The sequence below is a fragment of the Candidatus Pantoea deserta genome (genome assembly GCF_003813865.1).
Taxonomy (GTDB): domain Bacteria; phylum Pseudomonadota; class Gammaproteobacteria; order Enterobacterales; family Enterobacteriaceae; genus Pantoea; species Pantoea deserta.
The window spans coordinates 115,344-166,617 of sequence record NZ_RMVG01000011.1; the positions used below are offsets into that span (position 1 = coordinate 115,344).

The 51,274-nt window shown below is 56.9% G+C and carries 51 protein-coding genes, 5 tRNA genes and 1 other annotated feature; of the genes, 43 read left to right on the forward strand and 13 right to left on the reverse strand.

The annotated features are described in order from the left end of the window. The first annotated feature begins 71 nt into the window (after positions 1-71). The 3 genes from cysJ to BBB56_RS14645 are packed head-to-tail and all read left to right on the forward strand — an operon-like array spanning position 72 to position 4,338. On the forward strand, positions 72-1,883 hold the full coding sequence (cysJ, locus tag BBB56_RS14635) for an NADPH-dependent assimilatory sulfite reductase flavoprotein subunit (RefSeq protein ID WP_123801684.1): 1,812 nt from the start codon (positions 72-74) through the stop codon (positions 1,881-1,883). Further along, a complete protein-coding gene (cysI, locus tag BBB56_RS14640; RefSeq protein ID WP_123801685.1) occupies positions 1,883-3,607 on the forward strand; it encodes an assimilatory sulfite reductase (NADPH) hemoprotein subunit in 1,725 nt (574 codons plus the stop codon). The genes cysJ and cysI overlap by 1 nt, the downstream gene beginning before the upstream one ends. Next, on the forward strand, positions 3,604-4,338 hold the full coding sequence (locus tag BBB56_RS14645; RefSeq protein WP_123801686.1) for a phosphoadenylyl-sulfate reductase: 735 nt from the start codon (positions 3,604-3,606) through the stop codon (positions 4,336-4,338). The genes cysI and BBB56_RS14645 overlap by 4 nt, the downstream gene beginning before the upstream one ends. Positions 4,339-4,375: 37 nt before the next feature. Here BBB56_RS14645 and BBB56_RS14650 read toward each other — a convergent pair whose 3' ends face one another. Together BBB56_RS14650 and BBB56_RS14655 are read right to left on the reverse strand one after the other, a co-directional pair. After that, on the reverse strand, positions 4,376-4,660 hold the full coding sequence (locus BBB56_RS14650) for a YciI family protein (protein WP_123801687.1): 285 nt from the start codon (positions 4,658-4,660) through the stop codon (positions 4,376-4,378). A gap of 8 nt (positions 4,661-4,668) precedes the next feature. Beyond that, positions 4,669-5,688 (reverse strand): aminopeptidase, encoded by a 1,020-nt coding sequence (locus BBB56_RS14655; RefSeq protein WP_123801688.1) that lies wholly within the window; start codon positions 5,686-5,688, stop codon positions 4,669-4,671. 256 nt (positions 5,689-5,944) lie between these two features. Here BBB56_RS14655 and cysG point away from each other — a divergent pair, with 256 nt between their 5' ends. From cysG to rpoS, 13 genes are all read left to right on the forward strand, one after another. Continuing rightward, the gene (gene cysG / locus BBB56_RS14660) at positions 5,945-7,360 is read left to right on the forward strand and encodes a siroheme synthase CysG (RefSeq protein WP_123801689.1); all 1,416 of its coding nucleotides are present in this window, start codon (positions 5,945-5,947) and stop codon (positions 7,358-7,360) included. Positions 7,361-7,369: 9 nt separating this feature from the next. Beyond that, positions 7,370-8,278, forward strand: coding sequence for a sulfate adenylyltransferase subunit CysD (gene cysD / locus BBB56_RS14665; RefSeq protein ID WP_120454433.1), 909 nt, complete (start codon positions 7,370-7,372; stop codon positions 8,276-8,278). A gap of 10 nt (positions 8,279-8,288) precedes the next feature. Continuing rightward, positions 8,289-9,716 (forward strand): sulfate adenylyltransferase subunit CysN, encoded by a 1,428-nt coding sequence (gene cysN, locus BBB56_RS14670; RefSeq protein WP_123801690.1) that lies wholly within the window; start codon positions 8,289-8,291, stop codon positions 9,714-9,716. Beyond that, on the forward strand, positions 9,716-10,321 hold the full coding sequence (cysC, locus tag BBB56_RS14675; protein ID WP_123801691.1) for an adenylyl-sulfate kinase: 606 nt from the start codon (positions 9,716-9,718) through the stop codon (positions 10,319-10,321). Before cysN ends, cysC begins: the two co-directional genes overlap by 1 nt. A 55-nt stretch (positions 10,322-10,376) precedes the next feature. Next, the gene (locus BBB56_RS14680; RefSeq protein ID WP_123801692.1) at positions 10,377-10,697 is read left to right on the forward strand and encodes a DUF3561 family protein; all 321 of its coding nucleotides are present in this window, start codon (positions 10,377-10,379) and stop codon (positions 10,695-10,697) included. 171 nt (positions 10,698-10,868) lie between these two features. Then, positions 10,869-11,183, forward strand: a complete 315-nt coding sequence (gene ftsB, locus BBB56_RS14685; protein ID WP_033752087.1) for a cell division protein FtsB — start codon at positions 10,869-10,871, stop codon at positions 11,181-11,183. A gap of 3 nt (positions 11,184-11,186) precedes the next feature. After that, complete coding sequence (gene ispD, locus BBB56_RS14690) at positions 11,187-11,903, forward strand: 2-C-methyl-D-erythritol 4-phosphate cytidylyltransferase (protein WP_123801693.1); 717 nt, start codon at positions 11,187-11,189, stop codon at positions 11,901-11,903. Beyond that, a complete protein-coding gene (gene ispF / locus BBB56_RS14695; RefSeq protein ID WP_123801730.1) occupies positions 11,903-12,385 on the forward strand; it encodes a 2-C-methyl-D-erythritol 2,4-cyclodiphosphate synthase in 483 nt (160 codons plus the stop codon). The genes ispD and ispF overlap by 1 nt, the downstream gene beginning before the upstream one ends. Continuing rightward, positions 12,382-13,431: a tRNA pseudouridine(13) synthase TruD gene (gene truD / locus BBB56_RS14700; protein ID WP_123801694.1), complete on the forward strand. Its 1,050-nt coding sequence runs from the start codon at positions 12,382-12,384 to the stop codon at positions 13,429-13,431. Before ispF ends, truD begins: the two co-directional genes overlap by 4 nt. Then, positions 13,412-14,173 (forward strand): 5'/3'-nucleotidase SurE, encoded by a 762-nt coding sequence (gene surE, locus BBB56_RS14705; RefSeq protein ID WP_123801695.1) that lies wholly within the window; start codon positions 13,412-13,414, stop codon positions 14,171-14,173. Before truD ends, surE begins: the two co-directional genes overlap by 20 nt. Next, positions 14,167-14,793 (forward strand): protein-L-isoaspartate(D-aspartate) O-methyltransferase, encoded by a 627-nt coding sequence (locus tag BBB56_RS14710; RefSeq protein WP_123801696.1) that lies wholly within the window; start codon positions 14,167-14,169, stop codon positions 14,791-14,793. Before surE ends, BBB56_RS14710 begins: the two co-directional genes overlap by 7 nt. 164 nt (positions 14,794-14,957) lie before the next feature. Next, complete coding sequence (gene nlpD, locus BBB56_RS14715; RefSeq protein ID WP_123801697.1) at positions 14,958-16,049, forward strand: murein hydrolase activator NlpD; 1,092 nt, start codon at positions 14,958-14,960, stop codon at positions 16,047-16,049. Positions 16,050-16,099: 50 nt separating this feature from the next. After that, on the forward strand, positions 16,100-17,092 hold the full coding sequence (gene rpoS, locus BBB56_RS14720; protein WP_123801698.1) for an RNA polymerase sigma factor RpoS: 993 nt from the start codon (positions 16,100-16,102) through the stop codon (positions 17,090-17,092). 123 nt (positions 17,093-17,215) lie between these two features. Here rpoS and mutS read toward each other — a convergent pair whose 3' ends face one another. Both mutS and BBB56_RS14730 read right to left on the reverse strand, forming a co-directional pair. After that, positions 17,216-19,777, reverse strand: coding sequence for a DNA mismatch repair protein MutS (mutS, locus tag BBB56_RS14725; protein ID WP_123801699.1), 2,562 nt, complete (start codon positions 19,775-19,777; stop codon positions 17,216-17,218). Positions 19,778-20,153: 376 nt separating this feature from the next. Continuing rightward, the gene (locus BBB56_RS14730; protein ID WP_123801700.1) at positions 20,154-20,927 is read right to left on the reverse strand and encodes a prepilin peptidase; all 774 of its coding nucleotides are present in this window, start codon (positions 20,925-20,927) and stop codon (positions 20,154-20,156) included. A gap of 276 nt (positions 20,928-21,203) precedes the next feature. On the opposite strand from BBB56_RS14730, the gene mltB reads away from it, so the two are divergent. After that, on the forward strand, positions 21,204-22,286 hold the full coding sequence (mltB, locus tag BBB56_RS14735) for a lytic murein transglycosylase B (protein WP_123801701.1): 1,083 nt from the start codon (positions 21,204-21,206) through the stop codon (positions 22,284-22,286). 80 nt (positions 22,287-22,366) lie between these two features. Next, positions 22,367-22,705, forward strand: coding sequence for a zinc ribbon domain-containing protein YjdM (locus tag BBB56_RS14740; RefSeq protein ID WP_123801702.1), 339 nt, complete (start codon positions 22,367-22,369; stop codon positions 22,703-22,705). Between the two features lie 35 nt (positions 22,706-22,740). On the opposite strand, the gene BBB56_RS14745 is transcribed toward BBB56_RS14740, so the two are convergent. Further along, positions 22,741-23,628 carry a dihydrodipicolinate synthase family protein gene (locus BBB56_RS14745; RefSeq protein ID WP_123801703.1) on the reverse strand — a complete coding sequence of 296 codons (888 nt, stop codon included), beginning with the start codon at positions 23,626-23,628 and terminating at the stop codon, positions 22,741-22,743. Between the two features lie 147 nt (positions 23,629-23,775). Between BBB56_RS14745 and tam the strand changes: the two genes are divergently transcribed. The 15 genes from tam (at position 23,776) to luxS (ending at position 34,642) form a co-directional block, all read left to right on the forward strand. Beyond that, positions 23,776-24,555, forward strand: coding sequence for a trans-aconitate 2-methyltransferase (gene tam, locus BBB56_RS14750; protein ID WP_123801704.1), 780 nt, complete (start codon positions 23,776-23,778; stop codon positions 24,553-24,555). Between the two features lie 98 nt (positions 24,556-24,653). Continuing rightward, entirely contained in the window at positions 24,654-25,148 is a 495-nt protein-coding gene (pncC, locus tag BBB56_RS14755) for a nicotinamide-nucleotide amidase (RefSeq protein WP_123801705.1), read from the forward strand. A gap of 95 nt (positions 25,149-25,243) precedes the next feature. Further along, positions 25,244-26,317, forward strand: coding sequence for a recombinase RecA (gene recA / locus BBB56_RS14760; protein WP_123801706.1), 1,074 nt, complete (start codon positions 25,244-25,246; stop codon positions 26,315-26,317). A gap of 110 nt (positions 26,318-26,427) precedes the next feature. After that, positions 26,428-26,940 carry a regulatory protein RecX gene (locus BBB56_RS14765; RefSeq protein ID WP_123801707.1) on the forward strand — a complete coding sequence of 171 codons (513 nt, stop codon included), beginning with the start codon at positions 26,428-26,430 and terminating at the stop codon, positions 26,938-26,940. A gap of 136 nt (positions 26,941-27,076) precedes the next feature. Beyond that, positions 27,077-29,704, forward strand: a complete 2,628-nt coding sequence (gene alaS / locus BBB56_RS14770; protein WP_123801708.1) for an alanine--tRNA ligase — start codon at positions 27,077-27,079, stop codon at positions 29,702-29,704. 249 nt (positions 29,705-29,953) lie between these two features. After that, positions 29,954-30,139, forward strand: coding sequence for a carbon storage regulator CsrA (gene csrA / locus BBB56_RS14775; protein WP_004155916.1), 186 nt, complete (start codon positions 29,954-29,956; stop codon positions 30,137-30,139). A gap of 284 nt (positions 30,140-30,423) precedes the next feature. Further along, positions 30,424-30,516, forward strand: a tRNA-Ser gene (locus tag BBB56_RS14780). Between the two features lie 9 nt (positions 30,517-30,525). After that, positions 30,526-30,602: transfer RNA gene (locus BBB56_RS14785), tRNA-Arg, on the forward strand. A gap of 88 nt (positions 30,603-30,690) precedes the next feature. Further along, positions 30,691-30,767 (forward strand) — tRNA-Arg (locus tag BBB56_RS14790). Positions 30,768-30,822: 55 nt separating this feature from the next. Continuing rightward, a tRNA-Arg gene (locus tag BBB56_RS14795) sits at positions 30,823-30,899 on the forward strand. Between the two features lie 67 nt (positions 30,900-30,966). Next, a tRNA-Arg gene (locus BBB56_RS14800) sits at positions 30,967-31,043 on the forward strand. A gap of 305 nt (positions 31,044-31,348) precedes the next feature. Further along, entirely contained in the window at positions 31,349-31,915 is a 567-nt protein-coding gene (gene yqaB, locus BBB56_RS14805) for a fructose-1-phosphate/6-phosphogluconate phosphatase (RefSeq protein WP_123801709.1), read from the forward strand. Further along, positions 31,912-32,340, forward strand: coding sequence for a YqaA family protein (locus BBB56_RS14810; RefSeq protein ID WP_123801710.1), 429 nt, complete (start codon positions 31,912-31,914; stop codon positions 32,338-32,340). Before yqaB ends, BBB56_RS14810 begins: the two co-directional genes overlap by 4 nt. Before the next feature lie 31 nt (positions 32,341-32,371). Then, positions 32,372-33,976: a glutamate--cysteine ligase gene (gene gshA / locus BBB56_RS14815; protein WP_123801711.1), complete on the forward strand. Its 1,605-nt coding sequence runs from the start codon at positions 32,372-32,374 to the stop codon at positions 33,974-33,976. A 150-nt stretch (positions 33,977-34,126) separates the two neighbouring features. Further along, positions 34,127-34,642 (forward strand): S-ribosylhomocysteine lyase, encoded by a 516-nt coding sequence (gene luxS / locus BBB56_RS14825; RefSeq protein ID WP_103794837.1) that lies wholly within the window; start codon positions 34,127-34,129, stop codon positions 34,640-34,642. Positions 34,643-34,703: 61 nt separating this feature from the next. Here the strand turns inward: luxS and BBB56_RS14830 are convergent, their stop codons facing one another. Together BBB56_RS14830 and BBB56_RS14835 are read right to left on the reverse strand one after the other, a co-directional pair. Then, positions 34,704-35,990: an HlyC/CorC family transporter gene (locus BBB56_RS14830; protein WP_123801713.1), complete on the reverse strand. Its 1,287-nt coding sequence runs from the start codon at positions 35,988-35,990 to the stop codon at positions 34,704-34,706. Between the two features lie 18 nt (positions 35,991-36,008). After that, positions 36,009-36,806 (reverse strand): cytochrome C assembly family protein, encoded by a 798-nt coding sequence (locus BBB56_RS14835; RefSeq protein WP_123801714.1) that lies wholly within the window; start codon positions 36,804-36,806, stop codon positions 36,009-36,011. Between the two features lie 164 nt (positions 36,807-36,970). Between BBB56_RS14835 and ffh the strand changes: the two genes are divergently transcribed. The 5 genes from ffh to rplS all read left to right on the forward strand — a co-directional run bounded on the left by ffh (position 36,971) and on the right by rplS (position 40,479). Then, on the forward strand, positions 36,971-38,332 hold the full coding sequence (ffh, locus tag BBB56_RS14840; protein WP_123801715.1) for a signal recognition particle protein: 1,362 nt from the start codon (positions 36,971-36,973) through the stop codon (positions 38,330-38,332). A gap of 144 nt (positions 38,333-38,476) precedes the next feature. Further along, a complete protein-coding gene (gene rpsP / locus BBB56_RS14845) occupies positions 38,477-38,725 on the forward strand; it encodes a 30S ribosomal protein S16 (protein WP_038624540.1) in 249 nt (82 codons plus the stop codon). A gap of 18 nt (positions 38,726-38,743) precedes the next feature. Then, positions 38,744-39,292: a ribosome maturation factor RimM gene (gene rimM / locus BBB56_RS14850; RefSeq protein WP_123801716.1), complete on the forward strand. Its 549-nt coding sequence runs from the start codon at positions 38,744-38,746 to the stop codon at positions 39,290-39,292. A 35-nt stretch (positions 39,293-39,327) separates the two neighbouring features. Further along, positions 39,328-40,089 carry a tRNA (guanosine(37)-N1)-methyltransferase TrmD gene (trmD, locus tag BBB56_RS14855; RefSeq protein ID WP_123801717.1) on the forward strand — a complete coding sequence of 254 codons (762 nt, stop codon included), beginning with the start codon at positions 39,328-39,330 and terminating at the stop codon, positions 40,087-40,089. 42 nt (positions 40,090-40,131) lie between these two features. After that, entirely contained in the window at positions 40,132-40,479 is a 348-nt protein-coding gene (rplS, locus tag BBB56_RS14860) for a 50S ribosomal protein L19 (protein WP_123801718.1), read from the forward strand. An 80-nt stretch (positions 40,480-40,559) separates the two neighbouring features. Here the strand turns inward: rplS and BBB56_RS14865 are convergent, their stop codons facing one another. Next, a complete protein-coding gene (locus BBB56_RS14865) occupies positions 40,560-41,087 on the reverse strand; it encodes a GNAT family N-acetyltransferase (protein ID WP_123801719.1) in 528 nt (175 codons plus the stop codon). A gap of 288 nt (positions 41,088-41,375) precedes the next feature. Between BBB56_RS14865 and BBB56_RS14870 the strand changes: the two genes are divergently transcribed. Together BBB56_RS14870 and tyrA are read left to right on the forward strand one after the other, a co-directional pair. Further along, positions 41,376-42,455, forward strand: coding sequence for a 3-deoxy-7-phosphoheptulonate synthase (locus tag BBB56_RS14870; RefSeq protein WP_123801720.1), 1,080 nt, complete (start codon positions 41,376-41,378; stop codon positions 42,453-42,455). 6 nt (positions 42,456-42,461) lie between these two features. Then, on the forward strand, positions 42,462-43,583 hold the full coding sequence (gene tyrA, locus BBB56_RS14875; RefSeq protein WP_123801721.1) for a bifunctional chorismate mutase/prephenate dehydrogenase: 1,122 nt from the start codon (positions 42,462-42,464) through the stop codon (positions 43,581-43,583). Between the two features lie 181 nt (positions 43,584-43,764). On the opposite strand, the gene pheA is transcribed toward tyrA, so the two are convergent. From pheA to bamD, 5 genes are all read right to left on the reverse strand, one after another. Continuing rightward, positions 43,765-44,931, reverse strand: a complete 1,167-nt coding sequence (gene pheA, locus BBB56_RS14880) for a bifunctional chorismate mutase/prephenate dehydratase (RefSeq protein ID WP_123801722.1) — start codon at positions 44,929-44,931, stop codon at positions 43,765-43,767. Between the two features lie 25 nt (positions 44,932-44,956). Continuing rightward, positions 44,957-45,081: a sequence feature (Phe leader region), on the reverse strand. Beyond that, a complete protein-coding gene (pheL, locus tag BBB56_RS14885; RefSeq protein ID WP_123801731.1) occupies positions 45,033-45,080 on the reverse strand; it encodes a pheA operon leader peptide PheL in 48 nt (15 codons plus the stop codon). (Overlaps the previous feature by 48 nt.) A 96-nt stretch (positions 45,082-45,177) precedes the next feature. Beyond that, positions 45,178-45,504: a ribosome-associated translation inhibitor RaiA gene (gene raiA / locus BBB56_RS14890; protein ID WP_123801723.1), complete on the reverse strand. Its 327-nt coding sequence runs from the start codon at positions 45,502-45,504 to the stop codon at positions 45,178-45,180. 87 nt (positions 45,505-45,591) lie between these two features. Then, the gene (locus tag BBB56_RS23500) at positions 45,592-45,759 is read right to left on the reverse strand and encodes a hypothetical protein (protein WP_158673938.1); all 168 of its coding nucleotides are present in this window, start codon (positions 45,757-45,759) and stop codon (positions 45,592-45,594) included. A gap of 16 nt (positions 45,760-45,775) precedes the next feature. Beyond that, entirely contained in the window at positions 45,776-46,510 is a 735-nt protein-coding gene (gene bamD / locus BBB56_RS14895; protein ID WP_123801724.1) for an outer membrane protein assembly factor BamD, read from the reverse strand. Positions 46,511-46,641: 131 nt separating this feature from the next. On the opposite strand from bamD, the gene rluD reads away from it, so the two are divergent. The 3 genes from rluD to clpB all read left to right on the forward strand — a co-directional run bounded on the left by rluD (position 46,642) and on the right by clpB (position 51,045). Beyond that, entirely contained in the window at positions 46,642-47,622 is a 981-nt protein-coding gene (gene rluD / locus BBB56_RS14900; protein ID WP_123801725.1) for a 23S rRNA pseudouridine(1911/1915/1917) synthase RluD, read from the forward strand. Next, the gene (yfiH, locus tag BBB56_RS14905; protein ID WP_123801726.1) at positions 47,619-48,347 is read left to right on the forward strand and encodes a purine nucleoside phosphorylase YfiH; all 729 of its coding nucleotides are present in this window, start codon (positions 47,619-47,621) and stop codon (positions 48,345-48,347) included. The genes rluD and yfiH overlap by 4 nt, the downstream gene beginning before the upstream one ends. Before the next feature lie 124 nt (positions 48,348-48,471). After that, positions 48,472-51,045: an ATP-dependent chaperone ClpB gene (gene clpB / locus BBB56_RS14910; protein ID WP_123801727.1), complete on the forward strand. Its 2,574-nt coding sequence runs from the start codon at positions 48,472-48,474 to the stop codon at positions 51,043-51,045. Positions 51,046-51,274 lie beyond the last annotated feature (229 nt).

The window sequence follows — 51,274 nt, forward strand, 5'->3', positions numbered from 1 at the left end:
CGGGCCGGTAACCTACCACTCTTTCCCGCTACTTCACGGTCCGGACTTCAGACACTGGAATTTTTAACGCGATGACGACTCAGGCACCCCCAGGTTCTCTGCTCCCGCTCAACCCGGAGCAACTTGCGCGCTTACAGGCGGCAACGACTGATTTTTCTCCCACCCAGCTGGCGTGGATCTCTGGCTACTTCTGGGGAATGATTAATCAGACGCCCGGCAGCGTGGCAACCAGCGCGCCAGCGGCAGCGGCAGCGGAGATCCCGGCGATTACGCTGATCTCGGCTTCGCAAACCGGCAACGCCCGCCGTGTGGCGGAGCAGCTGCGCGACGATCTTCAGGCGGCAAAGCTGAACGTTAAGCTGGTCAATGCCGGTGATTACAAGTTCAAGCAGATCGCTCAGGAGAAGCTGCTGGTGGTGGTGACCTCCACTCAGGGCGAGGGCGATCCGCCGGAAGAGGCGGTCGCGCTGCATAAATTTCTGATGTCGAAAAAAGCGCCGAAGCTGGACGGCGCCGCGTTTGCGGTGCTGGGCCTCGGCGACACCTCCTATGAATTTTTTAGCAAAGCCGGTAAAGACTTCGACAGCCGCCTGGCTGAGCTGGGCGCAGAGCGCCTGCTGGATCGCGTGGATGCGGATGTGGATTTCGCCGAAGCGGCAGCGAACTGGCGCAGCGCGCTGGTTGAGGTGCTGAAACAGCGCGTGCCGAGCGAAACGCCCGCGCAGGCCGTCGCCACCGCGAGCGGCAGCGTTAACGAAGTGCACAGCAGCCCCTATACCAAAGAGGCTCCCCTGACCGCCAGCTTTGCCGTTAACCAGAAAATTACCGGCCGCAACTCCGATAAAGACGTGCGTCATATTGAGATCGACCTGGGCGATTCCGGTCTGCGCTATCAGCCCGGCGATGCGCTCGGCGTCTGGTATGAAAACGATGCCGCGCTGGTCGAAGAGCTGCTGGGTCTGCTGTGGCTAAAAGGCGATGAGCCGGTACAGATCAACGATGAAACCCTGCCGCTCAGCGACGCGCTGCGAAAGCACTTCGAGCTGACGGTGAACACCGCGCAGATTGTTGAGCAGTATGCCGCGCTGTCGCGCAATGAGACGCTGCTGGCGCTGGTGGGCGACAAGGCGAAGCTGCAACATTACGCGCAGACTTTCCCGATTGTCGATATGGTGCGTAATGCGCCGACCGAACTCAACGCGGAACAGCTGACCTCGCTGCTGCGTCCGCTGACGCCGCGTCTCTACTCTATCGCCTCGTCGCAGGCGGAGAACGAAACCGAAGTGCATATCACCGTGGGCGCGGTGCGCTTCGACATCGACGGCCGCGCTCGCGCAGGCGGCGCCTCCAGCTATCTGGCCGATCGGCTGGAAGAGGATGCGGACATCCGCGTCTTTATCGAGCACAACGACAACTTCCGTCTGCCGACCAACCCCGACGCGCCGGTGATTATGATTGGACCGGGTACCGGCATTGCGCCGTTCCGCGCCTTTATGCAGCAGCGCGACAATGACGGCGCAGGCGGCAAAAACTGGCTGTTCTTCGGCAATCCGCACTTTACCGAAGACTTCCTTTATCAGGTCGAGTGGCAGAAGTACGTTAAAGACGGCCTGCTGACCAATATCGACCTCGCCTGGTCGCGCGACCAGGAACAGAAGGTTTATGTTCAGGACAAAATCCGCGCCAGAGGGGCGGAAGTATGGCGCTGGATTGAAGAGGGCGCCCATATTTATGTCTGCGGCGACGCCAACCGTATGGCGAAAGACGTCGAGCAGGCACTGCTGGATGTGGTGGTCGAACACGGCGCAATGGATCGTGAAACGGCCGACGAATTTTTAAGTGAGCTGCGCATTGAGCGCCGTTATCAGCGAGACGTTTACTAATGAGCGAAAAACACCCTGGACCGCTGGTTGTTGAAGGCAAGCTGGTCGACGCTGAGCGTCTTAAAAAACAGAGCAACTATTTACGCGGCACTATTCTGGAAGACCTTGATGATGGTCTGACCGGCGGATTCAGCGGCGACAACTTCCTGCTGATCCGTTTCCACGGCATGTACCAGCAGGATGACCGCGATATTCGCGCCGAACGCGCCGAGCAGAAGCTGGAGCCGCGCCACGCCATGATGCTGCGCTGCCGTTTGCCGGGCGGCATTATTACGCCGACGCAGTGGCTGGCGATCGATAAGTTCGCCACCGAGAAGACCCTGTACGGCAGCATCCGCCTGACCAACCGTCAGACATTCCAGTTTCACGGCATTCTGAAAAAGAACGTGAAGCCGTCGCATCAAATGCTGCATGAGGTGGGTCTCGACGCGCTGGCGACCGCCAACGATGTGAACCGCAACGTACTCTGCACCTCAAACCCGGTCGAGTCGGAGCTGCATCAGGAAGCTTACGAGTGGGCGAAGAAGATCTCTGAGCATCTGCTGCCGCGCACCCGCGCCTATGCGGAGATCTGGTGGGACAAAGAGAAGGTCGCGACCACCGATGAGGAGCCGATCCTCGGCGAGACCTATCTGCCGCGTAAATTCAAAACCACCGTGGTGATCCCGCCGCATAACGATGTGGATCTGCACGCCAACGATCTTAACTTCATCGCGGTTGCCGAGAAGGGCAAACTGATCGGCTTTAACCTGCTGGTGGGCGGCGGTCTGTCGATTGAGCACGGCAACAAGGCGACCTATGCGCGCACCGCCAGCGAAATCGGCTATCTGCCGCTGAGCAAAACGCTGGAGGTCGCGGCTGCGGTCGTCACCACGCAGCGCGACTGGGGCAACCGTACCGATCGTAAAAACGCCAAGACCAAATACACCCTGGAGCGCGTTGGCGTCGAAACCTTCAAAGCGGAAGTGGAAAAGCGCGCCGGTTTGACCTTCGAACCGATTCGCCCGTATGAATTCACCACGCGCGGCGACCGTATTGGCTGGATTAAGGGTATCGACAATAAGTGGCACCTGACGCTGTTTATTGAAAACGGCCGCCTGCTGGACTATCCGGGGCGTCCGCTGAAGAGCGGCATCGCCGCCATCGCGCGCGTGCATCAGGGCGATTTCCGCCTGACGGCCAACCAGAACCTGATCGTGGCCGGCGTGCCGGAGAGCGAAAAGGCGAAAATTGAGGCGATTGCGCGCGAGCATGGCCTGATGGAGAGCGTCACCGCGCAGCGTGAAAACTCGATGGCGTGCGTAGCCTTTCCAACCTGTCCGCTGGCGATGGCCGAGGCCGAGCGCTTCCTGCCCGACTTCGTCACAAAAGTGGAAGAGATTATGCATCGCCACGGCGTGGGCGAAGAGCACATAGTGTTACGCGTTACCGGTTGTCCCAACGGCTGCGGGCGTGCCATGCTGGCGGAAATCGGACTGGTGGGCAAAGCGCCGGGCCGTTATAACCTGCATATCGGCGGCAACCGCATCGGTACGCGTATTCCGCGCATGTATCGCGAGAACATTACGGAAAGCGAGATCCTCGCCAGCATCGACGAGCTGGTAGGCCGCTGGGCGCAGGAGCGCCTCGGCGATGAAGGCTTCGGCGATTTCACTATCCGCGCAGGCATTATCAAGCCGGTCGTCGATCCGGCACGCGATTTCTGGGATTCGGAGGCAGTATGAGTCAGTTCGACCTCGCAGCACTGAGTGAAATGAACAAAGTTGAGCGCACGCTGGCGCTGGCGGCCACCAATGCGCAGCTGGAGAAGCGCTCGGCGGAGGAGCGCGTCAGCTGGACGCTGGAGAATCTGCCGGGGGCGTTTGTGCTCTCCTCAAGTTTTGGCATTCAGGCGGCGGTGTCGCTGCATCTGGTTACGCGCCAGCAGCCCGATATTCCGGTGATCCTCACCGATACCGGCTACCTGTTCCCCGAAACCTATCGCTTTATTGATGCGCTGACCGACCAGCTTAATCTGAACCTGAAAGTGTTTCGCGCCGAAACCTCGCCAGCCTGGCAGGAAGCGCGCTACGGCAAACTGTGGGAGCAGGGCGTCGAAGGCATTGAGCAGTACAATCAGATTAATAAGGTTGAGCCGATGAACCGCGCCTTGCAGACGCTGGGCGCGCAGACCTGGTTTGCCGGACTGCGTCGCGATCAGTCCGGCAGCCGGGCGAATTTGCCAGTGCTGAATGTGCAGCGCGGCGTGTTTAAAGTGCTGCCGATTATCGACTGGGACAATCGGCAAATTCATCAGTATCTGCAACAGCACAATCTTAAATACCATCCGCTGTGGGATGAGGGCTATTTGTCGGTCGGCGACACTCATACCACGCGTAAATGGGAGCCAGGCATGGCGGAAGAAGAGACGCGCTTCTTCGGTCTGAAGCGCGAGTGCGGACTGCACGAAGGCTAAATAACGGCCGCGCCGTGATAAGCGGCGCGCCTGCGCACTATATTCCCACCAGCGCGGCGAAATCGTCGGTCGCGCGCGTGACGTTCAGCTTTGTCACCTCATAGTTGGCCACCGCGACAAAAGGATCTTCCGCCAGAATGGCATCCAGCCGTGCGCGATCCATCTCTTTTGCCAGCACTATGCCGCCGGTACGCGGGTCCTTACGGCCAGCCGCAATAAACGCCCCCGCGGCGAAATAGCGATCCAGCCACTGAATATGCGGCTCCAGCAGCGCTTCAACCTCTTCAACCGGACGAAAATAACTTAACGAGACGATATACATAGTGATCCTCACACTTTGGGATTGGTCAGTTCGCCCAGCAGCGGCAGCAATACGCTGACGCTGTCGCGCGTGCGTATCGAGATGCGTCCCGGCAGCCAGCGATCCAGATAGCTGAGATTATCACGGTCGGTCTGATGACGCGTGGTGCCCTCCGGGAAGTGCGATGAACGGCTGCGCTGCTGTGCGCCATCCCGGTTGCCCAGCATCCAGTTGCTTGCCGTCACGTCCAGCAGGGGAAAGCCGGCCTTATCAAAGGCATTGATGCCGAGGTAGTCGCGCGCGGCGATTTGATGACTGGCGGCGGGGATGCCGAGCTGCTGCGCCAGGCGCAGCGCGCGTTCGCTGGTCTGCTTGCGCACCGCGCGCGGCGTGTTGATGCCGCTGTTAAAGTAGAGGCGATCGCCCGTAATCAGGCTGTTCAAATCAATTACCAGCAGCGTGTTCTTTTTCTCTTTTTCGCTCATGCGCGCAACATAATCCTGCATGCCGCCCAGCGACGCCTCGCCTGCGCTCAGCGCGACAAAACGAATGCCGTAGTGCAGCGGCCGCTGGCTCAGCTGCTGCGCCAGCTCCAGCATAATGCCCAGTCCGGAGGCGTTATCGTCAACGCCCTGCAAGCGCAGGCCGCCAAGATTATGCTCCGCGTCGCTGCTGCTGAGCGGCGTCCAGGTATCAAGATGCGCCACGATCAGGATCTCCTGCGGGGCGCTTCCCGCGCGAGCGGCAATCACCGAGGTTGCGGTGATCTTGTGCCAGCGTAGCTCGCCGCTCTTTTCACGCCAGCGATAGCCGGTATTAAACTGACGCGTATTACTCTGAAAACCCAGCGCGCTGAACTGCTGCTGGAGATAGTCGGCAGCCATCATTTCGGCCGGACTGCCGCTCATGCGGCCGGGAAAATAGGTGGCGATGTGGCGGAGCTGCTGCTCGGCAAAGTGTCCAGGCGCGACGCTGGCGGCCTGGGCAGGCAGAGCAAAACCGCAACTCAACAGCGCAGCCAGCGCGGTCAGGCGGAGAAAGGCAAACATGCTGTGTTCCTTGTGAGGGCATCCCATAACAAATACGGCAAATTTTTTTCGCTGTTTAGTATGAAACTGTGATCGCCATTAAACAATTTGATTTGCACCGAAAGCCTTGCCAGATCATCTGTTAAGCACATTTTGTTATGACCTTGCCCGGTGCGTTATTCCATTCGGTAACTACTCATTCCAATTCGTAATTTCATCTGCCAGAAGGGCGCAACGTATAGTCGCGTTAAATTACGGTTACAACACTAAGGTTATCGTGGATTATCTGCCTCTTTTCGCCGACCTCAAGGGTCGTCCGGTGCTGGTGGTAGGCGGCGGCGACGTCGCCGCCCGCAAAATCGAACTGCTGCGCCGCGCCTCTGCGCAGGTGCGCGTGGTGTCGCGCGAGCTATGCCCGGAACTCCAGGCGCTGCATCAGGAGCAGCAGATTGAATGGCTGGCTACCGCCTTCGATCCGGCTCAGCTGGATAGCGTGTTCCTGGCGATTGCCGCAACCGACGATAACCTGCTTAACCGTCAGGTTTACGACGAGGCCAATGCCCGTCACCGCCTGGTCAACGTGGTGGACGACCAGCCCAAATGCAGCTTTATCTTTCCCTCGATCGTCGATCGCTCTCCGCTTGTCGTCGCCATTTCCTCCAGCGGCACCGCGCCGGTGCTGGCGCGTATGCTGCGCGAAAAGCTGGAAGCGCTGCTGCCTGCCAGCCTGGGGCAGATGGCGGAAGTGGCGGGCGCGTTTCGCGACAGCGTTAAACAGCGCTTTAGCCGCATGTCCGATCGCCGCCGCTTCTGGGAGCGAGCCTTTAACGGCCTGTTTGCCAGCCAGATGGCGGCGGGCAACATCGAAGAGGCGACGCGCACGCTTCAGCGCGAACTTCAGCAACAGCCGAATCGGGAAGGGGAGATCATTCTGGTCGGCGCCGGACCGGGCGACAGCGGCTTGCTGACGCTGCGAGGCTTGCAGGTTATGCAGCTGGCCGATGTGGTTCTCTATGACCATCTGGTGAGCGACGAGGTGCTGGATCTGGTGCGCCGCGACGCCGATCGCATCTGCGTCGGCAAGCGCGCCGGAGCGCACTCGGTGCCGCAGGAGGAGACCAATCGCCTGCTGGTCGAGCTGGCGCAACAGGGCAAACGCGTGGTGCGCCTGAAAGGCGGCGATCCCTTTATCTTTGGCCGCGGCGGCGAAGAGTTGCAGGCGGCGCAGGAAGCGGGCATTCCGTTTCAGGTGGTGCCTGGCGTAACGGCGGCGGCGGGCGCGACCGCCTATGCCGGTATTCCCCTGACGCATCGCGACCACGCGCAGAGCGTAATGTTTATTACCGGCCACTGCCGCGCCGACGGCGACGGTATCGACTGGCCTTCGCTGGCGCGCGCGCGGCAGACGCTGGCTATTTATATGGGCACGGTAAAAGCCGCAGAGATTAGCGAAGGGCTGATACGGCATGGCCGCGCCGCCGACACGCCGGTGGCGGTGATTGGCCGCGGCACGCGTCAGGATCAGCAGGTGCTGACCGGCACATTAGAACACCTGGAAGCGCTGGCCGCTGCCGCGCCGACGCCAGCGCTGCTGGTTATCGGAGAAGTGGTGAATTTGCACGGGCAACTGGCCTGGTTTCAACATTCTGCACAGCAGGCGACCCGCGAGTCCGCCGTTGTCAATCTGGCTTGAGGAAAAATCATGGACCAAAAAAGACTCACTCATCTGCGTCAGTTAGAGGCGGAAAGCATTCACATCATCCGGGAAGTCGCGGCGGAGTTCAGCAATCCGGTAATGATGTACTCCATCGGGAAAGACTCGTCGGTGATGCTGCACCTGGCGCGCAAGGCCTTTTATCCTGGCACGCTGCCGTTTCCGCTGCTGCACGTCGATACCGGCTGGAAGTTTCGCGAGATGTATGCCTTCCGCGATCGCACAGTCAAGGAGATGGGCGCAGAGCTGCTGGTTCACCGCAACCCGGAAGGCGTGGCGATGGGCATCAACCCCTTCGTACACGGCAGCGCCAAGCATACCGACATTATGAAAACCGAAGGGCTGAAGCAGGCGCTGAACAAATATGGCTTTGACGCCGCATTCGGCGGCGCGCGCCGTGACGAAGAGAAGTCGCGCGCCAAAGAGCGTATCTACTCTTTCCGCGACCGCTTCCACCGCTGGGACCCGAAAAACCAGCGCCCGGAGCTGTGGCACAACTACAACGGCCAGATTAACAAAGGCGAGAGCATCCGCGTCTTCCCGCTGTCGAACTGGACCGAACTGGACATCTGGCAGTACATCTTCCTGGAAAACATTGAGATCGTGCCGCTCTACCTGGCCGCGCCGCGCCCGGTGCTGGAACGCGACGGGATGCTGATGATGGTGGATGACGACCGTATCGATTTACAGCCTGGCGAAGTGATCAAGCAGCGCATGGTGCGTTTCCGTACCCTCGGCTGCTGGCCGCTTACCGGCGCGGTGGAGTCCGAAGCGCAGACGCTGCCGGAAATTATCGAAGAGATGCTGGTCTCGACCACCAGCGAACGCCAGGGCCGCGTGATTGACCGCGATCAGTCCGGTTCGATGGAACTGAAAAAACGTCAGGGTTATTTCTAAGGAGACGCAGATGAATACCGTTATTGCACAACAGATTGCCGATCAGGGCGGCGTGGAAGCCTGGCTGACCGCGCAACAGCATAAAAGTCTGCTGCGTTTTCTTACCTGCGGCAGCGTGGACGACGGCAAAAGCACGCTGATTGGCCGTCTGCTGCACGACACCCGCCAGATTTACGAAGATCAGCTCTCTTCGCTGCACAACGACAGCAAGCGCCACGGCACTCAGGGCGAGAAGCTCGATCTGGCGCTGCTGGTGGACGGTTTGCAGGCCGAGCGCGAGCAGGGCATTACCATCGATGTGGCTTACCGCTACTTCTCTACCGAGAAGCGCAAATTCATCATTGCCGACACGCCGGGACACGAGCAGTACACCCGCAATATGGCGACCGGCGCCTCGACCTGCGATCTGGCGATTCTGCTGATCGATGCGCGTAAAGGCGTGCTGGACCAGACGCGTCGCCACAGCTTTATCTCTACGCTGCTGGGCATTAAGCATCTGGTGGTGGCGATCAATAAGATGGACCTGGTCTCCTACAGCCAGGAGACTTTTGAACAGATTAAACAGGATTACCTCGACTTCGCGGCGCAGCTGCCAGAAGACCTGGATATTCGCTTTGTGCCGATGTCGGCGCTGGAAGGCGACAACGTCGCCACGCCGAGCCAGACCATGCCGTGGTACAGCGGCCCAACGCTGCTCGACGTGCTGGAAACTGTCGAGGTGAAGCGCGTGGTCGATGCGCAGCCGATGCGTTTCCCGGTGCAGTACGTCAACCGTCCTAACCTGGATTTCCGCGGCTATGCGGGCACGCTGGCTTCCGGCGTCGTAAAAGTGGGTCAGCGCGTGAAGGTGCTGCCGTCGGGCGTAGAATCGACCATCGCGCGCATCGTCACCTTTGACGGCGACCTGGACGAAGCTGGCGCAGGCGAAGCCATCACCCTGGTGTTGCAGGATGAGATCGACATCAGTCGGGGCGATCTGCTGGTCAACAGCGACGCCGCGCTGGAAGCGGTGCAGTCCGCGACCGTTGATGTGGTCTGGATGGCGGAACAGCCGCTCCAGCCGGGTCAGAGCTACGATATTAAAATCGCCGGTAAAAAGGCGCGTGGACGCGTGGCGAAGGTCATCCATCAGGTAGAGATCAATACGCTGGAGAAGCGCGCCGCCGAAACGCTGCCGCTAAACGGCATCGGTCTGGTTGAAATGACCTTCGACGAACCTATGGTGCTGGATAAATATCAGCAGAACCCGGTAACCGGCGGCATGATCTTTATCGATCGTCTGAGCAACGTTACCGTGGGCGCGGGCATGATCCATCAGCCGCTGAGCGGCGCCGTGCGGCAGTCTGGCGAGTTCAGCGACTTTGAGCTGGAGCTGAACGCGCTGATCCGTCGTCACTTCCCGCACTGGAACGCGCGCGATCTGCTGGGCGGTGAGTAATGGCGCAGCACGATGACAACGTGGTGTGGCACGACCATCCGGTCACGCGCGAGGCGCGGGAACAGCAGCACGGCCATCAGGGCGCGGTGCTGTGGTTTACCGGCCTGTCCGGCTCCGGTAAGTCTACCGTAGCCGGCGCGCTGGAGCAGGCGCTGCATCAGCTTGGCGTCAGCACCTATCTGCTGGATGGCGATAATGTGCGCCACGGGCTCTGCCGCGATCTGGGCTTTAGCGACGAGGATCGCAAAGAGAATATCCGCCGCGTCGGAGAGGTGGCGAAGCTGATGGTGGATGCCGGGCTGGTGGTGCTCACCGCCTTTATTTCGCCGCACCGCGCCGAACGACAGATGGTGCGCGATCTGCTGCCCGAAGGCCGTTTCATCGAGGTGTTTGTCGATACGCCGCTGGCGGTGTGCGAAGCGCGCGATCCGAAAGGGTTATATAAAAAAGCCCGCGCGGGCGAGCTGCGTAACTTTACCGGCATCGACAGCGTCTACGAGGCGCCCGAGCAGGCGGAAATATGCTTAGCGGGCGAACAATTGGTTACAAAACTGACCGGCCAATTGTTAGACCTGCTGCGCGACCGCGATATTATCGGATCCTGAACAGACAAGCGGCAAATCGCACTGGATTTGCCGCCTCAGCGTCAACAGGATTTTTATGCAGAATGTCACTCCTATGCTGGCCCGCAAAGATGAACGCACTCCGGAAGAGCCTCGCTCTTCGCTGCCGGGCGGCATCATCGGCTTTCTTTCCTACTGGTGCGCGCTGGCGATCCCCTTTCTGTTGTACGGCTCTAACACGCTGTTCTTCTTCCTCTATACCTGGCCGTTTTTCCTCGCGCTGCTGCCGGTGTCGGTGCTGATCGGCATCGTTCTCAGCATGGCGCTGCGCGGTAATCTTCTCTGGACCACGCCTGCCACCGCGCTGGTGGTGGTGTGTCTGTTCTGGCTGCTTTTCTCTTTTTTATCCGGCTGGTAATCGGGCGCGATGTACAAACGCGTCGGCAGGTTACAAAACTTTACCTGCTATGCTGCTCCCCCTCCTAATCAGAATTTGCGCAGACGACCGCGAAAGCGGGCCATTTTCACGGCCGGAGTGGAGTCCTGCCTCAAGTTATGGGATGATTGAGCCGTTTTTCAGGGGGCGGGGATGGGAAAACTGACGTTACTGCTACTGGTATTGCTTGGCTGGCTGCAATATTCGCTATGGCTGGGCAAAAACGGTATTCACGACTATACGCGCGTCAATGACGACGTCGCGGTGCAACAGGCGAATAACGCCAAACTTAAAGCGCGTAACGATCAGCTGTTCGCCGAAATTGACGATCTCAATGGCGGTTCTGAAGCGATCGAAGAACGCGCGCGCAATGAACTGGGCATGATCAAGCCCGGGGAAACTTTCTATCGTCTGGTGCCCGATCAAAACAAACGCAACGCGCAGGCTGCGCAAAACCAACAACGATAACGCATGAACACGCTCTCTCTCACTGCGGAGGTGATCGCCGTCGTGCCCGCTGCCGGTATCGGCAGCCGCATGCAGGCGACATGTCCTAAGCAGTATCTGACTATTGGTCAACACACGCTGCTGGAACACAGCATTGCTCGTCTGTTTTCCCATCCCGCTATCAGGCAGGTCATTGTCGCGCTTAGTCCGGACGACACGCAGTTTGCGTCGCTGCCGCTGGCGCGCGATCCGCGCGTCCTGAGCGTGACGGGCGGGGAGACCCGCGCGGAGTCGGTGCTGGCGGGCCTGCGCGTCGCGCAGGGCGCAGGCTGGGTGCTGGTGCATGACGCGGCGCGCCCTTGTCTGCATCCCGACGATCTTGCCCGGCTGTTACAGGTGCGCGAAACCAGCCATGTCGGCGGTATTCTGGCCGCGCCAGTGCGCGATACCATGAAGCGCGGCGAGCCGGGCATTGCCGCCGTCGCCCACACCGTTGAGCGCGAAGATCTCTGGCACGCGCTGACGCCGCAGTTTTTTCCGCATGCGCTGCTGACTGCCTGTCTGACGCGGGCGCTGGCGGAAGGGGCGACCATTACCGACGAAGCCTCTGCGCTTGAATATTGCGGCTACCATCCACTACTGGTCAGCGGACGCAGTGATAACATCAAAGTCACCCGGCCAGAAGATCTGGCGCTGGCGGCATTTTATTTAACCCAGATTCAGTTAAAGGAGAGCGCATGATGCGTATCGGTCACGGTTTTGACGTTCACGCTTTTGGCGGCGAAGGTCCGCTGGTGATTGGCGGCGTGCGGATTCCATTTGAGCACGGGTTTATTGCCCATTCCGACGGCGACGTGGCGCTGCATGCGCTTACCGACGCGCTGCTCGGCGCGGTGGCGATGGGAGACATTGGCAAGCTGTTCCCGGATACCGATCCGGCTTTCAAGGGCGCAGACAGCCGCGGCCTGCTGCGCGAGGCCTGGCGACGTATCGCAGAGAAAGGCTACCGCATTGGCAATGTCGACGTCACCCTCATCGCCCAGGCACCGAAAATGCTGCCACATGTGCCGCAGATGCGCGTCAATATCGCTGAAGATCTCGGCTGCCATATGGATCAGGTGAACGTGAAGGCGACCACCACCGAGAAGCTGGGCTTTACTGGTCGCGGCGAAGGCATCGCCTGCGAAGCCGTCGCGCTGCTGTTGAAGGCGGACGCAGCATGACGCTGGATAGCCAGGCTTTTCTGCACGGCAAACCCACCGCGCGCGGCGTGATTAAAGCCAATCCGGAAGATTTCGTGGTGGTGGAAGATCTCGGCTATGGCGCTGACGGCGAAGGCGAGCATCTGCTGGTGCGCATCCGTAAAACCGGTGCCAATACCCGCTTTGTCGCAGAGGCGCTGGCGAAATTTCTCGGCGTGCATCAGCGCGATATGAGCTATGCCGGCATGAAAGATCGCCATGCGGTAACCGAGCAGACGCTCTGTTTTCGTATCCCCGGCAATGCGATGCCGGATTTAAGCGGCTTTGCGCTGGAAGGCGTCGAGATCCTTGAGGCGGCGCGTCATAAGCGTAAGCTGCGTACCGGCGCGCTGGCGGGCAACGCGTTTCGCCTGGTGGTGCGTAAGATCAGCGATCGCGACGCGGTGGAAGCGCGGCTGGCCTTGATTCGCGATGCCGGCGCCCCGAACTACTTTGGTACGCAGCGCTTCGGGCGCGGCGGCAATAATCTGACGATGGCGCAGCAGTGGGCGCGCGGCGAAATCACTCTGCGCGACCGCAATAAGCGCAGCCTGATCCTGTCGGCGGCGCGCAGCGCGCTGTTCAACCAGGTTACCAGCGCGCGACTGCTGCAACAGGGATCGCTGAGCCAGGTGATGGCGGGCGATGCGCTACAGCTGACCGGCCGCGGCAGCTGGTTTGTGGCTGCCGCGGATGAGCTGGAGGCGCTGCAAACGCGCGTTGATAATCATGAACTCCGTATTACCGCGCCGCTGCCGGGACGCGGCGAGCCGGGTCCGCAGGCTGAAGCGCTTGCCTTTGAGCAGCAATCTCTGGCGGGCGCAGCAGAATTGGTTACACTGCTTGAGCGAGAGCGCGTTGATGCGGCACGGCGAGCCATGCTGGTCGTGCCGCGCGATCTGAGCTGGAGCTGGTGGGACGACGTAACGCTTGAAATGGCGTTCTGGCTACCGGCGGGCAGTTTCGCCACCAGCGTCATTCGGGAGCTTCTGCAACAGGAAGGTGACGATGCGGATATTGCTGAGTAATGATGACGGAATCCATGCGCCGGGCATTCAGACGCTGGCCAAAGCGCTGCGCCGCATTGCCGACGTGCAGGTCGTCGCGCCCGATCGCAACCGCAGCGGGGCCTCTAATTCCCTGACGCTGGAAACGCCGCTGCGCACCTTTACTCATGATAATGGCGATATCGCGGTGCAGATGGGCACGCCGACGGACTGCGTCTATCTGGGCGTGAATGCGTTAATGCAGCCGCGACCGGACATTGTGGTTTCCGGCATTAACGCCGGTCCCAATCTGGGCGACGATGTTATTTACTCCGGCACCGTGGCGGCGGCGATGGAGGGACGTCATCTGGGACTGCCTGCGCTGGCGGTCTCCCTTAACGGCCAGCAGCACTATGAAACGGCCGCCGCGGTGACCTGCGCGCTTTTGCAGGCGCTGACGCGCGAGCCGCTGCGCACCGGACGTATTCTCAATATTAACGTGCCGGATCTGCCGCTGAGCGAGATAAAAGGCATTCGCGTGACGCGCTGCGGCAGCCGTCATCCCGCCGATCAGGTGATCGCTCAGCAGGATCCGCGCGGCAATACGCTGTACTGGATTGGGCCGCCGGGCGAGAAATTCGATGCGGGTCCCGATACCGATTTCGCCGCTGTGGACCAGGGCTATGTTTCTGTTACCGCGCTGCACGTCGATTTAACCGCCCACGGCGCACAGGATGTGCTTATCGACTGGCTGACGAAGTCGGAGGTCAATCTCGTATGGTAAACCGGCGGATTGACGCGCTGCTGGCGCAGCTGCGTCAGCAGGGCATCCAGGATGAGAACCTGTTAAAGGCTATCGCGGACGTGCCGCGCGAACGTTTTATCGACGAAGCTTTCGAGCATAAAGCCTGGGACAATGTGGCATTGCCTATTGGCTCCGGCCAGACGATCTCGCAGCCCTATATGGTGGCGCGCATGACCGCGCTGCTGGAGCTGCAACCCCATTCCCGCGTACTGGAGATTGGCACAGGATCGGGCTATCAGACCGCTATTCTGGCGCACCTGGTCGACCATGTGTATTCCGTTGAGCGTATTAAGGGCCTTCAGTGGCAGGCGAAGCGTCGCCTGAAACAGCTCGATCTGCACAATGTCTCTACCCGCCACGGCGACGGCTGGCAGGGGTGGCCCGCAAAAGGCCCTTTCGACGCGATCATCGTGACCGCCGCGCCGCCAGAAATTCCGACTGCGCTGATTGCGCAGCTGGATGAAGGCGGCATTATGGTGCTGCCGGTGGGCGACGATCAGCAGGTGCTGAAGCGTCTGCGCCGACAGGGTGGCCATGTAACGGAAGAGAGTATTGAGCCGGTGCGCTTTGTTCCGCTGGTTCAGGGCGATATCGCCTGAGATTCCCTACGTATTTCTTCACAACTGTTTCGTAGCACCATCCTTTTGATCTTGTTACTATCCATTTTCATTGCGTAATACGCAGGCTTCGATGCGCTTTACAGAGCATTGTGCTGGTGTGTTAGCAAAACAGCATTATTCAGGTTTGCCATCACGGGGGAACAATGAGCACGGGAAGCCCAGTATTTCAGTTACGCCGCCTTGCGGCGCTTTCTCTGGTAGGATTTTGGCTGGCAGGCTGTAGTTCAGGCGACAACACACAAGCACCCATTAGCCAGGTTGGAGAGAATAACGGCGGCGGCGGCATGCTTAGCGCGCCAGCTGGCGTTCCTTCGACGCCGGGTCAGGGCGGAATGATTAGCAGCCCGGTAGCTTCTGCGCCGAGCAGCAGCACAATGGTTAGCGGCAATGATAATGTTCAGACGCAAAACGGCCGTATTGTGTACAATCGAAGTTATCAGAATATTCCGAAAGGTAGCTACGCCGGCGAAACCTATACCGTCAAACGCGGCGATACCCTGTTCTATATTGCCTGGATAACCGGCAACGATTTCCGCGATTTGGCCCAGCGCAACAACATTCCGGCCCCGTACGGCCTGAATGTAGGGCAAACGCTACAGGTTGGTAATGGCGCCGGTCAGCCGATTACCGGCGGCAACGCCATTACCGCAGCCGACGCAACCCAGGGCGGCGTTCCGGCCGCGCCGCAAATTAAACCGGCCCCTGTTGCACAGCAACCAGTTATTACGTATTCTGATGATTCGGGTAATTCTTCTGGTGGCAAAATGTTACCGTCGAAGGGGACAAATGTTGCAACGACAACAGTTCCCCCCGTGGTTGCCGCACCGCCTACGGTCAGCAGTACAACGAACAGTTCGACGCCGGTTGGAAGCTGGCGTTGGCCGACCGACGGGAAGATCATCGATAACTTCTCCGCCTCTGAAGGGGGGAATAAAGGAATCGATATCGCTGGTTCGCGCGGACAGCCTGTTGTCGCTACTGCATCAGGAAGGGTAGTGTACGCAGGAAACGCGCTCCGGGGTTACGGCAACCTGATCATCATTAAGCACAATGATGATTATCTGAGTGCCTACGCCCACAACGATACAATGCTGGTCCGGGAACAACAGGAAGTTAAGGCGGGGCAAAAGATCGCTACCATGGGTAGCACCGGAACCAGTTCAGTTAGATTACATTTTGAAATTCGTTACAAGGGGAAATCCGTAAACCCGTTGCGTTATTTACCGCAGCGATAAACCGGCAGAACCCTGCTGTTCTGCCCTGGGATCACGGGTAGGAGCCGCTTATGAGCCAGAATACGCTGAAAGTAAACGAGTTACATGAAGATGCGGAATTCGAGGAGAACGGAGCTGAGGTTTTTGATGAGAAGGCTCTTGTTGAAAACGAACCTGGTGATAACGACGTAGCGGAAGAAGAGTTGTTGTCACAAGGTGCGACGCAGCGCGTTTTGGATGCGACGCAGCTCTATCTCGGGGAGATTGGCTATTCCCCGCTGTTAACGGCAGAGGAAGAAGTGTTCTTCGCTCGCCGTGCATTACGAGGCGATATTCCTTCTCGTCGCCGCATGATTGAAAGTAACTTACGACTGGTGGTGAAGATTGCCCGCCGCTACAGCAATCGTGGTCTCGCGCTGCTTGACCTGATTGAAGAGGGCAATCTCGGATTAATCCGTGCCGTTGAGAAGTTTGACCCAGAGCGTGGGTTCCGTTTCTCAACTTATGCTACCTGGTGGATTCGTCAGACTATTGAACGGGCGATCATGAATCAAACCCGTACCATTCGTCTGCCGATTCACATTGTTAAAGAGCTGAACGTTTATCTGCGCACCGCGCGCGAACTCTCCCACAAGCTCGACCATGAGCCGAGTGCGGAAGAGATTGCGGAGCAGCTGGATAAACCCGTTGATGATGTAAGCCGTATGCTGCGTCTCAACGAGCGCATCACCTCGGTTGATACGCCGCTTGGCGGTGATTCCGAAAAAGCGCTGCTGGACATTCTGGCCGATGAGAAAGACAACGGTCCGGAAGACACCACGCAGGATGACGATATGAAGCAGAGTATCGTTAAGTGGTTGTTCGAACTGAACGCCAAGCAGCGTGAAGTGCTGGCGCGTCGTTTCGGCCTGCTGGGCTATGAAGCGGCAACGCTTGAGGATGTGGGTCGTGAAATCGGCCTGACCCGCGAGCGCGTGCGTCAGATTCAGGTTGAAGGTCTGCGTCGTCTGCGTGAAATTTTGCAGGCGCAGGGTCTCAACATTGAAGCACTGTTTCGTGAGTAATTGACAAGGTTGTAAGTGCAAAAAAAAGCGGTGGCTTATGTCACCGCTTTTTTATTGTCCGTTGTTTCTGTACGGTCGCCTGTGGCGGCAGGCGGAGCGCCTTTACCGCCTGCGACCAGAGGATTACACCAGCGATTTAAGACGGTAAATCCACTCCAGCGCCTGACGCGGCGTCAGCGTGTCGGGATCCAGCGCCTCGATCGCTTCAACGGCTGGCGAGGTCTCTTCCACCAGCAGCGGCAGCTGCGAGCCGTCAACGGTTGACGAGGCCGAATGGTTCGACAGCGTCTCCAGCTCTTTTAGCTTGCTGCGGGCGCGCCTGATGACCTCTTTCGGCACGCCTGCCAGCGCCGCTACGGCCAGACCATAGCTTTTGCTGGCGGCGCCTTCCTGCACGCTGTGCATAAAGGCGATGGTGTCGCCGTGTTCTACCGCGTCGAGATGCACGTTAAACACGCCCTCCATTTTTTCCGGCAGGGTGGTTAGCTCGAAGTAGTGGGTTGCGAACAGCGTCATGGCTTTGATGCGGTTCGCCAGGCTTTCGGCACAGGCCCAGGCCAGCGACAAGCCGTCATAGGTCGAGGTGCCGCGGCCAATTTCATCCATTAGCACCAGGCTATGCTCGGTGGCGTTGTGCAGGATATTGGCGGTTTCCGTCATCTCTACCATAAAGGTTGAGCGGCCGGACGCCAGATCGTCTGCTGCGCCGATACGGGTAAAGATGCGGTCCATCGGGCCGATGACGGCCTCGTCGGCGGGAACGAAGCTGCCGATCCAGGTCATCAGCGCGATCAGCGCAGCCTGACGCATATAGGTGCTTTTACCGCCCATGTTGGGACCCGTGACGATCAGCATGCGACGCTGCGGCGAAAGCAGCAGCGGGTTGGCGATGAACGGCTCTTTTAGCACCTGTTCGACAACCGGATGGCGTCCGCCGGTGATTTTAATGCCGGGTTTGTCCTGTAGTCCTGGACGGCAGTAGTTCAGTGTCCAGGCGCGCTCCGCCAGGTTGCTCAGCACATCCAGCTCGGCGAGCGCGGCGGCGCTTAGCTGGAGCGCCTCAAGATGCGGCAGCAGCTGATCAAACAGCGCCTCATAAAGGCTCTTCTCCAGCGCCAGCGCTTTGCCTTTGGAGGTCAGAACTTTATCCTCGTACTCTTTGAGTTCGGGGATAATATAGCGCTCGGCGTTTTTCAGCGTCTGGCGGCGCACGTAATGAATCGGCACATGGTCGCTCTGCCCGCGGCTGACCTGAATGTAGTAGCCGTGAACGGCGTTAAAGCCCACCTTCAGCGTATCCAGGCCCAGCTTTTCGCGCTCCCGGATCTCCAGCTTGTCCAGATAGTCGCTGGCGCCATCCGCCAGCGCGCGCCACTCGTCCAGCTCGGCGTTATAGCCCGGCGCGATAACGCCGCCGTCGCGGATCAGCACCGGCGGCGCGTCAATGACGGCCGCTTCCAGCAGCTCGCGCAGCTCGGTAAATTCCCCCATGCGCTCGCGCAGGCGGATCAGGGCGCTGGACTCAACATCAGCCAGTATGGCGTTTAGCTCAGGCAGCTGCTGAAAAGCGTGACGCATGCGTGCTAAATCGCGCGGGCGCGCCGTGCGCAGCGCCAGACGCGCCAGAATGCGCTCCAGATCGCCGACCTGGCGCAACACCGGCTGTAGCGTATCGCTCAGAGACTGAAGTTCGGCGATGGCGTCCTGACGCTGAGCGATCGCCTGCGCGTCGCGCAGCGGCATATGGAGCCAGCGCTTGAGCATACGGCTGCCCATTGGCGTAACGGTTCGATCCAGCACCGCGGCCAGGGTGTTCTCAGTACCGCCCGCCAGGTTCTGGGTAATTTCCAGATTACGTCGCGTGGCGGCATCCATAATGATGCTGTCCTGCTGACGATCCATGCTGAGCGAGCGAATATGCGGCAGGCTGGTGCGCTGCGTATCCTTGACGTATTGCAGCAGGCAACCCGCCGCACGCAGCGCCTGATGCGCCTGCTCTACGCCGAAGCCGTTGAGATCGCGGGTGCCGAATTGCAGATTCAGCTGCTGGCGCGCGGTTTCAATCTCGAACTCCCAGAGCGGACGACGACGCAGGCCGCGACGTTGTTCAATCAGCGACATTGCCTGAAGATCTTCCGGGTAGAGCAGCTCAGCGGGATTGGTTCGCTGCAACTCGGCGGCCATGGTTTCACTATCCGCCGGTTCGCTCAGGCGAAAACGGCCGGAGCTGATGTCCAGCGTGGCGTAGCCAAAGCCCTGCGCGCTCTGCACCACGGCGGCCAGCAGGTTATCCTGACGCTCCTGTAGCAGCGCTTCATCGCTGATGGTGCCCGGCGTAACGATACGCACCACTTTACGCTCCACTGGGCCTTTGCTCAGCGCGGGATCGCCGATCTGTTCACAGATGGCCACGGATTCGCCCAGCTGCACCAGCTTCGCCAGATAGCTCTCTACCGCGTGATAGGGCACGCCAGCCATCGGAATCGGTTCGCCCGCCGATGCGCCGCGTTTGGTAAGAGAAATCTCCAGCAGCTGCGAGGCGCGTCTGGCGTCGTCATAAAACAGCTCGTAAAAATCGCCCATGCGGTAAAAGAGCAGGATGTCTGGGTGTTCCGCCTTCAGACGCAGGTACTGCTGCATCATGGGGGTGTGAGCGGTGATGTCCTTATCGACTGACTTATTCATAAATAGTTAGCTCTTAAATCATTCGGTTATGGGGCCAGCCTTGCATCGGACTGCGTGTTCGGGCGGTCGTAAAGGGCGCAGGCCCTGTTAGAGACAGAGAGCATGCACGCATTAATGCAGCCCTGGCTGAAAGAGTAAGTTACGTCTGGCGGCCATTATGAAAAGTTGCAACCTGAACATCAAGACTGCCGCCTTTGGCCCGTCGGGCCGCAACCATTCCGATCGGCCCTCAGCTCCCTGTCTGCCATTGTCGGAGACGGATAAAACAGGGGGCATTGCCCGTGACGTTATCAGGCGGCGGCATAAAAGCCTAACGGAATCCGGCGCGGATGCCAGCCGGTGCGAGATGTTACGCAAAATTTCGTCAGACAAGGTCTTATGCCAGACTGCCGAGCAGCAGAACTTCTCCCGCCAGCGCCAGGCAGGGACCAAAAGGTAAAGGCAGATGCAGCGGACGTTGCCTCACCAGGCGCGCCAGCAGCGCGGCCAGTAGACCAAGGCCGGAGGCGATAAGCAGCAGCAGAGGAAGCGGCTGCCAGCCTAGCCAGCCACCCAGCGCCGCCAGCAATTTGGCATCGCCGCCGCCCAGCCCTTCGCGATGACATAAAACAGAGTAGCCCCAGGCCAGCAGCCGGAACAGGAGATAGCCGCATGTGGCACCGAGGATCGCCTCGGCAGGGCGGCTAAACGGCAGCAGCTGGCAGCTATGAAACAGCAGGCCGAGCCAGAGCAGCGGCAGGGTCAAGGCATCGGGCAGCAGCTGATAATCCAGGTCGATCAGCGTCAGCGCCAGCAAAAAACCGCTGACTAACAGCGCCGCGGCCAGCGCGCCGTTCCACGGCAGCCGCATCGCCAGCAGCACACTTAGCGCCGCGCTGGCCGCTTCGATCGCCGGATAGCGCCAGGAGACGGGCTGGCGGCAGTAGCGGCAGCGGCCGCGCAACAGCAGCCAGCTCAGCAGCGGAATAAGGTCGGACGCAGGCAGGCCTCTCTTGCAGCGCGGGCAGTGAGAGCAGGGGCGCGTCAGCGACAACCGGCGCTGCGGATGCTGCACCATCAGGGGCAGGCGATAGATCACCACATTAAGAAAGCTGCCCACGCAGAGCGACAGCGCGACTATTATCAGCCATGCAACAGGGTTGTGGCTCATCGAGAGTGCCTCCTCTTCCTTGATACCGCCAGCGTCAACGGGCGCGAATAGCAGCACTCTATTCCTGCTCTCTGCGCTGCGCAGAAAAAAAAGCTGTTATCTCCTGTGCTTGCGAGACGATTCTCAGCTAAGTCACCTCGTTACACCGATTATTGCCCGATTTTTCGCGCCCGCTCACAGCATGAGCTGGCGCTATTTTTGCGTTTCGCCCTGTCCAATTTGGGAGCGAATGTTTACCATAATTCGTTACCTTCACTGCATGCTTATGGATTTCAAATGCGTTTCAAGATCACTTTATTTCCGCTTATTGCCTTACTGGCGGCTTGCAGCAGTAAACCTGAGTCCGCGCCGCAGGCGGCTACGCTGGCCGCGCCGAAAGGGGGCTTTCTGCTTGAACAGTCCCACGCCATACAGCCGATGTCAGGCGACTTTGCCGGGAACCCGGCCGCCGAGCAGTTTATCGACCGCATGGTGGAGAAGCATGGATTTGATCGTCAGCAACTGCATGCCGTTATTGGTCAGGCGAAACGACTGGATTACGTGCTGCGCCTGATGGATCGTCAGGCTCCCTCTTATACCCCGCCAGCCGGGCCTAACGGCGCCTGGATCCGCTATCGCAAACAGTTTATTACCCCGGATAACGTGCAGAACGGCGTGGCCTTCTGGAATCAGTATCAGGATGCGCTAACCCGCGCCGAACAGGTTTATGGCGTGCCGCCGGAAATCATCGTCGGCATTATCGGCGTTGAGACGCGCTGGGGCCGCGTGATGGGAAAAACCCGTATTCTCGATGCGCTGGCTACGCTGTCGTTTAATTACCCACGCCGCGCCAGCTATTTCAGCAGCGAGCTGGAAACCTTCCTGCTGATGGCGCGCAACGAAGAGGACGATCCGCTGGATCTGAAAGGCTCCTTCGCCGGCGCTATGGGCTACGGCCAGTTTATGCCTTCCTCTTATCAGCAGTACGCGGTTGATTTTAACGGCGACGGCCACGTCAACCTGTGGGACCCGGTGGATGCGATCGGCAGCGTGGCGCACTACTTCAAAGAGCACGGCTGGCGCAGCGGGGAAGGGGTAGCGGTGCCCGCCAGCGGCCAGGCGCCGCTGCTGGAGAACGGCTTTAAAACCAGCTACACACCGGAAATGCTGGCCGTATCGGGTCTCTCTCCGCAAGGTTCGCTGGACGGCAACACTCAGGTCAGTTTGCTGCGTCTGGATATGGGCACCAGCTATCAGTACTGGTACGGCTTGCCTAACTTCTACGCCATCACGCGCTATAACCACAGCACGCACTACGCGATGGCGGTATGGCAGCTTGGGGTAGCGGTAAGTAAAGCGCGCAGCGGCGCGATGTTCTGATTGCTGTCCTTAATAACTGTAAGGGTATATGATGACGCCCCTCTGGCGTCATCATCATCTCAGTTGTTTCAGGAGCAGTTATGCAATCACTTCCCCCATGTCCTCTTTGTCAGGCTGAATACAGCTGGCAGGATGGCGATAACCTTAACTGTCCCGCCTGCGGCCATATCTGGTCGCTTAGCGAAGGCGATAGCCCTGCGGATCGTCTGGTGGTACGCGACGCTAACGGCAACCTGCTTGAAGATGGCGATACGGTAACGGTAATCAAAGATCTCAAAGTAAAGGGCAGCTCTTCCACGCTCAAAATCGGCACGCGCGTTAAAGGCATCCGTCTGGTCGAGGGCGATCACAATATCGACTGCAAAATTGACGGCTTCGGCCCGATGAAGCTGAAATCAGAATTTGTGAAGCGCGGATAAGCAGGGCGGGCGCATCCTGCGCCCACTCCTTTTTATCATTCAAACAGCTGGTCTATGGACTCACACTGCGCCGCAGTCAGCGCGCCGCCGTAGTTGCGTGACAGGCTGCTCATCGAGTCAAAGCGTCGCGACACCGCTGTCTTAATCGTCGTAACGAAGTCTTCTCCAATGGCGTATATCGCCATCAGCCTGCCGATACGCTGCTGTATACGCGTCAGAGCCGCCAGATCCTGCTCGCGCCACGCCTGCATCGCAGCGGCAAACAGCTCAGGCACAATATTATTCAGACCAGAAATAACGCCTGCGCCGCCTGCCAGCAGGTTCGGCAGCAGATATTCGTCATAGCCGGAGAGCACGGCGAAATCGTCGCGTACTTTCCTGGTCTCCTCAATCAGGGCGCGGTTGTGCGACAGGCAGTCTACGGTATCTTTAATGCCTGCAAAATTGGGCAGTTCGGCTGCCAGCTGGCTGACCAGCGCGGGCGTCAGATCGCAGCCGGTGCGTGCCGGGAAGTTATAGGCGAACCATTTGCCGCCAATCTGCTTATCCAGCTCGCGAAAATAGCTCAGCAGCTGGCGCGGCGTCTGACCATAGTAATAGGGCGGCAGAACCATCACCGCGTCAAAATCGTTTTTCCAGGCCGCTTCGGCCAGCGCCAGCATATCGGGTACGCAGGTGCTGGAGATATTGGCGACGAGGGTGAGCGTCGTAAGCTGGCGCGCCTCGCGAATCAGCAGCAGCCGCTCCTGTTGGGTAAGCGAGGCAAATTCGCCAATGCTGCCCATCAGCAGTAAGGTATCAATACCTGAAACGTTCAGGCGGCTAAAATGGCGGCCCAGCGCATCAATGTCTGGCTGATTGTGGACAGTAAAAGGCGTCACGGATGGACACCACACGCCGGAAAACGGGGGTTGCGAGATCATAGAGGCTCCTGAACGCGGTGAGAAAAATGAAACAATGTTTTAACTTAATGCGCAGCGCTGCTGCTTACCATCTCAGCGCGCAAAAGTGGGCCGCGCATCGCATTTTTCCGCATCGGCATCCCGGCTGGCTAACGCAAGAGGTGACTTATGCAGGACTGGAACCCTCAGCTTTATCGGCAGTTTGAATCTGAAAGAACGCGGCCCGCGCAGGAGCTGCTGTCGCGTATACCCGTAACGGAAGTCGGTTTCGCCACGGATTTAGGCTGTGGTCCCGGCAACAGCACCGAGCTGCTGGCGCGCGCCTGGCCAGACGCCAGCATTTACGGCGTGGACAGTTCAGCCGCGATGCTGGAACAGGCGCGCAGTCGGCTGCCGCAGGGAACCTTTCTCCACCAGGATATTCGTCACTGGCGGGCAGCCGAGCCGCAGCAGGTGATTTATGCCAATGCTTCGCTTCAGTGGCTGGATGATCACGATACCCTGTTACCGCATCTGGTAAAGCAGCTGGACAGCGGCGGCGCGCTGGCCATACAGATGCCGGATAATTTGCAGGAGCCTTCGCACCGTTTGATGCGCGACGTCGCCGCCAGCGCGCCCTGGCGGCAGCGTACCGTCGGGGTTGAACGCTCGCCGCTTATGAGCAGCGAGCGCTACTACGATCTGCTGGTGGAGACAGGTTGTGACGTCGACATCTGGCGCACCACCTATTATCACGTTATGGCAGATGCGCAGGCGATTGTGACCTGGCTGAAAGCCACCGGACTCCGGCCGTTTCTGGCGGCGCTCGATCCCGATGAGCAGACGCGATTTCTTGAGCAGTATCATCAGGCGCTGCAACAGGCTTACCCGACGCGCGCCGACGGTCGCGTTTTGCTGGCTTTCCCGCGTCTTTTTATCGTAGCGATGAAAACGGCGACATCGCCCTGAGAGAAGGAACGCAAAGGCAGCAGGCTGACAGGGCGGTGGGTTGAAAATATCTGCTTTCTCCACCATGTTCTCTTTACTCAGCAGAAAGGATGAGCGTAATGAACGACCAGCAATTACAGCGTTTAAGCGAGGCTGTGGGGGGACGCCTGAAGGCGAAAGGGTGCACGGTAACCTGTGCCGAATCCTGTACGGGCGGCTGGATCGCCAAGGTGTTTACCGACGTCAGCGGCAGTTCGGCCTGGTTTGAACGCGGGTTTGTTACCTATAGTAATGAGGCCAAGCAGGAGCTGGTCGGCGTGTCAGCCGACGCGCTGGCGCAGTATGGCGCGGTGAGCGAAGCTGTTGTGCGCCAGATGGCGCAGGGCGCGCAGCGGGCCGCGCGCGCAGACTATGCGGTGTCGGTCAGCGGTATCGCCGGACCTGACGGCGGCAGCGCGGAAAAACCCGTCGGCACCGTATGGTTTGGCTTTGCCGCGCCGCAGGGCGTCGTAGTGGCGAAAAAGCAGCAATTTCAAGGCGATCGTGAAGCGGTGCGTCGTCAGTCTGTGGCCTTTGCGCTCCAGACATTACAGGACGATTTTTTGGCAAATTAAGCTTGATACTGTATGACTATACAGTATAATTAGCAGCAACAGAAAGCGAGCAGGCATTTGTAGCGTGCTTACCCCCGTATGAGTCAGGAGTAGAAATGGCAATTGACGAAAACAAACAGAAGGCTTTAGCTGCCGCGCTGGGCCAGATTGAAAAGCAATTCGGTAAAGGCTCCATCATGCGCCTGGGTGAAGACCGCTCAATGGACGTAGAGACCATTTCTACCGGTTCGCTTTCGCTGGATATCGCGCTGGGCGCCGGCGGTTTGCCGATGGGCCGTATCGTCGAAATCTATGGTCCGGAATCATCCGGTAAAACCACGCTGACGTTGCAGGTTATCGCCGCCGCGCAGCGCAAGGGCAAAACCTGCGCCTTTATCGATGCTGAACACGCGCTGGATCCGGTTTACGCCAAAAAGCTTGGCGTTGATATCGATAACCTGCTCTGTTCGCAGCCGGATACCGGTGAGCAGGCGCTGGAGATTTGTGATGCGCTGGCACGTTCCGGTGCCGTTGACGTTATCATCGTCGACTCCGTTGCGGCGCTGACGCCGAAAGCGGAAATCGAAGGTGAAATCGGCGACTCTCATATGGGCCTTGCGGCGCGTATGATGAGCCAGGCGATGCGTAAGCTGGCAGGTAACCTGAAGCAGTCTAACACCCTGCTGATCTTTATTAACCAGATCCGTATGAAGATCGGTGTGATGTTCGGTAACCCGGAAACCACTACCGGTGGTAACGCGCTGAAGTTCTATGCGTCTGTCCGTCTTGATATTCGTCGTATCGGCGCAATCAAAGAAGGCGACGAAGTGGTCGGCAGCGAAACCCGCGTGAAAGTGGTGAAGAACAAGATTGCGGCGCCCTTTAAACAGGCTGAGTTCCAGATCATGTACGGCGAAGGCATCAACACCTTCGGCGAACTGGTTGACCTGGGCGTGAAGTACAAGCTGGTGGAAAAAGCCGGTGCCTGGTACAGCTATAACGGCGACAAGATTGGTCAGGGTAAAGCGAATGCCACCAACTTCCTGAAGGAAAACCCGGCGATCGCTAATGAAATCGACCTGAAGCTGCGTGATATGCTGTTGAACAGCGCGGCGGCCGAAGCTGGCGCAGCAGAGGCATCTGCTGACGCGTTAGAAGACGCAGCCAGCGAGACGAACGAAGACTTCTAATCTCGTAACGGGAGTGGGCAACCACTCCCGTTTTTCGTTTTACCCATCCTCTCTTTTTTCCTCCTCGTTCTGTCGCCATAATTCTCTTCTGTTTTAGCAAGGTGAGTCGTATGACTGAACAACCTCAACCCAACGAAATTTCTTTTTCCCGTCTGCTCGACCGCGCGATGCGCATGCTTGCCCAGCGCGATCACAGCGAGGCAGAGCTGAGGCGTAAATTGCAGCAGTCGGTGCAGCGCGCGGCTTTTATTCAGCAAAATGAGCCGGAGATCATCACCGAGGCGCAGTTAGATAAAGCGATCGGCTGGTGTCAGGAAAATGGCTGGCTGAATGAGGCGCGCTTTACCGAGCGATTTATCCAGAGCCGGAGCCGCAAAGGGTATGGACCACAGCGCATTCGACTTGAGCTGGGACAAAAGGGCGTGGCGCGGCCCGAAATCGATAGCGCTATGGAAGCCTGTGAGATTGACTGGGGCCGCTGCGCCGCGGAACTGGCGGAGCGCAAATTCGGCCTGCCTTTGCCGACAGAATGGAAGGCCAAAGCCAAAGTTCAACGCTTTTTGCAGTCAAAAGGCTTTTTCATGGAGGATATTCAAGCCGTTTTCAAAAATTTTGATGACTGAAAGCTGTGCGGGGTTTTACTTCCCTGTGAAGAAAATTTATCTTATTCCCACTTTTTTGTTCCACTGAGCAGAAAGCTGCGTGGACGCGGCTTGTCTGACAGAACGGAACCTTCGTTAGCGTGATTCCAGGATATATATGAGCAAGAGCACTGCTGAGATCCGTCAAGCGTTTCTCGACTTTTTTCATAGCAAGGGACATCAGGTTGTAGCCAGCAGCTCCCTCGTACCGAATAACGATCCGACATTGCTGTTCACCAACGCCGGTATGGTCCAGTTTAAAGATGTATTTCTGGGCCAGGATAAGCGCGACTATTCCCGCGCGACGACGTCGCAGCGCTGCGTGCGCGCCGGTGGCAAGCACAACGATCTGGAGAATGTGGGGTACACCGCACGTCACCACACCTTTTTTGAGATGCTGGGCAACTTCAGCTTTGGCGACTATTTCAAGAAAGAAGCGATTGCTTATGCCTGGGAGCTGTTAACGGGAGAAACCTGGTTTGCTCTGCCGAAAGAGCGTCTGTGGGTCACCGTCTATGAAACCGATGATGAAGCCTATGACATCTGGGCTAATGACATCGGCGTGCCGCGCGAGCGTATTATTCGTATCGGCGATAATAAAGGCAGCGCTTACGCGTCTGATAACTTCTGGCAGATGGGCGATACCGGTCCCTGCGGTCCATGCAGCGAAATTTTCTACGATCACGGCGATCACATCTGGGGCGGACCGCCGGGCAGCCCGGAAGAAGATGGCGATCGCTACATCGAGATCTGGAACATCGTCTTTATGCAGTTCAACCGTCAGCCGGACGGCACCATGCTGCCGCTGCCGAAGCCGTCTGTTGATACCGGGATGGGGCTGGAGCGTATCTCCGCCGTACTGCAACACGTAAATTCCAACTATGAAATCGATCTGTTCGACAAGCTGATCAAAGCCGTTGCCGAAGTGACTGGCGCGACCGATCTCAGCAATAAATCCCTGCGCGTCATCGCCGACCATATTCGTTCCTGCGCCTTCCTCATCGCGGACGGCGTGATTCCGTCCAACGAGAATCGCGGGTACGTGCTGCGTCGCATCATTCGTCGCGCGGTGCGTCACGGCAATATGCTGGGCGCCAAAGAGGCCTTTTTCTTCAGGCTGGTTGCGCCGCTGATAGAGGTGATGGGCGCTGCGGGCGAAGATTTAAAGCGCCAGCAGAGCCAGGTAGAAACGGTGCTTAAAACCGAAGAAGAGCAGTTCGCTAAAACGCTGGAGCGCGGTCTGGCGCTGCTGGACGATGAGCTGGCGAAACTTCAGGGCGATACCCTCGATGGCGAAACCGTTTTCCGTCTTTACGATACCTTCGGCTTCCCGGTTGACCTGACGGCTGACGTTTGCCGCGAGCGCAATCTCAAAATCGACGAAGCGGGCTTTGAGAAGGCGATGGAGCAGCAGCGCCAACGCGCGCGCGAGGCAAGCGGTTTTGGCGCTGACTACAGCAATGTAATCAGTATCGACGCGGCTTCAGCGTTTAAAGGCTATGACCAGCTCGATCTTACCGCTACGGTGAAAGCGCTCTACGTCGACGGCGTTGCTGTCGATAGCGTCGCAGCGGGTCAGGAAGCGGTAGTGGTGCTGGACGAAACGCCATTCTACGGCGAATCCGGCGGTCAGGTCGGCGATACGGGTCTGTTGAAAGGGAAGAATGCTGAATTTAGCGTTCAGGATACACAAAAATATGGTCAGGCTATTGGCCATATCGGTAAGCTGACGGCAGGCCATCTGCGTATCAACGATCGGGTTGAGGCGCAGGTCGATGAAGCGCGCCGCGCGCGTATCCGCTTGAACCACTCCGCCACGCATCTTCTGCATGCGGCGCTGCGTCAGGTTCTCGGCGAGCACGTGGCGCAGAAAGGGTCGCTGGTTAACGATAAATACCTGCGTTTCGACTTCTCACATTTCGAGGCGATGAAACCCCAGGAAATTCATCAGGTCGAAGAGATTGTCAACGCCCAGATTCGACGCAACCTGCCGGTTGAAACCGACGTCATGGACATTGACGCAGCCAAAGGCAAGGGCGCGATGGCGCTGTTCGGCGAGAAATATGATCAGCGTGTGCGCGTGCTGACTATGGGCGATTTCTCTATCGAACTGTGTGGCGGTACGCACGCGGCTCGCACCGGCGACATTGGCCTGTTCCGTATTCTGGCCGAGTCCGGCACGGCCGCAGGCGTACGCCGTATCGAAGCCGTTACTGGCGAAGGTGCGCTGGCGCAGGTTTATGCGCAGAGCAATCAGCTGCACGACATCGCGCAGCTGGTGAAAGCCAACAGCAGTAACCTGAATGATAAGGTACGCGGGCTGGTCGACCATGTTCGTGCGCTGGAGAAAGAGTTACAGCAGCTGCGCGATCAGCAGGCCGCGCAGGAGAGCGCTTCACTGAGCAGCAAGGCTATCGACATCAACGGCGTGAAGCTGCTGGTGAGCGAGCTGAGCAATGTCGAGCCGAAGATGTTGCGCACCATGGTTGACGATCTGAAAAATCAGCTGGGTTCGGCGGTGATTGTGCTGGCGACCGTAGCGGAAGGAAAAGTGTCGTTGATTGCGGGCGTGACCAAAGATCTGACTGACCGCGTAAAAGCGGGCGAGTTAGTGGGCGAGCTGGCGCAGCAGGTTGGCGGTAAAGGCGGCGGACGTCCCGATATGGCGCAGGCTGGCGGTACCGATGCGCAGGCGCTGAAAGGCGCGCTGGCAGGCGTTGAAAGCTGGGTCAGTAACCGCCTGTAATGAAATAGAACAATCCATCGTGAAAAGCGCCAGGGGCTAAGGTTCCGGCGCTTTTTAACACGATGTGCATCAAGTAATAACAAAGTCAGGTCGATGTAGTGTATTTCGGCTAAACTAACTATCAGCAGAATGTATTGGCGTAGCGACGTGCATTGGTGTATTTGTCATAGTCAATGTTCAGCGTTAAATGATGGATAATGCCGGGAGCCCGAACAGGCCCGACTCTTTTAATCTTTCAAGGAGCAAAGAATGCTTATTCTAACTCGTCGAGTTGGTGAAACCCTCATGATTGGCGATGAGGTGACTGTAACGGTGCTGGGAGTGAAAGGTAACCAGGTTCGTATCGGTGTGAACGCGCCGAAAGAGGTCTCAGTGCATCGCGAAGAGATTTATCAGCGCATTCAGGCCGAAAAAACTCAGCAAACGAGTTACTAACGGATTCAGCGCCTCGCAACCTGTTGCGAGGCGCGACCGCTTTCCCGCTTTTTCTGTTTTCTTCTCTGCTGTTCCTCTTGTGTAATTTTCCTCTGTCTCTGACTTTCATTGTTGATAAATCACTCTTTTTGTCGGCAAATTGTTCCAATTGAACGTCATTTGTGCAAACGATCCGATGGCGGGAAAAATTGTTTGACTTATAAGTGCGGGAAAGTAATATGTGCGCCACGCAGTGCCGATGAGCGGAAGCAAAGTTCAGAAGCACAGTTCGTAAGAACGCGTAAGGTGAGGTGGCCGAGAGGCTGAAGGCGCTCCCCTGCTAAGGGAGTATGCGGTCAAAAGCTGCATCCGGGGTTCGAATCCCCGCCTCACCGCCATTTTCCGATGCATCCGTAGCTCAGCTGGATAGAGTACTCGGCTACGAACCGAGCGGTCGGAGGTTCGAATCCTCCCGGATGCACCATCTTTAAGATGCGGAAAAAAAGTAAGTGAAAGAGTCGTTCCTTTCTCGGTGAGTTGTTAGCACCCTGCGTTGTACAAGAATTATCTATGCATCCGTAGCTCAGCTGGATAGAGTACTCGGCTACGAACCGAGCGGTCGGAGGTTCGAATCCTCCCGGATGCACCATATTCCTGTCACTTCCTGGTTGTCTGATTTAATCCCTGTAAAACGATTTCTCAATGCATCCGTAGCTCAGCTGGATAGAGTACTCGGCTACGAACCGAGCGGTCGGAGGTTCGAATCCTCCCGGATGCACCATATCTTGCGATGTGGATAAAAGATTTATCACCCAGGCGCTGTACCCTCTGCAACACGATTTCCCGATGCATCCGTAGCTCAGCTGGATAGAGTACTCGGCTACGAACCGAGCGGTCGGAGGTTCGAATCCTCCCGGATGCACCATCATCTCTCCTGATATTACCTGCTTTCTGAACTGACACCCTGTGCTGTATCTGTATTCTCCGGACGCCTCATTGCCAGCCCGCTTTCGCCAGCTTTATCCTCACCTTACGCTTAACATTCCTGCTTAAGCTAAAACTTAAACTCCCTGAAATTCCCGGCAGTTACACCCGGTTTCGCCCGATCACCTTTTTCTGAAAAGAAAAAATGCTAATGCTTTCAAAGCATTTGCTGTTCATGTCCCCTGGCGACAACCTGTGCACATTACGCTAAAGTAAGTGCACATTTATTGGGTGTCCGGAGTGAGGATGTACGATCAATATGACGCACTGATTTTCGATATGGACGGCACGATTCTGGATAGCGAGCCGACACATCGAAAAGCGTGGCATCAGGTCCTGGGACGATATGGTTTAACGTTAGATGAATCGCAAATGGTGAGTTTCAACGGCGCGCCCACCTGGCGGCTCGCGCAGTTTATTATCGAAACAAACCACTCTTCCCTCGATCCGCATCTGCTTGCCGCAGAGAAAACGACGGCGGTTAAAGCCATGCTGCTGGAGAACGTTAAGCCGCTTCCGTTGATGGAGGTGGTAAAGGCTTATCACGGACGGCGTCCAATGGCGGTTGGCACAGGCAGCGAACACAGCATGGCGGATGCGCTGCTCAGTCAGTTGGGCGTACGTGAGCTTTTCACCGCCGTCGTGGGGGCCGATGACGTAGAACGGCATAAACCCGAACCCGATACCTTTTTACGTTGCGCAGCGCTAATGGGCGTCGATCCGGCGCGCTGTGTCGTGTTTGAAGACGCCGATTTTGGCGTGCAGGCGGCGAGAGCGGCAGGCATGGATGTGGTTGATGTTCGTCTACTGTGAGTGACACGCTGGCGCTTGCTTCCTTGTTCGGCAGTAGTTTTCTCAGCGCGACCCTGTTACCGGGAAGCTCCGAGGCGCTGCTGATTGCGTTACTGGTTGCCAAAAAGGCTTCCGTTTATGGGTTGATTATCGCTGCATCAGTGGGCAATACGCTGGGCGGCTTAACCAATATTTTTCTTGGTCGCCTGCTGCCGTTAAAACAGCAGGGGCGATGGCATGACACAGCAATAACGTGGTTACACCGACTGGGACCTGCTGCGCTGCTGTTGAGCTGGCTGCCGGTGATTGGCGACCTGCTCTGCGTACTGGCAGGCTGGTTGCGCTTTGCCTGGTTTCCGGTCCTGGTGTTTCTCGCCATCGGGAAAACACTGCGTTATATCGTTATCGCGACCGCCACCTTACAGGGCATGCAATGGTGGCATTGATTCGCACAGATTCGAGGCTAGGGTTAACATTATGCTGAACAAAAATAAATTACTGTCCCAGCGGGAGGTTAATGTGATCCCGGACGTATCAAAAGCGCTCTCCTGGCTGGAGGCGCATCCCAATGCCTTGAAAGGTATTGGTCGCGGCATTGAGCGCGAAACGCTGCGCGTTAAGCCAGACGGTCATCTGGCTGAAAGCGGCCATCCTGACTCTCTGGGTTCGGCGCTTAAACATGACTGGATTACAACCGATTTCGCCGAGACGCTGCTGGAGTTTATTACGCCAGTGGATCAAAACATCGACCATATGCTGGCGTTCCTGCGCGATATTCATCGCCATGTCGCCAGAGAGCTGGGCGATGAGCGGATGTGGCCGTTTAGCATGCCTTGTCTGATCGATGACGCTGACCATATTGAGCTGGCGCAGTATGGCAGTTCTAATATTGGCCGCATGAAAACGCTCTATCGACAGGGATTGAAAAATCGCTACGGCGCGCTGATGCAGACGATTTCCGGCATTCATTACAACTTTTCGCTGCCGCTCAGCTTCTGGCAGGAGTGGGCGGACGTTAAAGATGCCGAGAGCGGCAAAGAGACCATTTCCGCAGGCTATCTACGTTTGATCCGCAACTACTACCGTTTTGGCTGGGTTATCCCTTATCTGTTCGGCGCGTCGCCGGCGATTAGCTCCAGCTTTCTGCAAGGGCGCGAAAGCAAACTGCCGTTTGAAACCGATGGTAAAGATTCGCTATGGCTGCCCTATGCCACCTCGCTGCGCCTGAGCGATCTCGGCTATACCAATAAGTCTCAGAGCGGGCTTGGCATTACCTTTAACTCATTAGATGGCTACGTTAAGGCGCTGAAAGCCGCCATTAAAACCCCGTCTGAAGAGTATGCCGCAATGGGCACCAAAGATGCCGACGGTAACTGGCTACAGCTCAACACCAATGTGTTGCAGATCGAGAATGAGCTGTATGCGCCGATTCGTCCGAAGCGCGTGACGCGTTCCGGCGAAGCGCCGTCAGATGCGCTGCTGCGCGGCGGTATCGAATATATTGAAGTACGCTCGCTCGACATCAATCCCTTCTCGGCTATCGGCGTTGATGCTGACCAGGTCCGTTTCCTCGACCTGTTCCTGATCTGGTGTACCCTGGCTGACGCGCCCGAAATGAGCGCCGACGAACTGCTGTGCAGCCGTAAAAACTGGAACCGCGTCGTGCTGGAAGGGCGCAAGCCGAATCAGATGATTTCAGTGGGCTGTAGCGAAACCGAACATTCGCTGGTTGAAGTGGGCAAAGCGCTGTTTGCCGATCTGCATCGCGTGGCTGAAGTGCTCGACAGCAATCAGGGCAGCACGCAATATCAACAGGTTTGCGATCAACTGGTAGCATCCTTTGACGATCCTGAGCTAACCTATTCGGCGCGCATTCTGCATGCCATGAAAGAGAATGGCGTAGCAGGCACCGGCATCGCGCTGGCGGAACAGTATCGACATATGCTGTGTGAAGAGCCGCTGGAAGTGGTGACGGAAGACGATTTTGCGCGTCAGGCGCAAGAGTCGGTTGCGAAGCAGAAGCAGCTGGAAGAGGGCGATACGCTGGATTTCGAAGCTTATCTCGCCGGTCGCGAAGGCTGAAAAAGAAAAAGGCCACATCAATGTGGCCAAATTAACATCTCTGTTGTCAGGGATGATGATAACAAATGCGCGTCTTTCATATATTCAGACGCTGGGCGAACAGAAAAGTTTCATCTTTTATAAAAAAATTTTCAGAACAGGAGGTGACGTATGCCACTACTGGACAGTTTTACCGTTGACCATACCATCATGGCCGCGCCCGCGGTGCGTGTTGCGAAGACCATGAAGACTCCGCATGGCGATACCATCACCGTTTTTGACCTGCGTTTCTGCCGTCCGAACAAAGAGATCCTGACCGAGCGCGGTATTCATACGCTGGAGCATCTGTTTGCAGGCTTTATGCGTAATCATCTGAACGGCGACGGCGTGGAAATCGTTGATATCTCCCCGATGGGATGCCGTACCGGTTTCTATATGAGCCTGATTGGCACACCTGACGAGCAGCGCGTCGCCAGCGCATGGAAAGGGGCAATGGAAGACGTTCTGAAAGTCAAAGATCAGAACCAGATCCCTGAGCTGAACGAGTACCAGTGCGGCAGCTATAAGCTGCACTCGCTGGACGAAGCGCAGCAGATTGCGCGCAACGTGCTGGCGCATGACATTGGCGTCAACCGCAACGAAGATCTGAAACTGCCGCAGGAGAAGTTGCAGGAGCTGCACATCTAGCCGCTGTTTCCGACCGCAAAAAAAACGCCGCATCGCTGCGGCGTTTTTTTATGGGCGGGCGTCAGGAGCCGACGGACGTTTTTAGCGGCGTCTTTGGCGTAATGCGCACCTGCTTCACCATGTTGTCCTGCACATCCAGAATATCAACAGCGTAATTGGAGACTTCAACGCGGGTATTGATCTCCGGGATCTCCTCCAGCGCTTCCAGCAGCATGCCGTTGATGGTGCGCGCTTCCTGCTCCGGCAGATGCCAGTTAAAGGCCTTGTTGATTTCGCGCACGTTGGCGCTGCCTTCAACCAGCACCGAACCGTCATTCTGCGGCATTACCTCTTCCGCCAGCGTAGGCGACATAGAGGTGGTAAAGTCACCGACAATCTCTTCAAGAATATCTTCGATGGTGACCAGACCCTTGATGTCGCCATATTCGTCCACGACCAGACCGACTTTCTTCTTGTTGCGCTGAAATTTCACCAGCTGAATATTTAGCGGCGTTCCCTCCGGCACGTAATAGATCTCATCAGCGGCGCGCAGCAGCGTCTCTTTATTAAACTCTTTTTTCTCGGTCATGGTGCGCCAGGCTTCGCGTACGCGCAGCATGCCGACGCAGTCGTCGAGCGAATCGCGGAACAGCACAATACGGCCGTGCGGCGAATGGCTGAGCTGGCGCATCACCGACTTCCAGTCATCGTTGATATTGATACCGACGATCTCATTGCGCGGCACCATAATGTCATCGACGCTCACCTTTTCCAGATCCAGCACCGACAGCAGCATATCCTGATTACGCCGCGACATCAGGCTACGCGACTCATAAACAATGGTGCGCAGCTCTTCTTTGCTCAGCGCGGCGCTGGTTGCGCTCTCGGTTTTGATGCCGACCATACGCATCAGAAGGCGCGTAATGGTATTAAGCAGCCAGACCAGCGGCGACATAATGATTTGCAGCGGACCGAGCAGCAGGCTGCTGGGAAAGGCGACCCGCTCCGGATAGAGCGCCGCTACGGTTTTCGGCAGCACTTCAGCAAACACCAGCACTACAAAGGTGAGGATGCCGGTGGCAATCGCGACGCCTTCATCGCCGTGCAGACGCATCCCGACAATCGTGGCCAGCGCGGAGGCCAGAATATTGACCAGGTTATTCCCAATCAGCACTAAGCTGAGCAGACGATCGGGGCGACGCAGGAGTTTTTCCACCCGACGCGCCGCGCGACTGCCATTTTTCGCCTGATGGCGCAGCTTATAGCGGTTGAGCGTCATCATGCCGGTTTCCGACCCGGCGAACCAGGCGGAAACCAGTACCATCACGACTAAAATAATGATCAGAGTGGTGGTTGAAACCTGTTCCAACGCAGAACTTCCTTTTGATTAAGACGAGTGAGTAAGCAGGTGCTGTAAGACACGGCTGCCGAAATAGGCCATGGTCAGCAGCAGAGCGCCGCCACAGTTAAACCACACTACCCGACGACCGCGCCAGCCTTCACGATAGTGTCCCCAGAGCAGTACGATATAGACGAACCAGGCAAGAATTGACAGGACCGCTTTATCAACATTTTCAGCGCTGAACAGGTTGTGCATGTAAAACAGCCCGGTACACAGCACCAGCGTCAGCAGCACCACGCCCACCTGGGTAATATGAAACATTTTGCGCTCAATGCTCAGCAGCGGCGGCATATCCTGCGTAAAGGCCAGCTTTTTGTTTTTCAACTGATAGTCGATCCACGCCAGCTGTAGCGCATAAAGCGCGGCGATAATCAGGGTCGCATAGGCAAACAGCGACAGGCCGATGTGGATCATCATTCCCGGCGTGGTTTCAAGATGGGTGATAAACGCATTCGGCACAAAGGTAGCGAACGCCAGGTTAATCAGCGCAAAGCTGTAGACGATCGGCAACAGCAGCCAGCCACGATTGCGCGACGCCACAATAGTCATAATGGCGCAGATAAGCAGGCTGACCAGCGAGCCGATATTGAGCAGGCTGAGGTTCTGCCCGCTGTCGACGGCAAAAATCCGCTGCTGTAGCGCCACGGCGTGCGCGACCAGCGCGACGCAGGCGGAAAGCACCGCCATTCGCCGCCATCCGCTGTTGCGTTTCAACAGGCTGGGAATGATCAGTGCAAGACTCAGAGAGTAGGCAAACAGCGCCAGGAGCGAGAAAACGGACATAGATCCTTACAGGTCAGTCAGATAAAGGAAAAGGGCAGTATAGCGCCAGCGGAAGCCGCCTCCAACCGATCTGAGGCGCAATTGCAGAGATCGTTTTCGCTTCGTGTTATAATCCGCCACATTGTGCCTGTCAGGCGCCTCGCGATTTTTTTGAGTGAGAGACAATGTTTGATAATTTAACCGATCGTTTGTCGCAAACCCTGCGCAATATCAGCGGCCGCGGAAGGCTGACCGAAGACAACATCAAGGACACGCTGCGCGAAGTGCGCATGGCGCTGCTGGAAGCCGACGTCGCGCTGCCGGTGGTGCGTGAGTTCATCAACCGCGTTAAAGAGAGCGCGGTCGGTCAGGACGTTAACAAAAGCCTGACGCCGGGTCAGGAGTTCATCAAAATCGTTCGCAACGAACTGGTTGCGGCGATGGGCGCGGAGAACAACGCGCTGAACCTGGCCGCGCAGCCGCCGGCCGTGGTGTTGATGGCGGGCTTGCAGGGTGCGGGTAAAACGACCAGCGTCGGCAAACTGGGTAAATTCTTGCGCGAAAAGCACAAGAAAAAAGTGCTGGTGGTTTCCGCTGACGTTTATCGCCCGGCGGCGATTAAACAGCTGGAAACGCTGGCGCAGCAGGTAGGCGTCGATTTCTGCCCGTCCGACCTCAGCCAGAAGCCGGTCGACATCGTTAAAAACGCGCTGAAAGAAGCGAAGCTGCAATTCTATGACGTGCTGCTGGTGGATACCGCGGGCCGTTTGCACGTTGACGAAGCGATGATGGACGAGATCAAACAGGTGCATGCCGCGATTAATCCGGTAGAAACCCTGTTTGTCGTTGACGCCATGACCGGCCAGGATGCGGCGAACACGGCGAAAGCCTTTAACGAAGCCTTGCCGCTGACCGGCGTTATCCTGACCAAAGTGGATGGCGATGCGCGCGGCGGCGCGGCGCTGTCGATTCGTCATATCACCGGCAAGCCTATCAAGTTTATGGGCGTCGGCGAGAAAACCGAGGCGCTGGAGCCGTTCTATCCGGATCGTATCGCCTCCCGCATTCTCGGTATGGGCGATGTGCTTTCGCTGATTGAAGACATCGAAAGCAAAGTCGATCGCGAGCAGGCTGAAAAGCTGGCGAAGAAACTAAAAACCGGCGACGGTTTCGACCTGAATGACTTCCTTGAGCAGCTTAAGCAGATGCGCAACATGGGCGGCATGGCGAGCCTGATGGGCAAACTGCCGGGCATGGGTCAGCTGCCGGATAACGTTAAGTCTCAGATGGACGACAAAGTGCTGGTGCGCATGGAAGCGATCATCAACTCCATGACGCGTAAAGAGCGTGAGAAGCCTGAAATTATCAAAGGCTCACGCAAGCGTCGTATCGCCGTTGGCTCTGGCATGCAGGTGCAGGACGTCAACCGTCTGCTTAAGCAGTTTGACGACATGCAGCGCATGATGAAGAAAATGAAGAAGGGCGGTATGGCGAAAATGATGCGCAGTATGAAAGGCATGATGCCGCCAGGATTCCCCGGACGCTAAGTCGTTCGGCAATAAAAGCCCGAAAGGTTGCGCTCGCAGGTTGCTTTTTGCGCCGAAATGAGTAAAATTTTCGGGCTTTTTATACAGCACCCGGGCCCCGTTCCTCGATGGGGCCCGGTTGTTTTATTAACTTAAGAGGATGTTATGGTAACAATTCGTTTGGCACGTCACGGCGCGAAAAAGCGTCCGTTCTATCAGGTCGTCGTTACTGACAGCCGCAATGCACGTAACGGTCGTTTCATCGAGCGCGTAGGCTTCTTCAACCCGATCGCATCTGGTCAGGCTGAAACGCTGCGTCTGGATCTGGACCGCATCGAGCACTGGGTTGGCCAGGGCGCAACGCTTTCCGATCGCGTTAACGCGCTGATCAAAGAAGCAAAAAAAGCAGCTTAATCTGTCACGGTGGTGAGCATGAGCAAAGAACCTGCCGCAAAACCTCCTGTTAAGCCCCTTGTTCTGGGCAAAATGGGCGGAGCATACGGCATTCGTGGCTGGCTCAAAGTGTTTTCCTCCACCGATGCGGCCGAAAGTATCTTTGACTACCAACCCTGGTTTATTCAGCGCGCCGGTAAATGGCAGCAGATTGAACTGGAAAGTTGGCGGCATCACAATCAGGACCTGATCATCAAAGTCAAAGGCATTGACGATCGGGACGCGGCGACCCAGTTGACCAATTGCGAAATCACGGTTGACTCAGCGCAGCTGCCGGAACTGAACGACGGCGACTACTACTGGAAAGACCTTATGGGCTGTCAGGTGGTTAATGTTGACGGTTACGAGATGGGCAAAGTCATTGATTTGATGGAAACCGGCTCGAACGACGTTCTCGTCGTAAAGGCAAACCTGAAAGATGCATTCGGTGTGAAGGAGCGGTTAATACCGTTTCTTGATGAACAGGTTATCAAGAAAGTCGATCTCGCTACTGGCGTCATTGAAGTAGACTGGGATCCTGGTTTTTGATCTCCGAATCGCAAGGTAACGTAACGGCGACAACGATGTGGATTGGTGTTATTAGCCTGTTTCCAGAGATGTTTCGCGCTATTACCGATTACGGGGTAACTGGCCGGGCAGTAAAGAATGGCCTGCTCAGCATCGAGAGCTGGAGTCCTCGCGACTTCGCTCACGACCGGCACCGTACGGTGGACGATCGTCCATACGGCGGCGGACCGGGAATGCTGATGATGGTGCAGCCCTTACGGGATGCAATCCACGCAGCGAAAGCGGCGGCGGGAGAAGGGGCCAGGGTGATCTATCTGTCACCTCAGGGGCGCAAACTCGACCAACAGGGCGTTTGCGAACTGGCGACGCAGCAGAAGTTAATTCTGGTTTGCGGTCGCTATGAAGGTATTGATGAGCGCGTGATTCAGACCGAAATTGACGAAGAATGGTCAATTGGCGATTACGTACTCAGCGGCGGTGAGCTGCCAGCAATGACGATGATTGACTCCGTCGCCCGGTTAATTCCTGGCGTACTGGGCAAACAGGCGTCGGCCGATGAGGATTCGTTCTCGGAGGGTTTGCTGGACTGCCCGCACTATACTCGACCTGAAGTGCTGGAAGGCATGGATGTACCGGCAGTATTACTGTCCGGCAACCATGCAGAGATTCGCCGCTGGCGCCTGAAACAGTCGCTGGGCCGGACCTGGTTAAGAAGACCTGAACTTCTGGAAAACCTGGCTCTGACTGAAGAGCAAGCAAGGTTGTTGAAAGCGTTCCAGCTGGAACATCAGCAACAAAACGATGAGGCGGTTGAGTAATCTCCCGCGACTATCAGTTTACCCAGGATAAGAGATTTAATTATGAGCAACATTATCAAGCAACTTGAACAAGAGCAGATGAAACAGGACGTACCTTCCTTCCGCCCGGGTGATTCCGTGGAAGTGAAAGTATGGGTCGTTGAAGGTTCTAAGAAACGTCTGCAGGCATTCGAGGGCGTGGTTATCGCTATCCGTAACCGCGGTCTGCACTCTGCATTCACTGTTCGTAAGATTTCTAACGGCGAAGGCGTTGAGCGTGTCTTCCAGACTCACTCTCCGGTCATCGACAGCATTTCTGTTAAACGCCGTGGTGCTGTGCGTAAAGCCAAACTGTACTACCTGCGTGAGCGTACTGGTAAGTCAGCTCGTATCAAAGAGCGTCTTAACTAAGGTATCGCTAACGCGACATCTAAAAGTTAATAGCAAACAAGGGGTTGGCGTAATGCCAGCCCCTTTTTTACGCCCGAATTTCAGGGTCGATGAACATGGTAGATAGCCGTATTCACCGGGCCGCTCTCCAGAATAATTAAGCCGTAGCGCATATCGATGAAACGCGCGCCGCATCGTTCAGCTACCGCGCGGCTGGCCGCATTATTTTCCGCTGCAAGAATTTCAATTCTGTCGATGTCCGGTCGCGCAAATCCCGTCTCAAGCAAAAGCGTCACTGCACGGCTGGCCACGCCCTTACGCTGCGCATCGCTGCGCACCCAGTATCCCAGGGCGGCAAATTGCCCAGGCTGGCGGGCAAAACGTATCCCTGCGCCGCCCAGCAGGCGATCCTGATGATCCACAATGACAAACTCTTCTGCTTCTCCCCTCGCTCTTTGCTGCTGTGTGAAGGCGATCCAGCTGGCCGCTTCTTCTGCCTGATAGTCGGCATGCGCCCAGGTCATCCAGGGCAGCAGGGTATCCAGCGAGGCATTGACGGCTTCGGTGAAAGCAGGAATGTCTGTATCAGTGAAAGGACGGAGCTGAACCAGATGAGATAAGCGAGACATAAACAACCTGATCACAAAGAATTTTTATTCAGCTTATCAGGTGAGAAGAAAGAAGGGATAAAAGCTTTTTGTAATTATTAGTTTACACTCTTGGTGAGGCTCCTTGCCTGCTATTATTATTTATATTGTTGGATTTTAACATATTTTTATAGGTTTTCCGGCGCGTGATATTTTTATGGTAATAAAAGTGTACAGGCATGGATTGCTTGTTTTACGTCCTGTGGTAAAGTGTGCCTCATCCTTTCAGAGGATCACTAACCGCATAACGAGGAAAAAAGGATCGTAGCCATGCAAAAAGACGCGCTGAACAATGTCCATATTGCTGATGAACAGATTTTGATTACCCCGGAAGAGCTTAAAGCGAAATTCCCGCTGAATGCCCAGCAGGAAGCGCAGATTGCTGCGTCTCGCCAGACCATTTCCGACATTATCGCCGGCCGCGATCCGCGTCTGCTGGTGGTGTGTGGTCCCTGTTCGATTCATGACACCGAAGCCGCTCTGGATTATGCTCGCCGCCTGAAAGATCTCTCTGAACAGTTGAAGGATCAGCTGTATATCGTTATGCGCGTCTATTTTGAAAAACCCCGCACCACCGTCGGCTGGAAAGGGTTGATCAACGATCCCTATATGAATAACTCCTTTGATATGGAAGCCGGTCTGCACATTGCGCGTCAGCTGCTGGTGAATCTGGTGGAGATGGGACTGCCGCTGGCTACTGAGGCGCTCGATCCTAACAGCCCGCAATACCTCGGCGATCTGTTCAGCTGGTCGGCCATCGGCGCGCGCACCACGGAATCTCAAACCCACCGTGAGATGGCGTCCGGCCTTTCAATGCCTGTAGGTTTCAAGAACGGCACCGACGGGAGTCTGGGCACAGCCATCAACGCGATGCGCGCGGCTGCGATGCCGCACCGTTTCGTGGGGATCAACCAGGCGGGCCAGGTCTGTTTGCTGCAAACGCAGGGCAACCCGGACGGCCATGTCATTCTGCGCGGCGGTAAAGCCCCTAACTACGGGCCGGAAGACGTGGCGCTGTGTGAAAAAGAGATGCTCAAAGCGGGACTGCGTCCGGCCTTGATGATAGATTGCAGCCATGGCAATTCTAACAAAGACTACCGCCGCCAGCCCGGCGTCGCCGAATCGGCGATCGCCCAGATTAAAGATGGCAACCGCTCGATTATTGGCCTGATGCTGGAAAGCCACATCAATGAAGGCAATCAATCATCCGAGCAGCCGCGCAGCGAAATGAAGTATGGCGTTTCCGTTACCGATGCCTGCATTAACTGGGCGAGTACCGAAACGCTGCTGCGCGACATGCATCAGGATCTGCAAGGGGTGCTGTCGGCGCGTCTGTCACACGAGGTGTAATGAGCAATGGTGGCTGAACTGACCGCGCTACGCGATCAAATTGATACTGTCGATAAGGCGTTACTGGATCTGCTGGCGAAGCGGCTGGAGCTGGTAGCGGAGGTGGGTGAAGTTAAGAGCCGTTACGGTCTGCCCATTTATGTGCCTGAGCGTGAGGCGTCAATGCTGGCTTCGCGCCGTAAAGAGGCCGAGGCGCTCGGCGTTCCGCCCGATCTGATCGAAGACATACTGCGGCGCGTGATGCGCGAGTCCTATACCAGCGAGAACGATAAAGGCTTTAAAACGCTTAATCCGGCGCTGCGCCCTGTGGTGATCGTTGGGGGCAAAGGGCAGATGGGCAGCCTGTTTGCGCGTATGCTGACGCTGTCGGGCTATCAGGTGAAATCGCTGGATAAAGATGACTGGGATAGCGCGCCATCGCTGCTGAGCGATGCCGGCATGGTAATTATCAGCGTGCCGATTCATCTGACGGAACAGGTTATCGCGCAGCTTCCGCCGCTGCCGGAAGACTGCATTCTGGTCGATCTGGCATCGGTCAAGAATCGCCCGCTCCAGGCAATGCTGGCGGCCCACAACGGACCCGTGCTTGGTCTGCACCCGATGTTTGGTCCCGACAGCGGCAGCCTGGCGAAGCAGGTGGTGGTCTGGTGCGATGGCCGTCAGCCTGAAGCCTATCAGTGGTTCCTGGAACAGATTCAGGTATGGGGCGCGCGACTGCATCGTATCAGCGCGGTTGAACATGACCAGAACATGGCTTTTATTCAGGCGCTGCGTCATTTCGCCACCTTCGCCTATGGCCTGCATCTGGCGGAAGAGAACGTTAACCTCGATCAGTTGCTGGCGCTCTCCTCGCCGATTTACCGACTGGAGCTGGCGATGGTAGGCCGCCTGTTTGCTCAGGATCCTCAGCTTTACGCGGACATTATTATGTCTTCAGAAAGTAATTTGTCGCTGATTAAACGTTACTACCAGCGTTTTGGCGAGGCCATCACTCTGCTGGAGCAGGGCGACAAGCAGGCGTTTATTGACAGCTTCAACCGGGTAGAGCACTGGTTTGGCGACCACGCTAAACGCTTTATGGTGGAGAGCCGCAGCCTGCTGCGCTCCGCCAACGACAGCCGTCCATAGTAAAACCGGCCGTCGTCAGGGCGCAGACGCAGGTAATGCGTAAAGACCAGCAGACGAGCAACAAAGCATCCCGCGATCAGAATGTCGCGGGTCAGGCTGGCAGTTATAAAGCGACCGGGCGCTGTCACACGCAAGGACATCGGCCCGGTGAGCGAAACGGCATCGGTAGCGATGCCGTTTTTTATTCGCTGCGTGGTTCTACCGCAACCACATTTTCGCTGGGATAGCATCCCAGAACCTTCAGCATACGGGTCAAAGCTTTTAGCTCCTGAAGCGCCTGCTGCATGCTCTCTGATTCCAGGTTACCCTGCACGTCGATATAAAACATCTCTTCCCAGGGATTGCCGTTAATGGGGCGCGATTCCAGCTTACTCATAACCAGATTATGCTGGCGCAGCACCAGCAGCGCTTCAACCAGCGCGCCCGCCTGCTGGCCGGTTGCGAGCAGCAGCGTGGTTTTAGCGGGAACCTGATCCGATACGGCAATGGCTTTGCGCGCCAGCACGATAAAGCGGGTATGGTTCTGCTGCTGATTTGCCAGATTGCGCTCCAGCACCTGCAACTGGTAAAGCTCGCCGCCAGCTTCGCTGCCGAGGGCGGCGGCTTTCGGCGAATTTAACGCCGCGACTTTTTCCATTGCGGCGGCTGTGCTCTCGGTATATTCGATTTTCCAGTGTGGGAAACGGCTAATAAACTGGCTGCACTGCTGGAAGGGCTGTGGATGGCTGTAGACGGTTTCAATCTGTTGCAGGTCGGTGTTGCCCGTTACCAGAACACAGTGATCGATAGGCTGCGTCAGTTCGCCAACAATGGAGAGGCTGGTTTGCTGTAGCAGATCGTAAACGTCATTAATCGAGCCTGAGCTGGTGTTTTCAATCGGCAAAACGGCGTAGTCAGCCTGACCATTTTCGACCTGGCGAATAATGTCATGGAATTTCAGACAGCCGATCTCAACCATATTGTCAAAGTGGCGCGCGGCATAGTGGCGCGCCGCCAGATGCGAGTATGAGCCTTTCGGACCGAGAAACGCAATCCGGGCCGCCAGCGCATGCGCATGGTTAAGGTTTTTCTGCAAAAGAGCCTGCTGCGTCAGGACGGAATCCTCAATAATCTGCTGAAACAGGCGGGTGATGTAATGCGCATCCAGCTGATGTTTCTGCCCAAGCGTAATTAAATGCTCCAGCAGCGCTCGCTCACGTTCGATGTCTCGAATCGGTCGGTGCGTGGATAGTTTGGCTTCGGCAACTTTCACCGCCAGCGCGCGGCGCTCTGCCAGCAGCGTCAACAGCTTTTCATCTACTGCGCTGATCTGGTCGCGCAGCGCCAGTAAAGGATTATCGGGATTCATTAGGCTCACCTGTAAGCTATTCAGTAAAAAAAAAGCCTCCCGGTTGGGAGGCTTTATTGTTCGTCTTCGCTTTCTTTTTCACACGACGAATTGCCTCCCAGTCAGGGGAAGGTAAAAAAGAAAGCGAAGAAGAACGGTAGATTTTTCATGCTGGCGTCCATTTAAAAGCTGAACTGAGAGTACCCGCACTGATTTAAGACTGTCAATAAAAAACGCGCCCGCAGGCGCGTTAGTGAAAACAGGGTGTCAGGTTGCGGGCGTGAAAGCTTTGACGCTGGTCGCTGCCCGACGGGCCTCCGGCTTGTGCTGAACCTTGTTCAGCTGGCGCTCTAGCTTGCCGATGAGGTCATTGATCGCGGTATACATGTCCTCGTGTTTAGCGCTGGCAACCAGGGTGCCGTTTGGCGTGTTAATAGTGGCGTCAGCCACAAATTCTTTTGGCGCTTTGGACAGGACGATGTGCGGATTTATCAGATGAGCTTGCCATTTTTCCAGCTTGGCGAGACGGTCTTCGACATGGTCGCGGATAGCCGCGGTGATTTCCATTTGTTTGCTGGTAATGTTCAGAATCATAGTTTTACCTCTCTGTCATTTCCGTCTTGGTAGGTCCAGAATAACGTGCCCAGCGGTAAAATGTGTGATGTAGATCACGAAAAAATGTCACTTTTTGTCAAGGCCAGTAATTTGCGAGAAAGGGCGAGAAGTCGGCGAAAAGGGCTTGAACCCGGTCAGGCAGAGGCGCATGATAGGCAGGTTAGCCCAGCGGTGAAATTGAGAAATTGTCTGTTTTTCACCCATAAAAAAGCAGCCTTGCGGCTGCTTTTTCATTTCTTCGGCCTGAAGATTAGCTGGCGCTATTGGCGGCGATAATTTTGGCTACCTTATCGGCCTCGGCATTCAGCTGCAAATTCCGGTAGGCGTTTTCCATCAGCGGCAGCGCATCTCTGGTTGCCTGCGTGTCTGGATAATCGCGCATCATACCTTCTACACGGTTAACAACCGCGACATAGGCTTCGCGCTTAGTATAGAATTGCGCCACCGAGAGTTCATATTTCGCCAGGCGATCTTTCAGGTAGACCTGGCGTTTTTGCGCGTCGGCCGCGTACTGGCTGTTCGGGTAGTTGCGTAACAGCTGTGCGAAGTCACGAAAGGCGTCGCGGGCATGCGTAGGATCGCGGTCGGAACGGTCTACGCCGAAAAAGCCCTGTAGCGCAGAGTCGTCCAGCGCCATATCCGTCAGGCCGCGCATATAGATGACGTAATCGATATTAGGATGGGTCGGGTTAAGACGCATGAAACGATCGATTGCGGCCTGCGCCAGTGGCAAATCAGCATTTTTGTAGTAGGCATAGATCAAATCCAGCTGTACCTGCTGAGAATAAGGACCAAAAGGATAACGGTTGTCCAGTGCTTCCAGTTGCTTAATCGCCGCTTTAAAGTTACCGTCCTGGAGCTTTTCCTGAGCAGTAGCGTAGATTTCGGAAGGCGGGCTGTCCGGTACTGTGTCCTTTGAGCTGGAGCAACCCACAAGGGCCAGACTCAGTGTGGCAGCAGCCACCAGATATTTCATACGCGTCATGACGAAATGGTTATCCTCAAATTTGTTATGGCGGAAGCTGTCCGTATAGCTCCCGGTAATGACCAGGTACGATAGCACATTATATTAAACGGCATCGCCGTGAAAACCCAACGTTAACGAAGAAGCTGTATATGGCACAACTAGTTCAACTCACCGCAACGGTCTCCGAAGCGCAACTGGGACAACGCTTAGATCAAACTTTGGCGGAATTGTTCCCTGATTATTCACGCTCGCGCATAAAAGAATGGATTCTGGACCGCCGCGTCAGCGTTAACGACGTTATCGTCGACAAACCCAAAGAGAAAGTTCTGGGCGGCGAGCGGGTCGCGATTAATGCAGAAATCGAAGAAGAGCAGCGCTGGGAAGCGCAAAACATCGCGCTGAATATTGTCTATGAAGATGACGATATTCTGGTGATCAACAAGCCACGCGATCTGGTGGTGCATCCCGGCGCCGGTAACCCAGACGGCACCGTATTGAACGCGCTGCTTTACCATTATCCTGCGATTGCCGACGTACCGCGCGCGGGCATCGTGCATCGACTGGATAAAGATACCACTGGTTTGATGGTGGTCGCGAAAACCGTACCGGCGCAAACGCATCTGGTCGAAACGCTGCAGCTGCGAGAAATCACCCGCGAGTATGAAGCGGTGGCGATTGGCACTATGACGGCGGGCGGCACTGTGGAAGAGCCTATCAGCCGCCACTCAACCAAACGCACCCATATGGCCGTGCACCCGATGGGAAAACCTGCGGTCACGCACTACCGCATCATGGAGCACTTCCGCGCCCATACGCGCCTGCGTTTGCGCCTTGAAACCGGCCGTACCCACCAGATTCGTGTGCATATGTCGCATATTAACCATCCGCTGGTGGGGGATCCGCTCTATGGCGGTCGTCCGCGTCCGCCGAAAGGGGCGTCAGAACAGTTTATTGCGACACTGCGCGCGTTTGACCGTCAGGCGCTGCATGCGACGATGCTGCGCCTCTACCATCCCATTACCGGCATTGAAATGGAGTGGCATGCGCCGCTGCCGCAGGACATGGTCGACCTGATCGACGTATTAAAAGCGGATACCGAAGAGTTCCGCGACCGGCTGGACTGGCTATGAGTTCCATTGTGCCGGACTGGCCCGCGCCCGCGAACGTTGGAGCCTGCTCCACGCTGCGCCACGGCGGGGTGAGCGTCGCTCCCTGGGCGTCGTTCAACCTCGGCGGCCATGTCGGCGACGATCCGGCGCATGTGGCTGCAAACCGGCAACGGCTGGTGGACGAGACCAGCCTGCCGCAGATGCCGCGCTGGCTTGAGCAGGTGCACGGTACGGAAGTGGTTCGGCTGCCTGCCGCGTCTGAGGACGCGCTCCAGGCTGATGCCTGTATCACCTCTGATGCCGGCGTTGTTTGCGCGGTGATGACGGCGGATTGCCTGCCGGTGCTGTTTTGCTCTTATGACGGCAAAGAGGTCGCCGCAGCGCATGCTGGCTGGCGCGGCCTGTGCGCCGGAGTGCTGGAAAACACCCTGGCGCAGTTCGCTTCGCCAGCCAGCCAGATACACGCCTGGCTCGGACCGGCCATCGGCCCTGACGCTTTTGAAGTCGGTAGCGAAGTGCGCGCGGCTTTTATGGTGAAGGATGCCCGCGCGCAGCAGGCGTTTCGTTCCACTGGCGCAAAGTATTTTGCTGACATCTGGCTGCTTGCGCAGCAGCGCTTGCAGGCGGCAGGCGTGACATCGGTAAGCGTAACCCGTCGCTGCACCTTTCATGAAGATGGCGATTTTTTCTCCTTCCGACGCGACGGAACAACCGGGCGTATGGCTTCTTTAATTTGGCTGAGATAACCTTACGCCACAAGACGATCCAGTAGCCGATTTTTTGCTCATGGTACAGGTCATTAACCTTGAAAATTTGAGGGATGACCTCATTTAATCTCCAGTAGCATTTTGACCTGTAATGGGAGGAATCATGCGTCTGGATCGTCTTACCAACAAATTCCAACTGGCCCTTGCCGACGCACAGTCCCTTGCTCTGGGACATGACAACCAGTTTATTGAACCCCTGCATCTGATGAGCGCGCTGCTCAATCAGGAAGGCGGATCCGTTCGTCCTTTATTAGCCTCGGCAGGTGTCGATGTGGCCTCTCTACGCAACGGCGTCGAGCAGGCGATCAGCCGTTTACCTCAGGTAGAAGGCAGCGAAGGGGATGTGCAACCTTCAGCCGATCTGGTCCGCGTGCTTAACCTGTGCGATAAGCTGGCGCAGAAGCGCGGCGATAACTTTATTTCATCTGAACTCTTTGTTCTGGCTGCCCTTGATTCACGCGGTTCCCTGGCCGACCTGCTTAAATCAGCCGGTGCAACCACAGACAAGCTTACCCGAGCGATTGACCAGCTGCGTGGAGGAGACAACGTGAACGATCAAGGGGCTGAAGATCAGCGCCAGGCATTAAAGAAATACACCATCGATCTCACTGAGCGCGCAGAGCAGGGCAAGCTTGACCCGGTGATTGGCCGCGATGAAGAGATTCGCCGCACCATTCAGGTGCTGCAACGCCGAACCAAAAACAACCCGGTGCTGATCGGCGAGCCTGGCGTGGGTAAAACCGCCATTGTCGAAGGTCTGGCGCAGCGCATTATCAACGGCGAAGTTCCGGAAGGGCTGAAAGGCCGCCGCGTACTGGCGCTGGATATGGGCGCGCTGGTGGCGGGCGCCAAATACCGCGGCGAGTTTGAAGAGCGCTTAAAAGGCGTACTCAACGATCTGGCTAAGCAGGAAGGCAACGTCATCCTGTTTATCGACGAGCTGCACACCATGGTGGGTGCCGGTAAAGCCGATGGCGCGATGGATGCGGGCAATATGCTGAAGCCAGCGCTGGCGCGCGGCGAGCTGCACTGCGTCGGCGCAACGACGCTGGATGAGTATCGTCAGTATATAGAGAAAGACGCGGCGCTGGAGCGCCGTTTCCAGAAAGTCTATGTTGCCGAGCCGAGCGTTGAAGATACTATCGCTATCCTGCGCGGTCTGAAAGAGCGCTATGAGTTGCATCACCATGTTCAGATCACCGACCCGGCGATTGTCGCGGCAGCGACTCTGTCGCATCGCTATATTGCCGATCGTCAGCTGCCGGATAAGGCTATCGACCTGATCGACGAGGCGGCTTCCAGCATTCGTCTTCAGATCGACTCTAAGCCGGAGTCGCTGGATCGCCTTGAGCGTCGCATTATTCAGCTGAAGCTGGAACAGCAGGCGTTGAAGAAAGAGTCTGACGACGCCAGCATTAAGCGTCTGGAAATGCTGGAGACCGAACTCGACCAAAAAGAGCGCGAGTACGCAGAGCTGGAAGAGGAGTGGAAAGCGGAAAAGGCCTCGCTCTCCGGTACTCAGAACATCAAGGCGGAGCTGGAGCAGGCGCGTTTGTCGCTGGAACAGGCGCGACGCGTTGGCGATCTGGCGCAAATGTCTGAGCTGCAATATGGCAAAATTCCAGCGCTGGAAAAACAGCTGGCAGCCGCTACGCAGTCTGAAGGTAAAACCATGAAGCTGCTGCGCAACCGCGTAACCGATGTAGAGATCGCCGATGTGCTGGCGCGCTGGACCGGTATTCCGGTGGCGCGCATGATGGAAGGCGAGCGCGACAAGCTTCTGCGTATGGAGCAAGAGCTGCATACTCGCGTTATCGGCCAGGACGAAGCAGTGGAAGCGGTATCGAACGCGATTCGTCGTAGTCGTGCAGGCCTGTCGGATCCCAATCGCCCAATCGGGTCGTTCCTGTTCCTTGGCCCGACCGGCGTGGGTAAAACCGAGCTTTGCAAAGCGCTGGCGAATTTCCTTTTTGACAGCGACGACGCGATGGTGCGTATCGATATGTCAGAATTTATGGAAAAACATTCGGTATCGCGTCTGGTTGGCGCGCCTCCGGGATACGTGGGTTATGAAGAGGGCGGCTATCTGACAGAAGCGGTTCGCCGTCGTCCTTACTCCGTGATCCTGCTGGATGAGGTAGAGAAGGCGCATCCGGATGTGTTTAACATCCTGCTTCAGGTGCTGGACGATGGGCGCCTCACCGATGGGCAAGGTCGCACCGTCGACTTCCGCAATACGGTTGTCATTATGACGTCGAACCTGGGTTCCGATTTGATTCAGGAACGCTTTGGTGAGCTGAACTATGCCGAAATGAAGGATGTGGTGATGAATGTGGTCGGCCATCACTTCCGTCCTGAGTTTGTAAACCGTATCGATGAGGTGGTGGTATTCCATCCGTTAGGCGAGCAGCATATTGCTTCTATCGCGCAGATTCAGCTACAGCGACTCTATAAGCGTCTGGATGAGCGCGGCTACCAGCTGCATATTTCCGACGCGGCGCTGAAGCTGCTGGGCGAAAACGGCTACGACCCCGTGTATGGCGCACGCCCGCTGAAACGTGCGATACAGCAGCAGATTGAAAATCCGCTGGCGCAGCAGATCCTTTCCGGACAGCTGATACCGGGTAAAACCATAGAAATGGATGTTAAAGAGGGCGAAATTGTCGCTCATCAGTAACTGACCAATAGCGAAACGGGCCTTCTGGGCCCGTTTTTTTTGCTCAGCACCCCGATTTCGCCGCATTTTTCAGCGTATCGCCTGGAAAGTAAGCGGTCAGAAAAAAAGTTGAAATTAGCCCTTGTCACCTGAGAAGAACTCCCTATAATGCGCCTCCACTGACACGGCACAACGGCTTACGGGGCGCGGTGTTCAGGAGACTCAGGCAGCTGAGTCGCCGGAGAAAATC

Excerpts from the sequence above, each read along its gene's own strand:
- cysJ (WP_123801684.1), top strand. The coding sequence starts at position 72 with ATGACGACTCAGGCACCCCCAGGTTCTCTGCTCCCGCTCAACCCGGAG.
- cysI (WP_123801685.1), top strand. The coding sequence starts at position 1,883 with ATGAGCGAAAAACACCCTGGACCGCTGGTTGTTGAAGGCAAGCTGGTC.
- BBB56_RS14645 (WP_123801686.1), top strand. The coding sequence starts at position 3,604 with ATGAGTCAGTTCGACCTCGCAGCACTGAGTGAAATGAACAAAGTTGAG.
- BBB56_RS14650 (WP_123801687.1), bottom strand. The coding sequence starts at position 4,660 with ATGTATATCGTCTCGTTAAGTTATTTTCGTCCGGTTGAAGAGGTTGAA.
- BBB56_RS14655 (WP_123801688.1), bottom strand. The coding sequence starts at position 5,688 with ATGTTTGCCTTTCTCCGCCTGACCGCGCTGGCTGCGCTGTTGAGTTGC.
- cysD (WP_120454433.1), top strand. The coding sequence starts at position 7,370 with ATGGACCAAAAAAGACTCACTCATCTGCGTCAGTTAGAGGCGGAAAGC.
- cysN (WP_123801690.1), top strand. The coding sequence starts at position 8,289 with ATGAATACCGTTATTGCACAACAGATTGCCGATCAGGGCGGCGTGGAA.
- cysC (WP_123801691.1), top strand. The coding sequence starts at position 9,716 with ATGGCGCAGCACGATGACAACGTGGTGTGGCACGACCATCCGGTCACG.
- BBB56_RS14680 (WP_123801692.1), top strand. The coding sequence starts at position 10,377 with ATGCAGAATGTCACTCCTATGCTGGCCCGCAAAGATGAACGCACTCCG.
- ftsB (WP_033752087.1), top strand. The coding sequence starts at position 10,869 with ATGGGAAAACTGACGTTACTGCTACTGGTATTGCTTGGCTGGCTGCAA.
- ispD (WP_123801693.1), top strand. The coding sequence starts at position 11,187 with ATGAACACGCTCTCTCTCACTGCGGAGGTGATCGCCGTCGTGCCCGCT.
- ispF (WP_123801730.1), top strand. The coding sequence starts at position 11,903 with ATGCGTATCGGTCACGGTTTTGACGTTCACGCTTTTGGCGGCGAAGGT.
- truD (WP_123801694.1), top strand. The coding sequence starts at position 12,382 with ATGACGCTGGATAGCCAGGCTTTTCTGCACGGCAAACCCACCGCGCGC.
- surE (WP_123801695.1), top strand. The coding sequence starts at position 13,412 with ATGCGGATATTGCTGAGTAATGATGACGGAATCCATGCGCCGGGCATT.
- BBB56_RS14710 (WP_123801696.1), top strand. The coding sequence starts at position 14,167 with ATGGTAAACCGGCGGATTGACGCGCTGCTGGCGCAGCTGCGTCAGCAG.
- nlpD (WP_123801697.1), top strand. The coding sequence starts at position 14,958 with ATGAGCACGGGAAGCCCAGTATTTCAGTTACGCCGCCTTGCGGCGCTT.
- rpoS (WP_123801698.1), top strand. The coding sequence starts at position 16,100 with ATGAGCCAGAATACGCTGAAAGTAAACGAGTTACATGAAGATGCGGAA.
- mutS (WP_123801699.1), bottom strand. The coding sequence starts at position 19,777 with ATGAATAAGTCAGTCGATAAGGACATCACCGCTCACACCCCCATGATG.
- BBB56_RS14730 (WP_123801700.1), bottom strand. The coding sequence starts at position 20,927 with ATGAGCCACAACCCTGTTGCATGGCTGATAATAGTCGCGCTGTCGCTC.
- mltB (WP_123801701.1), top strand. The coding sequence starts at position 21,204 with ATGCGTTTCAAGATCACTTTATTTCCGCTTATTGCCTTACTGGCGGCT.
- BBB56_RS14740 (WP_123801702.1), top strand. The coding sequence starts at position 22,367 with ATGCAATCACTTCCCCCATGTCCTCTTTGTCAGGCTGAATACAGCTGG.
- BBB56_RS14745 (WP_123801703.1), bottom strand. The coding sequence starts at position 23,628 with ATGATCTCGCAACCCCCGTTTTCCGGCGTGTGGTGTCCATCCGTGACG.
- tam (WP_123801704.1), top strand. The coding sequence starts at position 23,776 with ATGCAGGACTGGAACCCTCAGCTTTATCGGCAGTTTGAATCTGAAAGA.
- pncC (WP_123801705.1), top strand. The coding sequence starts at position 24,654 with ATGAACGACCAGCAATTACAGCGTTTAAGCGAGGCTGTGGGGGGACGC.
- recA (WP_123801706.1), top strand. The coding sequence starts at position 25,244 with ATGGCAATTGACGAAAACAAACAGAAGGCTTTAGCTGCCGCGCTGGGC.
- BBB56_RS14765 (WP_123801707.1), top strand. The coding sequence starts at position 26,428 with ATGACTGAACAACCTCAACCCAACGAAATTTCTTTTTCCCGTCTGCTC.
- alaS (WP_123801708.1), top strand. The coding sequence starts at position 27,077 with ATGAGCAAGAGCACTGCTGAGATCCGTCAAGCGTTTCTCGACTTTTTT.
- csrA (WP_004155916.1), top strand. The coding sequence starts at position 29,954 with ATGCTTATTCTAACTCGTCGAGTTGGTGAAACCCTCATGATTGGCGAT.
- yqaB (WP_123801709.1), top strand. The coding sequence starts at position 31,349 with ATGTACGATCAATATGACGCACTGATTTTCGATATGGACGGCACGATT.
- gshA (WP_123801711.1), top strand. The coding sequence starts at position 32,372 with ATGCTGAACAAAAATAAATTACTGTCCCAGCGGGAGGTTAATGTGATC.
- luxS (WP_103794837.1), top strand. The coding sequence starts at position 34,127 with ATGCCACTACTGGACAGTTTTACCGTTGACCATACCATCATGGCCGCG.
- BBB56_RS14835 (WP_123801714.1), bottom strand. The coding sequence starts at position 36,806 with ATGTCCGTTTTCTCGCTCCTGGCGCTGTTTGCCTACTCTCTGAGTCTT.
- ffh (WP_123801715.1), top strand. The coding sequence starts at position 36,971 with ATGTTTGATAATTTAACCGATCGTTTGTCGCAAACCCTGCGCAATATC.
- rpsP (WP_038624540.1), top strand. The coding sequence starts at position 38,477 with ATGGTAACAATTCGTTTGGCACGTCACGGCGCGAAAAAGCGTCCGTTC.
- rimM (WP_123801716.1), top strand. The coding sequence starts at position 38,744 with ATGAGCAAAGAACCTGCCGCAAAACCTCCTGTTAAGCCCCTTGTTCTG.
- trmD (WP_123801717.1), top strand. The coding sequence starts at position 39,328 with ATGTGGATTGGTGTTATTAGCCTGTTTCCAGAGATGTTTCGCGCTATT.
- rplS (WP_123801718.1), top strand. The coding sequence starts at position 40,132 with ATGAGCAACATTATCAAGCAACTTGAACAAGAGCAGATGAAACAGGAC.
- BBB56_RS14865 (WP_123801719.1), bottom strand. The coding sequence starts at position 41,087 with ATGTCTCGCTTATCTCATCTGGTTCAGCTCCGTCCTTTCACTGATACA.
- BBB56_RS14870 (WP_123801720.1), top strand. The coding sequence starts at position 41,376 with ATGCAAAAAGACGCGCTGAACAATGTCCATATTGCTGATGAACAGATT.
- tyrA (WP_123801721.1), top strand. The coding sequence starts at position 42,462 with ATGGTGGCTGAACTGACCGCGCTACGCGATCAAATTGATACTGTCGAT.
- pheA (WP_123801722.1), bottom strand. The coding sequence starts at position 44,931 with ATGAATCCCGATAATCCTTTACTGGCGCTGCGCGACCAGATCAGCGCA.
- raiA (WP_123801723.1), bottom strand. The coding sequence starts at position 45,504 with ATGATTCTGAACATTACCAGCAAACAAATGGAAATCACCGCGGCTATC.
- BBB56_RS23500 (WP_158673938.1), bottom strand. The coding sequence starts at position 45,759 with ATGAAAAAGCAGCCGCAAGGCTGCTTTTTTATGGGTGAAAAACAGACA.
- bamD (WP_123801724.1), bottom strand. The coding sequence starts at position 46,510 with ATGACGCGTATGAAATATCTGGTGGCTGCTGCCACACTGAGTCTGGCC.
- rluD (WP_123801725.1), top strand. The coding sequence starts at position 46,642 with ATGGCACAACTAGTTCAACTCACCGCAACGGTCTCCGAAGCGCAACTG.
- yfiH (WP_123801726.1), top strand. The coding sequence starts at position 47,619 with ATGAGTTCCATTGTGCCGGACTGGCCCGCGCCCGCGAACGTTGGAGCC.
- clpB (WP_123801727.1), top strand. The coding sequence starts at position 48,472 with ATGCGTCTGGATCGTCTTACCAACAAATTCCAACTGGCCCTTGCCGAC.